The organism is Robinsoniella sp. KNHs210 (genome assembly GCF_000686105.1).
GTDB classification, from domain to species: domain Bacteria; phylum Bacillota; class Clostridia; order Lachnospirales; family Lachnospiraceae; genus Robinsoniella; species Robinsoniella peoriensis.
In genome coordinates this window covers 1,577,915-1,635,585 of sequence record NZ_JMLZ01000002.1, presented here as the reverse complement: position 1 = coordinate 1,635,585, position 57,671 = coordinate 1,577,915, and the positions used below count along the sequence as shown (strand labels likewise).

Sequence of the window (57,671 nt, the reverse complement as noted above, 5' to 3'; positions counted from 1 at the left end):
CTTGGGCAATACGGCAAATTCAAACAGCACGTTTAAAAATTGTTCGAATAAAAAGGACTTAGTCTTTGACAGGGCGGATATCCAGATTAACTCCCTGGGAGGAATTGCGGGATCCATGGCTTCACCGGCAGGAACTGCACTAAACGGCTGCACAAATTATGCAAGTGTAATATCCAACGATTCATCGGTCAATGTGGGCGGCATCGTGGGTGCTCTTTCTGGCGGAACGATAACAGCATGTTCAACCCGAATCCCGACAGGATCAGCAGTTCCTTTCATACAAGGGGGCCAGCGTGTCGGAGGAATCGCGGGTTATGTCAGCGGCGTTGCCACAAAGGTTATGAGTGATATTAAAATTGATCCCGAGAATGAATCAAAACAGTTCAGGGCTACTTATAACACATTTCATGTGACCGCGGATAAAGAAGCAGGGGGAATTGTGGGAGAATTAGCAGGTTCGGCTATTTTATCTGTTTACAACACCGGAAATGTATCCGTTAAACGTGTGGCGGCAAGTGAACTGTCAAATGTAAATTCTGCGGGCGGTATTGTCGGGTATGCAAATGATGCTTCCACCCTGAATAAAGGTATCGTAATCAATTGCTACAGCCTTGGCAAAATCGGCTGGACGGACGGAAAGGCGGCTTCTAAAGATGATGTATGCGGTTACATTGGAGGAATTATAGGTGCTCGCAGATATATAGGAAACGGCAGTGACTTACGTGATAAAACATGTACGGGAGCCAGTATACGTGACTGCTATTTTATCAGTGACAGAGTAGCGTCCACCCTGCCATACTTAAAACTCGGCAATACCCCTTTACAATTTCATCAATGGATGGTTGGTAATGAACCGTTTGCGAAATATAATACCGACAATGGTGACAGTCAAAGCTATACGGAAAAGGATGCAGCCGGCGAAAAGGGTTATTGGAATAAAGCAAGTTTTGATGCGCTTCTTGATACAATAGGAAAAACAGATGATTTCACCTGGGATAAAAACGATGAACTTACAAATGTAAATAACATCCTGCAGAATTATTTTTATGAGCTGCCGATACCGGATACCAAGGAAGTTACCGGCGTAAAAGGAACAACCTACGAAATGAAATGGAAGGGATTAGTCGGCTTAACCAGTGGTTATGAAGTATCTATCTATACCAGTTATAAATATGTGGATGGGATTAAGACAGGTGATGGGGCAGCAATATGGAGCAGTCATTACGACAGTAATAATCTGGAAGGACTGACATTAAATCTTAAAAATATTGCAGCTAAATATATGGGACAGAAACTGTATTTATCCATTCAGGCTAAAGGATACAGTATTGGTGAAGGGGAAAATAAAATTGATATTACCACCGACAGTAAAACGTCCATCGTGCAGTCCTTTGTGATGATGCCGCCATTACCGACAGTAGAAGTTCCGGAACAATTGGATATACAACAGGAATCCAAGAGCAGTAAGGTAACGCTCTCCATAAAAAATTTAAACGATTATTACAAAGATAGTCCTTATAATGATTACAATGGTTTGCGTGAATTAAGTCAGGGGCATCTCTTAGAAAATAATTTATATGAGATGTATAAAAACGGAACGGCAAAGATCAAAGTCATTGATTATTTCTTAAATAGTGAAAATGATGCATATTTTCAATGGCATTCCAATGAGCATGAGATGAATATTAACTGGGAAACGGGAGAAGCCACCTTAACTATTGACTATAGCCAGCCGGGTGAAAAATATGAAAATAAGTTCTGGCATGCGTATTTAGTACAGATATGTATCTCAGACCAACAAAACTCAACGTCGTTAAACCCGGATACGTATTCGGATAATATGGTTAAATATCGTTATTTGTCTTCCGATACGGAAGAAAAGAGATTTTTATTAAGTACGACTACCAGTCTGACACCACCGAAAGGCCTGGAAAAGACTTATACCGGTACCACCGCAGAACCGGCATATAGTTTAACCTGGCAGAATCCCAACGAAAGCAAAGAGAATGTAAAAGGATACAAAGTAGTGATAACCAATCCGGCTACAGGAAAATCGATTGAAAAAGAACTGCTTAAAACGGAGGCCCTGCGTTATGATTTAACCTCAGAAAATATTAAAGAATTGATGGGAGATGATTATCCAAAACCAGAAACGATAAATAATACACTAAACTGGTCTGTTACAGCTTTAAGCGGAAGCAATGTGGAAGACAAGGTATTCTATAAAGATTCCGAACCAGCCACAGATTCCATTACCCTTGTGCTGATGGAAAATCAGGTGAACTCCATTACAGGTGAGGTTCCCAGTGCTATTTATTATCCATATATTGTAGATTTCAAATGGGAGGATCCATCATATTCAGCAAATACTAAATATGAATTTATGTTTACGGTAACATCAGAAGGTAAGGACGTAACCAAGGAGGCAGCACTTAATTATTCCACCGGAACTACTTGTCAGGTTGATTTACCCAAAGCATTAGACGCCGATTATAATATCGAACTGACGGTTAAAAAGGTGGGAATTATCGGGCAGACTCTGGACTCGGCAGTTTCTGTCGGCAAGTTAACCGTGAAAAAGTCACTGTCAGCAGTGGCTTCACTGACACATTCAGAACCTCAGATTGATGCGGAAGATTCTGCCAAGATAAAAGTGAACCTGGACTGGAAGATACCGGATGGTGTTAATGAAACAAACTGTTCCGGGTACTTATTTGCGATATTACCGGTTGGTGAACTGCAGATGGATAACGCCATTACAACCGTTGTAGACGGCTGGGATACAGTTAAAACAGAACTGAAATTTGATACATCCAGTATCGGAAATGATTATTTTGTTTATGCGTATGCCTTAGGTGTGCAGGATGTTTCCTCTACCTCTATTGGGAAATCAATTTCCATGGTGCTGCCGAAAGACCGCTTAACAAAACCGGTACTTAAGGGCGAAATCCAACATGAAAATGGTGTGGTAATCCCGCCGGAAGATGGATGCGGCAGAGACGAATATCCGGCACTGAAGTATGTATTCAGCTGGAAAAACGACAAAAACGAACTGTCTAAGATCAAAGGCTGCCGTATCAAGCTGACAGATGATGAAGGAAACCTCATATCACTGAATGGAAAAGAATATTTAGATATTACCGATTCGGGAGTCATGGCAGAAGAGGCAGGCTACACACTTACAAAAGATCTGTCGCAGTACGCCGGAAAGACTTTGAGCATAAGTATTGTAAAACTATCAAATTCTATCACAGCACTTGCATCGGAAGCCGGGGTTCTTCAATTTACGGTTCCAAAAACGAAACTTGAAAGTCCGGAAAACCTTGGAGTTCTTGTTCAAATGGGTAATGGGGCGACCGCTGGTGATAATTGTACGGAAGCAGAATTCAAGGATATGACCTATGTATTTTCATGGGAGAATAACCCGATTGATTCAGGAAAAATAAAAGGCCATAGGTTTATATTAATGGATGGGGATGTGGAAATCAATTTTAACAATGGGGATTATGTATTAGACGGTGAAGCAGAAGAGAACAGTATTAAAATGGATTTATCGTCATACGCCGGAAAAACCCTTACGATGAAGATCGTAAATATTCCGGTTGATGAAAATGAACTTCTGTCTGATGCCGGCTCTATAGAGATAAACATTCCTCATCTGACGCAAGTAAAATTAAATCTGCAGACAGAGCCTTCCGCAGCTATCAGGGATGCAGTTCCTGACAGCGAAAAAGAAACTGCTGCTATGGATAAGGAAGTAAATACCGAAACAGAAAATCCAGAGAAGTGAAAGCTTCCCTGGATTTTTTTATGTAAAAAAACATTCTTTTTATTTTGTAGTTCAAAATAAATTCACAAAATATTTCTTGACAAAACACACCTGCTCTTATATACTTTGAATATCAAAATATTTGATGAATAAAACTTAATTTCTGAATTAAAAGGAGAAAAAACCATGTTAGAAAAAATGAAAGACATTATCGCTGAGCAATTAAATTGTGAAACTGAGAATATTACATTAGAGACTTCATTCAAGGAAGATCTGGGAGCTGATTCTTTAGATTTGTTTGAGCTGGTAATGGCTTTGGAAGATGAGTATTCTGTTGAAATCCCTGCAGAAGACCTGGAAGAACTGACTACGGTTGGAAAAGTTCTTGATTACTTAAAAGCAAAAGGTGTAGAAGAATAAGTAAAGTGGCCAGCGCAGCAAAACGCTGTACCTGACAGTCATACTACAGAATAAAAGTCGGCGGGATCCGTCGGCTTTACTATATGTTTCGTTTTGAATGGAGGTCCAATATGACGACAAGAGTAACCGAACTTTTAGGAATCGAATATCCCATTATCCAGGGCGGTATGGCATGGGTAGCTGAGCATCATCTTGCTGCTGCAGTTTCAAATGCAGGAGGTTTTGGCCTGATCGGAGCGGCAAGCGCTCCGGCGGAAGTGGTACGGGAAGAAATTCGTAAAGCAAAAGAACTGACAGATAAACCATTTGGGGTCAATATAATGCTTTTAAGTCCTCATGCAGATGAAGTGGCTAAGGTTGTTGCCGAAGAAGGTGTTAAGGCAGTAACCACCGGAGCGGGTAATCCGGAAAAGTACATGGAACTGTGGAAAGCGGCAGGCATTAAAGTAATACCTGTAGTTGCTTCGGTAGCCCTGGCAAGAAGAATGGCAAAATACGGCGCAGATGCAGTCATAGCCGAAGGTATGGAATCCGGCGGACATATTGGATCACAGACAACGATGACGCTGGTTCCCCAGGTAGTGGATGCGGTAGATATTCCCGTGATAGCAGCCGGAGGAATCGGTGATGGAAGAGGATTTGCAGCAGCTATGATGCTTGGAGCTGAGGCTGTGCAGATAGGTACCCGTTTTGTAGTGGCAAAAGAGTCCATTGTTCATCAAAATTATAAAGACAGGGTCATAAAAGCAAAAGATATTGATTCAGAAGTTACAGGGACTACAACAGGACATCCGGTCCGTTCCCTGAGAAATAAAATGACAAGAGAATACGTGAAATTGGAAAAATCAGGAGCTTCCTTTGAAGAGCTGGAATATTTAACTCTGGGATCTCTGCGAAGTGCAGTAATGGAAGGTGATGTAATCACTGGAACTGTGATGGCAGGCCAGATCGCCGGCTTGATAAAGAAGGAACAAAGCTGCTTGGAAATGATAGAGGAAATAATGACAGAAGCCGGGAAGTTATTAAATACTAATAGACAGGTCTGTGATATACATGGAGGTAAAGTATGAAAAAAATAGCATTTGTGTTCCCGGGACAGGGTGCGCAGTACATAGGCATGGGTAAGGATTTTTATGAGCAGTATGAATCCTGCAAAGAGATCTTTGATCTGGCATCCGGAGTAACCGGACTGGATATACCTGCGCTTTGTTTTGAAGAAAATGATAAATTAAATATAACAGAATATACACAGGTATGTATGCTGGCTGTATCGGCAGCGATCTTAAAAGTTCTGGAAGAAAAAGGATTGAATTCTTGTGTAAACGCAGGATTGAGCCTTGGAGAATATGGTGCATTAGCTGCTTCCAGTGTATTAACCCTGGAAGATGCATTTAAGGTAGTTCGTCAGAGAGGTATCTTCATGCAGGAAGCAGTTCCGTCCGGCGGCGCAATGGCGGCGGTGATTGGCATGGATGGAGAAAAAATTGCAGAAGTCTGTGAAAAAACAGATGGTATTGTCAGTGTGGCAAATTATAATTGTCCGGGACAGATTGCAATCACAGGCGAAGAAGCAGCAGTGCAGAAAGCCTGTGAGACACTTAAAGAAGCCGGTGCAAGAAGAATTGTTCCCCTGAAGGTAAGCGGACCATTTCACTCTGCTATGTTGACAGATGCCGGCAGTAAGCTTGGTAAAGTATTAGATGAAGTAGAAATTCATGAGGTGAAAATCCCTTACGTTTCCAATGTAACCGCAGAATACGTAACAGATAAGAATCAGGTAAAGGATTTACTGCAAAAGCAGATCTATTCATCTGTACAGTGGCAGCAAAGCGTTGAAAATATGATTGCAGAAGGTGTAGACACCTTTATTGAAATCGGACCGGGCAAAACCCTCAGCGGATTTTTACGCAAAATCAACCGTGATATGACAGCGTTAAATGTTGAGAAAGTTGAAGATATAGAAAAAGTATTATCCGCTTTGTCAATGTAAAGATGCAGAACATGCCTGCGAAATGACATGTACCAAAAAAGCATGTACCATAAGTAAAGAACCCGCAGGTTTAATTATAAAGGAGTATATATGTTAGAAAATAAAGTAGCATTAGTAACCGGATCATCCAGAGGAATCGGGAAAGCAATTGCATTGAAACTTGCTGCAGAAGGTGCATTCGTGGTTATAAACTATAATGGTTCCAAGGATAAAGCGGAAGAAGTAGTTGCACAGATTAAAGAAAACGGAGGCAATGCGGTATCCTTCCAATGTAATGTGGCTGATTATGAAAGCACAGAAAAAATGATGAAAGCGCTGATTGCAGAATACCAGCACATCGATATTTTAGTGAACAACGCCGGAATTACCAAAGATAATCTAATCGTGAAAATGAAAGAAGCGGACTTTGATTCCGTAATCGATATAAATCTGAAAGGGTCATTTAACACAATCCGCCATTTATCCAGACAAATGTTAAAACAGAGAAGCGGTAAAATCATCAATATCGCATCGGTATCCGGTGTACTTGGAAATATGGGGCAGGCAAATTATTCTGCATCCAAAGCAGGCATTATCGGGCTTACAAAAGCAATGGCCAGGGAACTGGCGAGCAGAGGCATTACTGTAAATGCAATCGCACCAGGATTTATTGCTACTGAGATGAGCGACGTATTATCCGATGCTATAAAAGAACAAGCCATTGCCCAGATCCCGTTGAAACGATTTGGAAAAGTAGAAGATGTGGCAGAAATGGCAGCCTTTCTGGCTTCTGACCGAGCAGATTATATTACAGGTCAGGTAATCAGTGTAGACGGCGGTATGGCAATTTAAAATCACCTGCAAATGAGCAGATATAACGGAGGTAGCAGCATGAGAAGAGTAGTAGTAACAGGAATGGGCGCAATTACACCGGTAGGTTTAAATGTAGAGAGCTTTTGGGATAGTGTAAAAAAGGAAAGAACAGGATTTGCTCCGATTACCAGATTTGACTGTACGGAGTATCGGGCAAAACTGGCAGCAGAGATCAAAGATTTTGTTGCAAAAGATTTTATGGACTTTAAAGCAGCTAAGCGTATGGAATTATTTTCCCAGTATGCAGTTGCTGCATCAAAAGAAGCAATCGAAGATTCGGGATTAGATATGTCAAAAGAAGATCCTTATATGGTAGGATGCTCCGTAGGTTCCGGAATCGGCAGTCTTCAGGCAGCAGAAAGAGAACACACCAGGCTGGTAGAAAAAGGTCCCAGCCGTGTAAATCCGCTCTTAGTACCGCTTATGATTTCCAATATGGCAGCCGGTAATGTTTCTATCCAGTTTGGTTTGAAAGGGAAAAGTATTAATGTGGTAACTGCCTGTGCAACGGGAACGCACTCCATCGGTGAAGCGTTCCGTACAATTCAATTCGGAGATGCAGATGTAATGGTTGCAGGCGGTACGGAAGCTTCTATCTGCCCCATCGGTGTCAGCGGATTTGCAGCATTGACTGCTCTTTCCGGTGCAACAGATCCACAGAGATGTTCCATTCCGTTTGACAAAGAACGAAGCGGTTTCATTATGGCAGAAGGAGCTGCTGTGGTTGTTCTGGAAGAACTGGAACATGCGAAGAAACGCGGTGCCCGCATTTATGCCGAACTTGGCGGCTATGGCGCAACTAGCGATGCTTATCATATTACTTCTCCGGCAGAAGATGGGGAAGGCGCTGCAAGAGCGATGTTAAATGCAGTAAAAGAAGCAGGACTAAAACCCGAAGATATTACTTATATCAATGCACACGGTACCAGCACACATCATAATGACTTATTTGAGACCAGAGCCATTAAAAAAGCCTTTGGTGATCACGCTTATAATATCCGCGTTAACTCAACAAAATCTATTACGGGACATATGTTAGGTGCAGCCGGATCCATTGAATTTATCACTTGCATCAAAGAAATAGAAGAAGGTTATATTCATCCTACGGTAGGTTATAAAGTACCGGATGAAGAACTGGATTTAAATTATGTTGCAGGAAAAGCAATCGAAGAGCCGCTGGAATATGCAATCAGCAATTCACTTGGCTTTGGCGGACACAACTCCAGTATTTTAGTGAAGAAATATAGAGAGGAGTAATCACATGGAATTTGAAAATTTATTGACTTTAATCGATAAAGTAGCGTCTACCGATCTCACCGATTTTTCCATTGACAATGGAGATGTTAAAATCTCCATGAAGCGGAAACAAAAAGATGTGATAGTAACAAGCGTTTCGGAAGGAATGCTGACACAGCAGTCGTCTGTACAGAATCCTGTGACTGCTGCTTCGCAAACCATGGATGGCGTTTCTGTACCTGATGGAAATACTGTAAAAGCTCCGTTAGTGGGAACTTTCTACAATGCGGCTTCTCCTGAAAATCCGGCTTTTGTTAAAGTTGGAGATGTGGTAAAGAAGGGGCAGACCCTCGGTATTATAGAAGCGATGAAACTGATGAATGAAATTGAAAGCGAATTTGACGGTGTGGTGGAAGCGATTCTCATAGAGAATGAGCAGATGGTGGAATACGGTCAGCCGTTGTTTGTAATTAAATAATAAAACTTCACACCAATCAGGAGGTACGATTATGGCATTATCAACGAAAGAAATTATGGAGATCATTCCACATAGACAGCCGTTTTTATTAATAGATACTATTGAAGAATTAGAACCCGGCAAACGTGCAGTAGGTAAAAAGTGCGTAAGCTACAATGAGCCGTTTTTTGCTGGACATTTCCCGCAGGAACCGGTTATGCCGGGCGTGTTAACCATTGAAGCACTGGCTCAGGTAGGAGCGGTGATCATCTTAAGTGTACCGGAGAATAAAGGCAAGGTTGCTTATTTTGGAGCAATCAATTCTGCCAAATTCAAAGGAAAAGTATTGCCTGGCGATGTATTAATGCTGGAAGTAGAAATGATTAAAGTAAAAGGTCTAATCGGTGTGGGAAAAGCAACTGCGACCGTAGACGGTAAAGTAGTAGCCATAGCGGAATTGACTTTTGCAATCGGATAGGAGATCATATGTTTCAGAAAATATTAATTGCTAACAGAGGAGAGATCGCAGTTCGTATTATTCGGGCATGCCGTGAACTTGGAATTAAAACGGCAGCCGTTTATTCAGAGGCAGACCGGGAAGCCCTTCATACACAGCTGGCAGACGAAGCAATCTGCATCGGACCGGCATCTTCACTGGAAAGTTATTTAAACATGGAACGCATTTTAAGTGCTACGATAGCAGCAAAAGCAGATGCAATTCATCCTGGCTTTGGTTTTCTGTCAGAGAACAGTAAATTTGTGGAAATGTGTCAGAAATGCAATATTACGTTTATCGGTCCCAGTGCGGAGGTCATTAACCGTATGGGAAATAAATCAGAAGCCCGTGCCACCATGATGAAAGCGGGAGTACCGGTTGTTCCCGGTACCAAAGAACCGGTCTATACAGCAGAGGAAGGTAAACGGATAGCAGGAGAAATTGGTTATCCGGTTATGATCAAAGCTTCCTCCGGCGGCGGCGGAAAAGGGATGCGAATATCAGAATCTGCAGAAGATTTCACGGAGAATTTCCAGACCGCACAGATGGAATCGGTGAGAGGATTCGGTGATGATACCATGTATATTGAAAAATACGTGCAAAACCCGAAACACATCGAATTCCAGATCATTGCAGATAAATTTGGCAATGTGGTACAGCTGGGTGAACGAGACTGCTCTATTCAGAGACATCATCAAAAAGTAATTGAGGAATCTCCAAGTGCCGTTCTTACACCGGAATTGCGAAAAGCCATGGGCGATACCGCCATTCATGCTGCAAGAGCAGCTTCATATGAAAATGCAGGAACGATAGAATTCCTTTTAGATAAAAATAAAAATTATTATTTTATGGAAATGAACACCCGTATTCAGGTGGAACATCCGGTAACCGAAATGGTTTCCGGGGTAGATTTAATCAAAGAGCAGATCTATATTGCAGCAGGACTTCCACTCAGTGTGAAACAGGAAGACATTACCTTAACCGGTCATGCCATTGAATGCAGAATTAATGCGGAGAATCCGGCTAAGAATTTTATGCCCTGTCCCGGAAAGATAAATGAAGTACATCTGCCGGGTGGATATGGGGTAAGAATTGATACTGCCGTATACAGCGGATACGAAATTCCACCCTATTATGACTCTATGATTGCAAAAGTAATTGTGCATGACAAAACGAGAGCTTCTGCAATTGATAAAATGAGAAGTACTTTAGGTGAGCTGGTTTTGGACGGCGTCACAACAAATGTAGATTTTCAGTATGAAATACTGAATAATGAAGATTTTCAGGCAGGCGATTTCACAACCGATTTCATAGAAGAACATTTCTAAAAGAAGCCGGTTGGAAGCGTACAGATTGATGCAATGAATTTCAAACAACATGCCTGTGATCCTGTTAGAAATTAAGGAGAGTATAAAATGTCGAAGCTTAAGGATATGTTTAAAAAAACTTCCTACATTCCAATCGGACGTTTGGATGAACCTAAGAAGGAAGAAAAACCTTCTGTAGAAGAAGATGCAGCACCCTGCGTACCGGAGGGGCTTTGGGTAAAATGTCCGAAATGCGGTAAATTGCTGTATAAGCAAGATGTAGTAGATAATCATTATGTATGTCCAAAATGCGGCGGTTATTTTCGGATTAAGACGAAGACCAGACTGCGTATGGTTCTGGACCATGGTACTTATGAATCATGGTATACTGATCTGCCACAGCGCAATCCCCTGGATTATCCGGGATATGAGGAAAAATTGGAAGCACAAAGGGAGAAAACACATCTGCACGAGGCAGTTACAATCGGCAAAGGCAAAATCTATGGAAAAGATGCCGTAGTCGGTGTCTGTGATGCACGTTTTTTAATGAGCAGCATGGGATATGTAGTAGGGGAGAAAATAACCCGCGCATTTGAACAGGCAATTGACGAAAAATTACCTGTTATCTTATTTTGCTGCTCCGGCGGTGCCAGAATGCAGGAAGGAATTGTTTCTCTGATGCAGATGGCGAAAACTTCGGCTGCCATTAAACGCCATTCCGATGCCGGACTTCTTTATATTCCAGTTCTGACAGATCCCACAACAGGAGGTGTAACTGCCAGTTTTGCAATGTTAGGAGATATCATCCTTGCCGAGCCGGGAGCCCTGATCGGATTTGCAGGTCCAAGGGTAATTGCACAAACCATCGGGCAGAAACTTCCGGAGGGATTCCAAAGAGCAGAGTTCCTGGTGGAAAAAGGTATTATAGACGGTATTGTGGAACGAAGCGATCTTAAACTGCGTTTAGCGATGCTCATTGACATGCATGAGAGCAGAAAAGGCTATGCCTCTTTTGAAAAAACAACTGGAGAACTTGGCACACTTTTATATGGTGCTTCTGACTCTCCCGATACCATTCTATCTTCCGTTGGCAAAGCGGTATCCGAAGGATCTGATTTTGATACGGATATGTCTGCCGGTGAATCATTTGGTGATGGGTATAAAAAATCGGCCTGGGAAAAAGTTCAGATCTCCAGGATGGCAGAACGTCCAACCAGTCTGGATTATATTGAAGCGATCTTTGAACATTTTACCGAATTACATGGGGACAGAAGTTTTAGGGATGACGGCGCAGTAGTTGGCGGTATTGCTTACCTGAACGGACAGCCGGTAACGGTGATTGGTCAGCAAAAGGGGAAAAATACAAAGGACAATATTACCCGGAACTTTGGAATGGTATCTCCGGAAGGTTATCGTAAAGCACTTCGCCTGATGAAGCAGGCTGAGAAATTTCACCGTCCCATTATCAATTTTGTAGACACGCCGGGAGCAGCCTGCGGAATTGAAGCAGAAGAGCGGGGACAGGGTGAAGCAATTGCCCGTAACCTGCTTGAGATGTCGGCCTTAAAGACTCCGGTTCTGAGTATTATGATCGGGGAAGGCGGGAGCGGAGGTGCTCTTGGATTAGCGGTAGCAAATGAAGTGTGGATGATGGAAAATGCCACTTATTCGGTTTTGTCACCGGAAGGTTTTGCATCAATTCTGTGGAAAGACGGAAAACGTGCAAAAGAAGCCTCTGAAATTATGAAAATAACAGCAGAAGACCTGAAGGATCTTGGCATTATTGAGCTTATTATACCGGAGCGGGAACCTGCTATGGTGGAAAATATAGCAGAAATAGCAGTTTATATGAAGAAAAATATCTGCAGATTTCTGGAAGACCAGAATAAATTACAGATAGAGGAATTTGCCAGTCAAAGGTACCAGCGCTTCCGAAATATGTAGCAGACAGTCAACCATATCGCAGGCAAGCCTGCGATATGCATAGGAGGTAAGAATGGAATTAAAACCGTTAAAAATCGGGGATTTAACAGCTAGAATACCGATTATCCAGGGAGGAATGGGCGTAGGCGTCAGCTTGTCAAGGCTGGCTGGAAATGTTGCTGCCTGCGGCGGCGTTGGCATTATCTCTACCGCACAGATTGGCTATCGGGAAGAAGGATTTGAGAGTAATCCGATTGAATCAAATTTAAGGGCAATTGCCAATGAAATTAAAAAGGCACGCCAGATTGCAAAAGATGGGATTGTGGGTGTCAACATTATGGTTGCTACGAAGCGTTATGCTGAGTATGTGAAAGCTGCGGTTAAATCCGGGGTGGATTTAATTATCTCCGGTGCCGGTCTGCCTACCATGCTGCCGGAATTAGTGAAGGATAGTAAGACAAAGATAGCACCCATTGTATCCACCATCAAATCCGCCAGCGTGATCCTGAAGATGTGGGAACGCAAATCAGGGCGACTTCCGGATCTTGTCGTGATTGAAGGACCAAGAGCCGGCGGACATCTGGGGTTCTCACTGGATCAGCTGGAAAACTTTACACCGGAAGTCTATGAAGAAGAAATCAAGGGCATCATAGGTGTCGTAAAAGGATATGCTAAAAAATATGAAACCCATATTCCGGTTGTGGTTGCCGGAGGGATCTATACCAGAGCGGATATCGATCATGCGCTAAAGCTTGGCGCCGATGGTGTACAAATGGGTACCCGATTTGTTACAACCTTCGAATGTGACGCCAGTGACGAATACAAACAGACTTATCTGAATGCATCAAAGGAAGATATTGCAATCGTAAAAAGCCCGGTAGGCATGCCGGGACGGGCAATTATCAACGACTTTATGGAACATCCAAAGCCAGGCATCGGAATTAATGGAAAATGTCTGCAATGTCTGGAAAGATGCAATCCGGCAACCATTCCTTACTGTATTACCCGGGCGCTGATCAATGCAGCAAAAGGAAATACTGAGGATGCATTGCTGTTCTGCGGTGATAATGCGTACCGGGCGGATAAACTGGAACATGTGAAGGATATCATGGATGAATTAACGAAATAAAAATCTGAGGACAGTGACTTAATTGGCACTGTCCCCTTTTATGTTCTGGTAAATATCAGGGATACCATGATTACGCAAAATCCGGTATGCGTTTCATAAGATACAAAAAACATTAAGATAAACATTTTCAGACCCGGGATGACAAAAGAAAATGTCAAAATTTATAATTTAATCGAAAATAATGGTTGTAATAAAAACCACTTTCGGTATATAATGTGACTTAGGCTGTAAATCAGCATTAATATAAGAAGGAGGAGTATTAAAATGAGTAAGGTTAGAACACGTTTTGCACCAAGCCCTACCGGACGTATGCATGTAGGCAACTTAAGAACCGCATTATACGCATATTTAATCGCAAAGCATGACGGCGGCGATTTTATGCTTAGAATAGAGGATACTGACCAGGAACGTTTTATGGAAGGCGCACTGGATATTATTTACCGTACCCTGGCAAAGACAGGTTTAGTTCATGATGAAGGACCGGACAAAGATGGCGGAGTAGGTCCCTATGTACAGAGTGAACGACAGGCACAGGGAATCTACCTGAAATATGCTAAAATGTTAATTGAAAAAGGCGAAGCATATTACTGTTTCTGTGATAAAGAACGCCTGGAATCCTTAAGACAGGAAGTGGCAGGCAAGGAAATCATCGTATATGATAAACACTGCCTGAACCTCCCAAAAGAAGAGATTGAATCCAAATTAGCGGCAGGCATACCTTACGTAATTCGTCAGAATATGCCAAAAGAAGGTACTACGAAGTTTGAAGATGAGATCTATGGAACGATCGAAGTACCAAACTCAGAACTGGATGATATGATTTTGATTAAATCAGACGGATATCCTACCTATAACTTTGCCAATGTTGTAGATGACCATTTAATGGGAATTACACATGTAGTTCGCGGAAATGAATATTTATCTTCCGCACCGAAATATAACCGCCTGTATCAGGCATTTGGCTGGGAAGTACCGGTATATGTACATTGCCCGCTGATTACCAACGAAGAACATAAGAAGTTAAGTAAAAGAAGCGGTCATTCCTCTTATGAAGATTTACTGGAACAGGGATTTTTAAGCGAAGCAATTGTAAACTATGTAGCATTGCTTGGCTGGTGCCCGCAGGACAACCGTGAAATCTTCTCCCTTCCAGAACTAGTGGAAGCGTTCGATTACCGTCATATGAGTAAGTCACCTGCCGTTTTTGATGTCAATAAGTTAAAATGGATGAATGGCGAATATATGAAGGCCATGGATTTTGATGTGTTCTATGAAAAAGCATTGCCATTTATCAAACAGGCGCTTACCAAAGATCTGGATTTAAAAAAGATTGCAGAAATGGTGAAGAGCAGAATTGAAGTTTTTCCGGAAATTCCAGATTTAATTGATTTCTTTGAATCAGTTCCGGAATACGACAGTGCAATGTATACACATAAAAAGATGAAGACAAATGAAGAGACTTCTTTGGCTGTCTTAAAAGATCTTCTTCCTCTTTTGGAAAACCAGGATGACTATAGTAATGATGCTTTATATGCCCTGCTTTCCACTTATGTATCCGAAAAAGGATGTAAAAACGGATATGTTATGTGGCCGGTTCGTACTGCCGTGTCCGGAAAGCAGATGACACCTGCAGGCGCTACGGAGATCATGGAAATCATCGGTAAAGAAGAATCAATTGCCCGCATCAAAGCTGCAATTGAAAAATTGGGTAACTAAGTAAGGGTCATAAATACACCCAGTGGGGGGCGGTGCAACCATGCATCGTCCCTATTAAGGGCTATAAAACTGATTTTAGGCGCATTGAGTGCGCGATTGGAGGAAATACGAATGAGTTTTACTAAGGCTCAGTCGCGGGCGATTACCCACAAAGATGGTCCCATGATCGTGCTCGCCGGACCCGGTTCCGGAAAGACAACCGTTATCACAGAGCGGACAAAATATCTGATTCAGAACTACGGGATTAACCCGATGGAAGTACTGGTCATTACTTTTACAAAAGCGGCGGCACAGGAAATGCGGCAGCGTTTTTTACGTTTAATGGAACAGGAACAGACCCAGGTTACTTTTGGAACCTTTCACGCAATTTTTTTTGGAATATTAAAACATGCCTATCATTTTACCGGAGAAAATATACTCCGCGAGGATCAGAAGCATCAATATCTAAAAGACATTGTAGGGCGGATGAATCTGGATATCGAAGATGAGGCGGATTTTATCGGAGGCATTATTTCTGAGATCAGTCTCGTAAAAAATGATCAGATCCCATTAGAACACTATTATTCGACGACCTGTTCGGAAAATGCATTCCGTGATATCTATCAAAAATACCAGCAGCGGCTGGAAAGGGAAAACCGCCTGGACTTTGATGATATGCTGGTTTATACTTACCAGCTGTTAAAGGAACGGCCGGATATCCTGCTAGGCTGGCAGAACCGGTACCGTTACATATTGGTGGATGAATTTCAGGATATCAATAAGATTCAGTATGAGATCGTCAAGATGCTGGCGGCTCCGGAAAATAACATATTTATTGTAGGCGATGACGATCAGTCAATATACCGGTTCCGTGGTGCGAAACCGGAAATAATGTTGAATTTTCCAAAAGAATTTAAAGATACAAAGACCATACTGCTGGATCAAAACTTCCGATGCACCGGTAATATTGTAAAAGCAGCCGAACTTGTTATCCGGCACAATCAGATGCGCTTTCAGAAGAATATGAAAGAGGTAAAAGAATCTGGTGATAAGATCGAACTCCACACATTTGCAAATCAGCCCCAGGAATGTGCTCATATTATTAAGAAAGTGCAGGAGTATATCAAACAGGATTATCAATACAGCGATATTGCCATCCTGTTTCGGACAAATACCGATGCCCGGCTCTTAGCTGAGAAATTCATGGAATATAATATACCTTTCAAAATGAGGGACAGCATGCCAAATATCTACGATCACTGGATTGCTAAAAATGTGATCAGCTACATTCATCTGGCACTTGGAAGCCGTGAACGCCGGGAATTTCTACAGGTTATGAACCGTCCAAACCGGTATATCGGAAGAGAATGTGTAGATGAAGCGCAAGTATCATTGGAAAATCTCAAAAAATATTATGATGATAAGCACTGGGTAGTCGAACGGATCGAACAATTGGAATATCAGCTGAATATTTTAAAAAGGATGAACCCATATGCAGCGATTAATTTTATACGTCATGGAATCGGGTATGAAGCATATTTAAATGAGTATGCAGATTTCAGGAAGATAAAAGCAGAAGATCTCTATGAAGTATTAAATGAAATGCAGGAGGGGGCAAAAGACTTTAAGACATTTGAAGCCTGGTTTGCCCATATTGAAGAATACACAAAGGCTCTGAATGATCAGGCAAAAGAGCAGAATAGGGTATCCAACGCGGTGACCTTTACCACGCTGCACAGCTCCAAAGGCCTGGAATTTGCAAATGTGTTTATTATTGATATAAATGAGGGGATTATTCCCCACAGAAAAGCCATATTGGATGCGGACATGCAGGAAGAACGACGTATGTTCTATGTGGGTATGACAAGAGCAAAAGAACATCTCCATATGTATTCCATACGGGAACGCTATGGGAAGAATCTGATGCCTTCTGTGTTTTTGGAAAATTTGAAGCAGGATGTGAAAACAGCCGGTTGATTACTTAATGAATATCAAAAAATCCCCTGCCGGAATTAAACGGTGGGGGATTTGTGATATACCAAAATATTATTCATTACTGACAAAGATTATTCTTCGTCTTCTTCCTCTTCAGCATCTACTATTTCATCATATTCCTGGCCATCCAGAAACTCATCAAATGCATCAGCTGCAGCTTCATATTCATCATCGTCTTCAATATTCTCTAACATTGGATTTCCATTTTCTTCAGAGAAGCGATATAAGAAAACTTCTCCCTCTTCGTTTTCACCCTCTTCATTTAATGGAAGAAGGGCAATATATTCTTTGTCACCAGCCGGGAAGATTGTTAATACCGCACATTCGACAACGTCGCCATTATCCATAGTAAGAGTTACGGTAGCACCTTCTTCATGGTCGTGGTCACATCCGCATCCACAGGAATCACAGCCGCCACTGCAGTCTAAATCGTGTTCATGTTCGCTCATAGTAAGTACCTCGCTTTAAATGTTATTATTTAGTATCTCCCCATCACTTTATCAGATGTGCCATAGAATTGCAAGCCTTTATTTTGTCTGTTTGTTAATAAATTGCGGATGCAGTTTTGAATACATGATTCTTTGGGCACTGTAGATACCGTAGTAGCCGGAGAGCATATAACTAACCCCGCAGGCAATACAGAACAACAGCAGATTGGAAGAGCCAAAAAGCTCGATACTAAGGAGAATCGATGCAATCGGACAATTAATGACCCCGCAGAATAAAGATACCAGACCGATTGCCGCAGCAAGACCCGGATCCATCCCAAGCAGACTTCCGACCGTGGCTCCCAAAGTAGCTCCAATGCAGAAAGAAGGAACAATTTCGCCGCCTTTAAAACCGGCACCAAGTGTTACTGCTGTAAAGATCATTTTTAATAAAAATGCTTCCGGTCTGGCTTCTCCGTTCATCGCCTTATAGATTAACTCCATACCGGTACCATTATAATCACGGCTTCCCACAAGGAGCGTTAATCCAACCACCAGGCAGCCGCCCACAAAAAACCGCAAATACATATTCTTCAGGAATTTCTGGTAAAGTTCTCCTGCTTTATGCATGATAATGCAAAAAATCATGCTTACCAGAGCGCAGACAGCCGCCAGCACAATAATTTTTCCACCCAGCGCAAGTCCGAATGCATGCTGAAGCGGTACGGAAAATGTCGTAGGTTCTACACCCAGATACGAAGCCAGATGGTTGGCAATAATTGCAGAGATCAGACACGGCACAAATGCGCTGTAATGAATGATACCCACACTGATGACTTCCATGCAGAAGAAAGCCGCAGTTATCGGTGTTGAAAAGACGGCAGAGAAGAGAGCACTCATACCGCACATCGTAATCAGATGGCGGTCTTTCTCATTTAAATGGATGAAATGACCAAACCAGGTACCGATACTGCCCCCAATCTGAAGAGCTGCCCCTTCTCGGCCGGAAGAACCGCCGCACAGGTGGGTAAGCGCAGTACCGATAAATATCAGGGGCGCAAGTCTGGCAGGTGCTTCCTGGGACGTTCGAATGGATTGCAGGATACTGTTGGTACCCTTATCGTTTTCCATTTTACAGATTTTGTACAGAAATCCTATGAGCAGGCCGGAAACCGGCAGCAGATAAAGCAGCCAGGTATGAACAGACAAAAGATCCGATGCATAGTGAACACTGAAATGAAATGCGGTACCAATTGCTCCGCAGATCACCCCCATCAATATTGCACACAGAACCCACTTAAAGAAAATGAATGTGAAATCCATAGAGTAACGCAGATGAATCTTGAATTTACTTCTCATGATTATGTAATCAACCTCTAATCTTTATATAATTTCTCTTTCTTTTAGTTTAGTGTAACCAGACACAAAATGCAAGGCTGAATTGGGATTGGATTTTATTCAGTACATGATTAAAGTGCCGTTGAATCATACACAGCCCGCGTTTCTGTGCACAAACGACCTTTACTTTTACGATTCGGTATATTATAATCAATCTATCTATGTGAATAGACGAAAGTGAAAGGGCTTATTGCAGGTGAGCCTGTAATATGCAAAGGTAATAATATGAAATTAATATCATGGAATGTAAATGGACTGCGTGCCTGCGTCCAAAAAGGGTTTTTAGATTTCTTTCGGGATATAGATGCTGATATTTTCTGTATTCAGGAAAGTAAGCTGCAGGCAGGGCAGATAGATCTGGATTTAGAAGGTTATCACCAGTATTGGAATTATGCAGTAAAGAAGGGATATTCCGGAACTGCGGTGTTTACGAAAGAGGAGCCTGTCAGTGTCAGTTATGGTATCGGCATGGAAGAACACGACCAGGAAGGCCGGGTAATCACTCTGGAATTCAAAGATTTTTACCTGATAACGGTATATACGCCTAATTCTCAGAACGAATTAGCGAGACTGCCTTACCGGATGCAGTGGGAAGATGATTTTCTTAAATATCTGAAGAAACTGGAAGAGAGCAAACCAGTGATTTTCTGTGGAGACTTAAATGTGGCTCATGAAGAAATTGATTTGAAGAATCCGAAAACCAACCGCAAAAATGCGGGATTTACAGATGAAGAACGAGAAAAATTCACACAGGTGGTTCGCTCCGGCTTTATCGATTCCTACCGCCATTTTTATCCGGATCAGGAAGGTATATACTCCTGGTGGTCTTACCGTTTTAAAGCCAGAGAAAAGAATGCAGGGTGGAGAATTGACTATTTCTGTGTTTCCGACTCTTTGAAGGACAAGCTGGAAGATGCAAAGATCCATACGGAAATATTCGGCTCCGACCATTGCCCGGTAGAATTAGACATTGATTTGTAGAATAGGAATGAACTTATGAATTTATTGACGATAGAAAATCTGACACACGCTTTTACAGAACGGAAATTATTTGATCAGGCTGATTTTAGTATTAACGAAGGTGATAAAGTCGGTCTGATCGGAATTAATGGAACAGGTAAGTCTACGCTGCTGAAAATAGCAGCGGGACTTGAGATACCCGATTCCGGCAAGGTAACCAAAGGAAATCAGGTTACCATACGTTTTTTGTCCCAGAATCCTGAATTTAATGAGGATATGACTGCTCTTGAAGCAGTTATGCATCTAAATAAGACAAAATTAAATGAATGGTCTTTAGAGAGTGAAGCAAAGTCCATGCTGAATAAGCTGGAAATAGAAGATTTCAATCAGAAGATCAGCCAATTGTCCGGCGGACAGAAAAAGAGAGTGGCTTTGGCGAATATACTGCTTGCCACAGCTGAAATTCTGATACTCGATGAGCCTACCAACCATCTGGACAATGCCATGTCTGAATGGCTGGAGGAATATCTGAACCAGTTCCGGGGCGCACTGATTATGGTTACTCATGACCGTTATTTTCTGGATCGTGTATCGAACCGTATTGTTGAAATCGATAAAGGGCAGATTTACAATTACCCCGGAAATTATTCTGAATTTGTCCGTTTAAAAGAGGCCAGGCAGAATATGGAAGTTGCAACAGAGCGCAAGCGGCAGAGTATCTTAAAAACAGAGCTGGAATGGCTTGCCAGAGGTGCCAGGGCACGTTCTACTAAACAAAAAGCCCATATTGCCAGAATTGAGGAAATGAAGGAACGAAGAGGTCCCCAAGAAGATCTGTCTGTTGAAATGAACTCCATCTCCACCAGGCTTGGACGAAAAACAATAGAAGTAACCGGACTGTCAAAGTCTTATGGCGAAAAAGTACTGTTCAGAGACTACTCATATATATTTTTAAAAGGCGAGCGTATTGGTATCATTGGTCCAAATGGATGCGGAAAAAGTACTTTGCTTAAGATTATAAACGGTATTACAGAACCGGACTGTGGAACCATTGATATTGGACAAACTGTGAAGATCGGTTATTTTTCACAGGAAAGTGAAGCAATGGATGATTCTATGAAAGTCATTGATTACATCAGAGAGGCTGGCGAGTACGTTCAGACTACGGAGGGCACGATAACTGCGTCCCAGATGCTGGAGCGGTTTCTATTTGACGGGACTATGCAGTGGAATCTCATCGGCAAATTGTCCGGTGGTGAGAAACGGCGTCTGTTTCTTCTGAGAATTCTGATGACGGCTCCAAATGTTTTAATTCTGGATGAGCCCACAAATGATCTGGATATACACACTCTGACGATTCTGGAAGATTATCTGGACAGTTTTGACGGAATTGTAATTACGGTTTCCCATGACCGTTATTTTCTGGACAGGGTAGTGCGCAGGATTTTTGCATTTGAAGGAAATGGAGTCATACAGCAGTACGAAGGCGGATATTCTGATTACCTTATTGCATGGGAACTGCGGAATCCATCCGGAGATAATCAATCCTCCGGAATTCAAAAAGAAACTAAAAATGTTAAAATAAAAGACAAGAAATTAAAGTTTACCTATCAGGAACAAAAGGATTTTGAAACAATTGATGAAGATATAGAAAATCTAGAGGAACAGCTGAAACATCTGGAAGAGGAAATGCTGGAAGCGGCCAGTAATTATGGGAAACTAGGCGAATTGATGCAGCAAAAGGAAGATCTTTCCGTTAAACTGGATGAAAAAATGCAGCGCTGGGAATACCTGAATGACTTGGCAGAACGGATAGAACAGGAAAGGGCAGGTAATTAATTGTGGAAGAAGAGAAGCTGGAGATTGATTTGGTAGTCAAAAAAGGAAATTATCTAAGGTTAGGTGTTACAAAAGAGGAAGATGGAATCAACTTTGCCGTGGCAGTAGCGGGCAGCCATGAAGTGAAATTAGTGCTTTATAAAAAAGGATCTCCCCACATTGCCCAGGAGATCCCATTTCCAAAAGAACATCTGATTGGCGATATCTTAGCCATAAAAGTTTGTGGTCTGCGCTGGAGTGAATATGAATACAATTACTGGTCTGACGGACAGATTTTTCAGGATCCTTATGCCCGGCTGATTGTCGGCCGTGAGCATTTTGGTGAGGCGGTATCACTGGAAGACGGTGACGCCATCCGCTGTGGCTTTGCTTTTGAAACATATGACTGGATGGAAGATACCAATCCGCAGATACCATATCAGGAAATTATTTCTTACCAGCTTCATGTGCGGGGCTTTACCAGACATAATGGTTCTAAGGTCCGCCACAAAGGAACATTTATGGGGTTACAGGAAAAAATACCTTATCTCAGGGAGCTTGGCATAAATCAGGTAAAGCTCATGCCGGCATATGAATTTGATGAAATCAAAAAACTGCATGCACAAATGAGTATGTCCTATGAGATGAGGCAGGAGGAGATGCCCCGGGTGAATTATTGGGGATATGAAGCCGGTAATTACTTTGCGCCCAAGAAATCATATGGGGCATCAAAAGATGTAATCCGTGAATTCAAAGATCTTGTGCGTACAATGCACGCAAATGGTATGGAAGTGATTATGGAATTTTACTTTCCAAATCAGATCAATCCCCGATTAATTATGGACTGTCTCACATTCTGGGTAACCAATTACCATATTGATGGATTCCATATACTGGCAGATCAGGTTCTTTGCAATATGCTGGCAAAAGATCCGTTATTATCCAGGACAAAAATCATGGCAGTCTATTTTCCAACCGAGGAGTTTTACAGTGAACCCCCATTTCCGGAATATGAAAATCTGGCTGAATGTAATGATGGGTTCCTGATTGATATCCGCAGATTTTTAAAGGGAGATGAAGACCAGCTTAACCAGTTTACATACCGCATACGCAGAAATCCTGCCGGGCGGGGAATCATAAATTATATCACCAACCACGATGGATTTACACTGATGGATCTGGTTTCCTATGACGAAAAGCACAATGAGGCAAATGGAGAACAAAACCGGGACGGATCCAGTTACAACTATAGCTGGAACTGCGGTGTGGAGGGCAAAAGCAGAAAGAAAAAGATTCTGGACCTTCGCATGAAGCAGATTAAAAATGCATTTCTCCTGCTGCTGCTGAGCCAGGGAACACCCATGCTTCTGGCAGGCGATGAAATCGGTAATTCCCAGGAGGGTAATAACAATCCTTACTGCCAGGACAATGAAATTTCCTGGGTTGACTGGAATCTGAATAAGAAAAACCAGGAAATATTACAGTTCGTAAAGGATGTTATTGCATTTCGGAAACGACATAAAATTTTACATATGCCATATGAATTAAGAGTGATGGATACGGTTTCCTGCGGTTATCCGGATGTATCTTATCATGGCAGCAGAGCCTGGTATGGGGCATTTGAGCATACGAACCGCCAGGTCGGTGTAATGTACTGCGGATTCTATGCCGGTGAGGACATTTTCCTCTATACTGCATATAATATGCATTGGGTGGAGCATGAATTTGCCCTGCCGCATCTTCCTGAAAATTTGGACTGGTATACAGCAATTGATACCGGGAAAAGCGATGGAAACTGTGTATACGAAGAGGGCAGCGAGCCTCTTTTAGAAGTTCAGAATATCTTCACGGTTTTACCAAGAACAATCGTTGTCCTGATCGGAAGAGCAAAAGAGAAAGACAAAAAAACAACGAGGTGTTGACATGAAAGCTTTGGCGCATTTTAGAACTATTACGAAGCATAAATTTCTGGTAATGAAGCATTGTTTCCGGATCGGCCTTTATAAACAGGGGCTGCTGCATGACATGTCTAAGTATTTACCTTCCGAATTTCTGATCGGATGCAAGTATTATCAGGGTACAAGAAGTCCCAATAATGCGGAACGTGAAGTAAAAGGATATTCCGCTGCATGGCTCCATCATAAAGGCAGAAACAAGCATCATTTTGAGTACTGGACCGACTATAGCCTGGAACAGAAAGGCGCTGCCTTGGTTGGTGTGAAAATGCCAAGAAAATATGTGGCGGAAATGCTGATGGACCGGATAGCAGCCTCGAAAGTATACAATGGAAGTAAATATACCGATCATGACCCGCTGGCTTATTACCAAAACGGAAAGACACACTACCTGCTTCATCCAGAAACAGCCGATCAGCTGGAAAAGCTGCTGCATGTCCTGGATAAGCATGGTGAAGATGTGTTATTTGATTTTGTAAAAAACAGATATCTGAAGAAAAGGTGCGGTTTAGTCCGGATACACAAGCCTGTCCGGTGTGATGCGGTAAAGCACCTCATTTAAATATTTATCTGCGAGATAATTTGCCATTCCAAGATTCATATCCAGATAATTTCCACAGTCCCTGGCAGATGCGCCGGGGACTTCATCTTTAAAGTCTCTGATGAATTCAAATAATCCAATCATCAATTCGACGATATCTTTCGATTCAAAATCCCCATGTAACAGAAGATAAAATCCGGTGCGGCAGCCCATAGGACCAAAATAAATGACCTTATTCCCCATTTCTTCGTTGTTGCGAAGCCAGGTTGCAGCCAGATGTTCGATGGCATGCATTTCTGCGGTATTCATGACCGGTTCTCCGTTTGGTTTCGTCATGCGAAGGTCAAAAGTGGTTATTACTTCACTGCCCACATGATCTTTTCGTGATACGTATACCCCGGGTAACAGCTTGATATGGTCTATGGTGAAGCTTGTTATTTTTTCCATATAGTACACTCCTTTCTGTTTCGGGTACAGACTGATTCCCAGCCACCCTGTATTTCTCCTTTATTTTATCAGAGATTGTGTATGGATACAACCTTGACTTTCATAGTTTCAGGTGATAAACTTTAACCAAAGTAAATGGAGGAAATTTAGACATGATTAATGACAAAAAAGTTTTATTCAGCGGTATGCAGGCAACCGGTACATTGACTTTGGGCAATTATCTGGGCGCTTTAAAAAATTGGGTTACTTTAAGTGATGAGTATGAGTGCTTCTATAGTGTTGTAGATCTTCATTCCATCACCGTTCGTCAGGATCCGGCTACACTTCGCAAGAGAGCCAGGGCGCTTCTGACCTTATATATTGCAGCAGGACTTGATCCTGAAAAAAACTGCATCTATTACCAGTCACATGTTTCCGGACATGCGGAACTCAGCTGGATCTTAAACTGCTATACTTATATGGGCGAACTCAGCCGTATGACACAGTTTAAAGATAAATCAGCCAAACATGCAGATAATATCAATGCCGGACTCTTTACATATCCGACACTTATGGCAGCAGATATCCTTTTATTCCAGACCGACCTGGTTCCGGTAGGAATCGACCAGATGCAGCATCTGGAGCTTACCCGTGACATTGCACAGCGTTTTAACGGAATATATGGAGATGTTTTTACCGTTCCGGAAGCTTATATCGGAAAAACCGGTGCAAAAATTATGAGTCTCCAGGATCCAGCGAAGAAGATGTCAAAGTCTGATGAGAATCCAAACGGAAGTATTTATCTGATGGATGATCCTGACACCATAATGCGAAAATGCAAACGTGCCGTAACGGATTCAGAAGCAACTATTTTGTATCGTGATGAGCAGCCGGGAATTAAAAATCTTCTGGATATCTATTGTGCCTGTATGGGCAAGACACCGGACGAAGCAGTGAAGGAATTTGACGGACTGGGCTATGGCGCATTCAAAGAAGCCATTGGCGAGGCTGTTATTTCCGTTTTAAAACCGGTACAGGACCGTGTAGCCGAGTTAAACAAAGACAAAGGTTATATTGACGGTATAATCAAAACAAACGCTGAAAAGGCAAATTATTACGCTACGAAGACTCTTCGTAAGGTACAGCGTAAGGTAGGATTTCCGGATCGGATTAAATAAAGTTATTAGGAAGGGGAAATAATCCCCTTCTCAGACTGTAGCCACATTTGTCGCAGCAAGTAGCAAAGAAGGGGATTGTAATGGAAATAAATAATAAGAAAAATCATTTCTCTCGTATTAGAGTCTCTTTCATTATGCTTCTTTTTGCTATGTGCTTAACTATGAATGTGTTTTTTTGCAGTACTTATAATCTTAATGAATTATTAGATACGGCAACTGTAATTGAAACGTGGGCAATTTCAGAAAGTATCGTTACCAATGAAGACGGTTATAATACTACCGGCTTTAAGGCTTCATTTTTGAACAAAAATACTTCTTATAATGAACCTGGAACCAAGAATATATGCTCAATACTCATGATAGCAGCTATCCCAAAAGGAATCAGCCTGTTTCTTTTTCTTATTATAGTTTTTCTTTTTTTCTTCTTGACCTTATTTATATTATTGCCTGATGAATGGTCATTAATTAATCAGAAGGTACGTCTGGACAATTGAATCAAATCCTTTTCAAATCATTGCAAGTGTGTTGGTGGTTATAAGTCATTTTTAGAATCAGACAATGGCTTCTTTTTTGTATGCAAATAGGTAGCGGGTATAAGCGGATATAAACGAATACTTATTACGAGAGTGAAGCAAAGCAGAGATTGAATTGGAGGAATATAAATGAAAGAAAAGATATATAAATTATTTCTCACCCTAATGGTGAGCCTGTCCCTGGGTTCAGGTCCCATAGCCCAGAATGAGATAGTCAAGATGCTTGAAGCTTTTTCGGGAACAGGTGATGCGCAGATTCAAGAACTTGAAGAAGATAAAGAGTCCGAAGAAATAAGAAAGAAGAAATTGCCAAATTATTTTCAAGATAGGGGTATTGAATAAGGGAAAAAATATAGTTTATGTACAGTCTGGGAAGGGGAAATAATCCCCTTCTTTTTTTATTTTCAGAAAATTCTTTGCTTTTCCCGGTATCAGTCAATAGTAATTAATAAATTCTAATAATAACCACAGAAAATAGTATGTACATTTTGATTCAGCTTAAATATAATGACGATAATTTATCTATTTATGTAAATTCTGAAGATAATGTGGGGAAAGGGTAAAATATGCTTTAGTTTTTAAATAGATAAATGAGAGTGAGAGAAAAAGGAGAAGGTTAAGATGAGAAAAAAAGAGAGATGGAAAAGTATCATTGCAATCGTTTTGTGCTGTTCCATGATTCTGCCATCAATGGCGGTATCGGCGGCTCAGGTGCCGGAAACGGAAAATCCATTGGACAACCGTACTTCCACAATCGAAAAAAGTGAGGCTCCTTACAAACTTGCGGCTGAACAAGTTGGGAAAACTTATGTAAGAGAAAAGACCGGCAGGGAGCAGGTGAATTTTAACAGGGAGTGGAAATTTATCCGTAATGATATCCCGGGAGCAGAATCCGTGGACTATGATGATTCCCAATGGGTGGATATCGGTATTCCTCATAATTTCAGCATCCCTTATGAAATGCAGGCATCTTTCTACGTGGGATACGGATGGTATCGTAAGGAATTTGAAGTATCGGACAATATGGTTGGAAAGAAAATTGAATTGGAATTTGAGGGTGTTTTTCAGGAGGCCGAAATATATGTAAACGGGCAGGCGGCAGGTACACACCTCGGCGGTTACTCCGGCTTTGTATTTGACATTACAGACTATCTGAATTCGGGGAAGAATCTGATTGCAGTCCGCGTCAATAATATCTGGCAGCCGGATCTTGCTCCAAGAGCAGGAGACCACCAGTTTACCGGAGGAATTTACCGGGATGTCTATCTCAATATTACGGATGAGGTTCATGTAACCTGGTATGGAACTTTCGTCACCACTCCTGATTTGTCTAACCCCGGATTCGACCCTTCTGCAAAGAATATTCCGGATAATTATGCCAGTGAGGAAGAAATCCTGAATAATATTGAGCAGAAACAATCTAACGTAAGCGTCAGTACCGAAATAAAAAATGATTCGCTGTCTGAGGCTTTGGTAAAAGTAAAACAGGAAGTGGTGGACAAAGACGGTATCGTGCAGGCTGTATTTGAATCGGCTGAACAGAATATTTCTGCAGGATCTGCTGCAGAAATTACTGCGGTCAGTGAAAAAATCAAAAACATACAGTTATGGGATACTGAAAATCCATATGTGTACCAATTATATACTACCGTATACCGAAATGGTGTTCCGGCAGATACCTATGAATCCTCTTTTGGCTTTCGCTGGGCGCAGTATAAAAACGACGGGTTCTATTTGAACGGAAAAAAAGTAGAATTAAATGGAGCAAATGTACATCAGGATCATGCAGGCTTTGCGGATGCAGTTACCAACGAAGGATTCATGCGGGACGTATCCATGATCAAAGAGTGCGGGATGAATTTTATCCGCGGCTCCCATTATCCCCATGATCCATCATTTGCAAAAGCCTGTGATGATCAGGGAATTATGTTCTGGTCAGAGTGCAATTTCTGGGGGATGGGTGGATGCGCCGGAAAAGACGAACCGGCAATAGGCACATCTGCGGACTGGTTTAAGGATGCATACCCGCAGAATCCTGCAGATGAAGCAGCTTTTGAGCAGAGCTGCCTGGATTCCCTGGAAGCTATGATACGCGTAAACCGCAACCATCCCTCTATTATTAACTGGAGTATGGGAAATGAAGCGTTTTTCACAAATGGCGGCATGGATAACGGAAATGATGCTTCTGCAAATGGAACTGCGCCGAAAGCGCTTGCGCTTGTAGACAAAATGCGGAATCTGTCACACCAGCTTGATCCTACCAGAAAAGCAGGAATGGGCGGAGCGCAAAGAGGCGGGTATGCCGATCTGGCGGTCTGTGATATTGCAGGATACAACGGAGACGGAGGAAAATTTGAAAATACCTGGATGCCCAATGTAGTTGCGGAATACGGCTCAAAGACTGCAGACCGGCCAGGCGAATACCGGCCATTTTATGATCAGATACAGGGCAGTGACGAATATAATTATCAGCTAAAACCAAGTAGCGCAGGCCTGGTTCTTTGGTGTGGCTTTCATCACGGTACCATCGGCGGTGACGGGCTGGCTAAAATGGGTATAATCGACTACTATCGCCTGCCTTTAAACAGCTGGTACTGGTACCGGGAACAGAATATGGGTATAGAACCGGAATCCTCCGTATCCGGTGCGGCATCTCAGATAGACATTACGTCCTCTGAAGAAACCATTACGAACAACGGTACAAAAGACACCCAGCTGATTGTTACCTTACAGGATGCAGACGGCAACTGGGTAAATGAAACTAAAGCGGTAACCCTGAAGGTGGAATCCGGCCCCGGTGTTTTCCCGGGAGGTAAAACATATAAGTTTACCCCCGGCAAATCAATGCGGGATGGAAAAGCAAGCATCGAATTCCGCAGTTACTATTCGGGAGACAGCATTATCAGCGCAACGGCAGAAGGTCTTGGGGTATCCACAATTACAATACATACAGATAATATGTCCGAAACCGATGACGGTTCGGAACCGGAAGATTTTTATAATGCAGATAAGTGGGGCAGTGTAACTGCCAAAATAGAAGATCCCATTATATATGGTGAAAACAATGCCGCTTCCGGAAGACCCCTGTTCCCAAGCAGCAATGATCAGGACAGTGCACTGGCAGCAGACGGTAATATGGCGACATCCTGGCAGGCAGATAATACAGGCAGCGGGGAATACTTTATGGTAGATCTGGAATTTACCTTATACCTCTATAACATCGGACTGGGATTTAACAAATCTCCCTATCCATATAAAGTCGAAACAGCTATGGATAAGAATGGCCCATGGACCATTGCTGCAGAATATACAAAGGATACCATTACATCCAGGAAAGCAGAAGAATCCCTGGACGGGCCGGAAGCCAGATATGTTAAGATAACCTTTACGGACGTTCCGGAAAATGAAAAAGCCTTTCTCACGGAACTGAATGTATATGGAAACCCCTCCTCAATTACACCTCAATATACCAAATACAGTGCTTACCTCTCCGATGTAGTGGATTACGACAAAGTCTCCACTGGATGGGGTGAAAAAGGAAAAGACAAGACCTGCCAGGGAAATCAGATAAAGGTAGGGAATAAAGTTTATAAAAAAGGAATCGGTCTTCATGCTGACAGCACCATTATTCATAACCTGGACAAAAAGTATACGCGCTTTTCCGGAGTGGCGGGCATTGATAATGAAGTGGATGGAGGCAATGCAATCTTTAGGATCTATGCCGACAACAGCCTGATTTATGAAAAGGAACTTTCTGGCGGGGAAGCCGATGAATTCAATTTAAGTGTCAGCGGAGTTTCGGAACTGAAGCTTATGACAGACGCGAACGGTTCTGAATCCCAGGATCACACAGACTGGGCGGACGCAAAATTGTACGGAGCCATCCGTGACATCAGCAAAAAAAGCAAAAGCATCCGTACCGCCTATGTGGGAATTACCGAAGGCTTACAGGCAGGAGAAGACTTCACCGGGATATTATCCCTAAAAAATACTTCGGAAGATTTACAGCCTTTGTGTGCTTCACTGTCCCTCTATGGACCGGATGGAATGCTGGCAGGCTTCACAATGACTTCCGACGAATTCTATCCCGGCGCCGCAAAAGATCTTCCCCTGACGCTCAATATGCCTTCTGATATAAAAGGATATGAAGCCATTCTCAGTGTGTGGGATAAAAATACACTGGAAATTATTTCAAATACAATCATGATCTATCCGGACCCGGATAAACTGGAATCCGGATCAAAGACGGAAACTGCCTGGACAAAAGTTGATGGTGAAGACAGCCTGCTGGAAAAGACAGGCGACTGGCAGCTGTGGCCATCTTCCGATGCTTACAACGGAAGTGAGACCTTCCTGGGTGACAAAGGCAATCCGGTAAAAGATGGAGATTATATCGCCCTTACATTTAACGGAAACTATATAAAAATAGGTGCAAAAGCAGATGGCGGACAGCAGGGTGCCGATGTTTATATCGATGGAGAACCTGCGGGACATATTAATAACAATGAGAATGTTAATGTATACAAAGAAGTCTATGCATCCGGTTATCTGGAAGACGGGGAACATACCGTTAAACTTGTACCTGCCGGAAAATTTGGTTTGGACTATTTTGAATATGGAGTGGAAACTGTGTCTGGCGGCGATGATGAGCCATTAACAGAAAGTCCGATTCTGTTATCACTTGGCGGCTTAATGAAACAGATTGAAGGGGATGCCATGAAAAACTATACCTTTACCAGCAGGCAGTCTGCAGCAGATCGTATAGTCGAGTCTTATGGTGTCTATTTAAACAAAGAGGCATCCAAAGAGGAGATCCAGGCGGCATCAGATGCACTTGAAAATGCGCTCAGGGAACTGATCCTCATAGGAGATACAGCCACCTTGGAAGATACCGTCAGTACTGCACAAAATCTAATTCAAAAAGGCCAGGGTAATTATACAAATGCAAGCTGGGCACAATTGCTCGCCGCATATGAAGAAGCGGCCGCTGTATTAGAAAAAGAAGATCCTTCAGCAGATGAGATACTGGCTGCAGCAGAGCAATTAAATCATGCTATGGCTTCCCTGATCCAAAAAGAGGATACCTTTAGACTGAGAGAAGCAGTAAACAAAGCAAAGACACTCTTCGATAAAGGCCAGGGCAGTTATACCGATACGAGCTGGGCAGTTTTCAAAACTGCGTATGACGGGGCAGTAAAAGTGTTATCCTCAGCAGAACCATCCGCTAAAGAAATACAGGCAGCTCTGGATAAACTAAATTCTGCAATGACAGGTCTGCAGTTAAAGCCGGATACTTCCCTGTCAGATGCAAGAAAAGCGCTGCAGGCAGAAATTACAGCATGCAGCGCAATCGTAACGAAAGGACAGAAACATTATACTTTAGCAAGCTTCCGGCGTTTAAAAGATAACCTCAGTGAAGCAGAAAAGATATTGAGTGACAGCAGGGCAAACCTGGATAAATTAAAATCTGCGAAAAATTTACTCTATGCCGCCAGACTTACCCTTTCTGTTTACAAAATCCCAAAGAAAGGTGATTCCTATACCGTAGGAAAATTAAAATATCAGATACTGAAATCTTCTGCCGGCAATGGGACGGTTTGTGTGAAAGGCGTTAAAAACAAGAAAACCTCAAAACTTAAACTCCCCAATACGGTTACAATTTCCAGTTATAGGCGAGACCATCTTTGAAGCGAGTATGATAACTTTCTGCAGGGTTGGTTTTTTTTATGTTTGAAACTGCATAAATCCGGTTTATACTTTTTGAATTCTGACAAATGACATTATTTGATCAAACATGTTTGGAAACGGAATGGAGATAAGACAGGAATGTATGAGATAACGAAGATTATCAATAATAATATTGTATGTTCCGTTGATGAAGATGGGCAGGAAATCATCGTCAGGGGGCTTGGCATTGGATTTAAGCAAAAACCTCATGATATAATCCCCGGGGAGAAAATTGAAAAAGTTTATAAAATGGAAAGCCCCAAGGCATCCGGCAAATTACAGGAATTAATGGCGGAAATTCCGCTGTCATATGTGGAGACCTGTACGGAAATTATCGATTATGCCAGGAATACCGTAGGCAAAAGATTAAATGAAAATGTTTATATTACTTTGACAGATCATATCAGTTTCGCCATTGAACGCAAGCGTCAGAACATGGAGTACCGGAATGCATTGCTGATGGAAATCCGTAATTTTTATATACAGGAATTCCAGATTGGCTGCAAAGCTCTGGAAATCATCAAAGAAAAGCTGGATGTAGAATTATCCAGGGATGAGGCAGGTTTTATAGCCTTACATATTGTGAATGCAGAATTAAACACGGATATGTGCGACATGGTGAATATCACGGAAATGATACAGCAGGTGCTGGACATCGCAGAGAAATATTATCAGATGAAATTAGATGATCATTCTCTGGCCTATGAACGTTTTATAACACACCTGAAATTTTTCGGACAGCGGTTATTTTCTGACCGGATTACGAAAGATGATGATGTAACTTTTCAGAAAATGGTTAAGAAACGTTATAAAAATGACTATAAATGTGCAGAAGAGATCCGGACCTTTATCCGGGAGACATATAAGAAAGAAATCACTGAGGAAGAGATGATTTTCCTCACCATTCATTTAAGAAGAGTATCAAATACTGTATAATCTGGATTGTAACTGGTAATGCAGGCTAGACCGGAACAGGATTTGGTAGTAGATATCTACAGCTGGGGTATACTACTATCATGTTTTCTGTTACGGTCTTTTTTTGTGCAGAATCAGATTATAATATATATTTTTTCAGGAGGAATCAGAGAAATGAAAGATAAAATTTTTGGTATATTACAGCGTGTAGGCAGATCTTTTATGCTGCCCATCGCTATTTTACCCATCGCGGGACTGTTTCTTGGAGTCGGCGGTTCATTTACAAATGAAACAATGCTTGAGACCTATCATTTAATGAAGATCATGGGGCCCGGTACTTTTATTTATACGATTTTGACCGTACTAAATGCAGCCGGAAGTATTGTATTCAGCAATCTGCCTATTATTTTTGCCATGGGTGTTGCCATCGGTATGGCGAAGAAAGAAAAAGAAGTTGCGGCATTGTCCGGTGCCATTGCATTTTTTGTTATGCATGCTTCCATAGGTGCGTTGATTACTGCACAGGGCGGACCGGATAGTATGCTAGAAGGTGCAACAACTTCCGTTGTTGGTATCACCTCCTTACAGATGGGTGTATTCGGCGGTATTATTGTAGGGCTTGGTGTGGCAGCACTCCATAACCGTTTTTACAAAATTCAGCTTCCACAGGTACTGTCATTCTTTGGCGGAACCAGATTCGTACCGATCATATCGGCAGCTGTCTATATGATCGTGGGTATTTTGATGTTTTATATCTGGCCATTTATACAAAATGGTATTAACAGCCTGGGGCAATTCGTTATGAATTCCGGATATTTTGGTACCTGGTTATACGGTTTAATTGAAAGGGCATTGATACCTTTCGGGCTTCACCATGTGTTTTACCTGCCATTCTGGCAGACAGCGGTAGGCGGTACTGCAACGGTTGCAGGTGCCTATGTAGAAGGTGCACAGAACATATTCTTTGCCCAGTTAGCGGATCCTGGTATCACACATTTTAGCGTAAATGCATGCCGCTTTATGTCGGGTAAATTTGTCTTTATGATATTTGGACTTCCCGGTGCGGCGCTTGCCATGTACCGCTGTGCAAAGCCGGAAAAGAGGAAAATAGTGGGCGGCCTTTTAATCTCAGCAGCCCTGACTTCTATGATTACCGGTATTACCGAACCGCTGGAGTTTACCTTCCTGTTTGTTGCACCTTTAATGTATGCAATTCACTGTGTCCTGGCAGGACTGGCATATATGTTCACGCATATTTTCGGAGTAGGAGTCGGCATGACTTTTTCCGGCGGACTTATTGACCTGACGCTTTTTGGTATCATGCAGGGAAATACGAAAACAAGCTGGCTGTGGATTGTACTGATAGGTATTATATATTTTATTATTTACTATTTCCTGTTCACTTTTTTAATAAGAAAATTCAATCTGAAGACTCCGGGACGTGAAGAAGGGGAAGAAGAGGTAAAACTTTACCGCAGGGCAGACGTTGATGCAAAAAAAGGAAAAAGTCAGGAAAACAGCGCCAGTGAAATCATCGACGAACAATCAGCCATGATAACACGGGGACTAGGAGGAAAACTTAATATCAGCGACGTAGACTGCTGTGCCACAAGACTTCGTATAACGGTAGCAGATAAAGAAAAAGTAGATCAGGGCATATTAAAAGCCAGCGGCGCCGCCGGTGTTATTATGAAGGGCAATGGAGTCCAGGTTATTTATGGACCGAAAGTAACGGTAATCAAATCAAACCTGGAGGATTATCTGGCAAGTCCTGCAAGCGACAGCGATAAAGATCTGAATTTTAATCAACCGGAGATTGCAGATGAAACGAGCGGGGAGTATAATAATATGAATAGTACCCATGCAGAATCTGAAACGCAGGAGGAAAATTCAACTGGTAAAGGCTACACGGTTTATGCCCCGATGACCGGTAAGTCCATTCCGTTAGAAGAAGTCAATGACGGTGTGTTTTCGGAAAGAATGTTGGGAGACGGTGCTGCGATTGAACCATCGGACGGCAGGGTAACTGCCCCCTTTGATGGAGTTGTATCTATGGTATTTGACACCAAACATGCTATCGGACTTACCTCAGATAATGGTATAGAGCTTCTGATCCATGTGGGAATCGATACCGTTCAGCTAAATGGAAAATATTACGATATTCACGTAAAAGACGGAGATCGTGTAAAAACCGGAGACCTTCTGGCTGTTGTGGATCTGGACGGCATAAAGAGTGAACGTTACAGAACGGTTACACCGGTCATTGTTTCCAATACAGATGACTATCACACAGTTACCGTCGTAAATACCGGTGACATACAGAGCAAGCAGCAATTGCTTAAGATTTATTAATAAATTGGTTATTTGTGCAGTCCGGCAAACCAACATTTCGGATAATTCCAAACTGTTTCCGGACTGCCATAACAATAGATAAAAGACGAAAGGTGGAAATTTTATGAAATCATTTAATTATGTAATTACAGACGAGATTGGAATTCACGCAAGACCGGCAGGACTCTTGGTGAAAGAGGCAAAGCCATTTACCTCCAGGCTGACCCTGAAAGCTGGTGAAAAAAGTGCAGACCTCAGAAGACTGATGGCTGTTATGAGCCTTGGGGTAAAACAGGGTGCTGAAGTTACCGTAACCGCTGAAGGAGATGATGAAGCTGCTGCAATCGAAGCAATGGAATCGTTCTTTAAAGCAAACCTGTAAAAAATAAAGAAAAACCCATTTTAAAACACTCGGTTCTGCGATCAATATTTCGCATCCGGGTGTTTTTCACATCCCCTTTTCTTTTCCCCGAAATAGTAGTATAATGACACTATATTAACATTTTCACACTAGGAGGAATGACTATGACAGTAGACGAATTAATTGCTATGCTTGAGATGCAGGAAGAAATTCTTCAGTTTTCTCATTTTACAAATGAAGATGCATGGGAACTTGGAAATCTGATTGTAATGGAAGCGAAGAGAAGAAGCCTTCCGGTAGCGGTTAGTATCCGTTTGAATAATGGGTATGTGGTTTTCCAATACGCATCGAATCGGACAAACATGGACAATGAAAGTTGGATGGCAAGAAAGTTCAATACAGTACGCAGGTTAGAGCAGAGCAGCCTGCGGGCTTACATGCTGCTTCGTAAAACAGAAGAAACCCTGGAGGAGCGTTTCATGGATCCCAAAGACTATGCAGCCTGCGGCGGCGGTTTCCCAATTCGTGTGGAAGAAGTCGGTGTCATCGGCGGTGTAATTGTATCCGGACTGGATCACGTATCCGATCATGACCTTGTTGTAAAATGTATCAGCCGGTATCTGCACATCGATGAAGTCCCTAGAATACGCGGCAATATTTAAGGGAAGCAGAAAGCGTTTCGCACAGTCTTAATCCCACTCCTCAAACTGCATATCCGGGGGCAAAGGGGAAGTAAAAACCAGTTTTTCTTTTGTAATCGGATGTTCCAATTCCAGTCTGTGGGAATGGAGTGCCTGACGTTTGATTCTGGTATATTCCGGATTGTACAGGAAGTCCCCCGGCAGGGGATGTCCCAGATATTTCATATGCACGCGGATCTGATGGGTACGCCCGGTTTCCAACTTTAAGGAAACCAGGGAGTACCCATTTTTATATGACAGGCGCCTGAAATAGGTCACCGCCCGTTCTCCACGTTCAAAATCAACAATGCGTTCAATTGCAGAATCCTCTTTTCGGGCAATCGGTGCATCAATTTTACCGGAATCAGGTGTTTTCCCAATAGCAGCAGCCAGATATTCCCGGTGAATTTTCCGGCTTTTTACCATATCGGACAAGATAGCAGCGCTCAGCATATTTTTTGCGATAATCAAAAGCCCTGTGGTGTCTCTGTCCAGGCGGTTAATACAGCGGTAAGTAAATGCCGTTCCTTTATTGGCGAAGTAATCTGCTATACCATTGGCAAGCGTATTTTCATAATTATTGATGGAAGGATGTATGGGCATATCGGCAGCTTTGTCCAGAATCAGCATGTCTTCATCCTCATACACAATTACAAGTTCCATTTTTACAGGTACAATCTGACTGGAAAATCCTTCTTCCACGATCTGTACCGTTAATTCATCCCCCTCCTGCAATTGTTCTGAGGTATAAGCCCACTTCCCATTTTTTAAAATGCCATATTCTGTACGTTTCAGATGGGTAAGGATATGTCTGGAATAGCCCTTTTCTTTCAGAAAAGCAGTGATATTTTTGCCTGAGCTGTGTAAATCTATGTGATAAGTCAGTATTCTTTTCATTCGTGTTTCCGTCTTTATTGCCCACTAAAAAATAACCGCAGGCAAAACCTTTCCTTCCTTTTGTTCTATCGTAAAGCCCTTTCTAGTTTACAGTACCGGCTTAAGACTGTCAATGGATTGATCTTGCTATGCTATACTTATACAACTCAACGTTTTAAAGTATCAACGCTTTAAATCTCTACCAAATTTATTGAAAAAAGCGTTTTTTGCTTTTCATATATACAAAATTCGTGTAAAATAGTTAGAGAATAACTTAAAAAGGAGACAGATATGGAGAGAGAGAAGTTTTCCTCCCGGTTGGGCTTTATCCTGATATCGGCAGGATGTGCAATCGGGTTAGGAAATGTATGGCGTTTCCCCTATATTACGGGAAAATATGGAGGTGCGGCATTCGTTTTAGTTTATTTATTCTTCCTGCTGATTCTTGGATTACCAATTGTGGTAATGGAATTTGCAGTAGGGCGTGGAAGCCAGAAGAGTGCGGCACTGTCATTTGACGTGTTGGAACCCAAAGGAACAAAATGGCATTTATACAAATTTGGAGCAATTGCGGGAAATTATCTGCTGATGATGTTTTATACCACAATCGGCGGATGGATGATTCTCTATTTCTTCAAAATGGCTGCCGGGCAGTTCGAGGGCATGAATTCGGAGCAGGTCTCAGGAGCCTTTGGAGAGTTAATGGGACAGCCGGTACTGATGACCGTTTGTATGATCGCTGTGGTTATTGTATGCTTTGGCATCTGCGCGAAAGGATTGAAAAACGGTGTAGAAAAAATTACAAAGATAATGATGGTCAGCCTGTTAGCACTTATGGTTATTCTTGCTATCCGTTCCGTAATGTTAGAAGGCAGTTCCACCGGACTTAAATTTTATTTATATCCGGACTTTAGTAAATTAGTGGAATCGGGGATATCAGAAAGTATTTTTGCTGCTATGGGTCAGGCGTTCTTTACTTTAAGCCTGGGTATTGGTGCATTGGCAATTTTCGGAAGTTATATTGGAAAAGACCGATCATTGACAGGAGAAGCAGTAAGTGTTACCATTTTGGATACTTTTGTTGCACTTATGGCAGGTTTAATTATTTTTCCGGCCTGTTTTGCTTATAACATTAAACCGGATAGCGGTCCAAGCCTGATATTCATTACATTACCCAATGTATTTAATGAAATGAGCGGTGGAAGAGTATGGGGAAGCCTTTTCTTCTTATTCATGTCTTTTGCGGCTATTTCAACAATCATTGCCGTATTTGAAAACATTATTTCTTTTGCAATGGATCTCACCGGATGCAGCAGAGGAAAAGCAGTTGCAGTAAATCTGATCGTAATTATTATTCTCTCGATGCCATGTGTATTAGGATTCAATCTGTTAAGCGGATTTACTCCTTTCGGACCGGGATCAAATATATTGGATCTGGAGGATTTCATTGTCAGCAATAACTTACTGCCTCTTGGCAGTCTGGTATATCTTTTATTCTGTACCAGCCGCTATGGATGGGGATTTAAGAAGTTTACTGCAGAAGCAAATACGGGTAAAGGAATAAAGTTTCCCAATTGGGCAAGGGTATATGTGACCTGGATTCTGCCGATTATTGTATTGGCTATCTTTATTCAGGGCTACGTTGTAAAATTCTTTTAATTGCAAATTTTCCAACACAAAAGGCATGCTCATGTGATCAAAACATGGCATGCCTTTTATATTACATTGTTCCGTTCTTTTTACGCTATTCTTTCACCAGTACTTTTTCAATCTCTACAATATACATCGTGTGGTAATCCTTCTGGGGATACCATTTTTCGTCACAGCTCTTATCAATAAAGCATGCGGGATCATATTCCTGTGCATAGAGTTTACGGCATACCATTACGGTATTGGCTTCTTCGAAGTATGGGGTATCCTCTTCCAGTGTAACCGTAAGTCCTGATTTCTGGATTTTATCCTCATCTCTGCCGGAAACAGTTCCCAGGTAAGTTAATGTTTTACGGTAGGAATCATCCAGTACAGACAGTGAAAATGTGGTGGAAGCGTCTATAAACTCTTTTGTATAACGCTGGGGACGGATAAATACATATGCTACATTTTTTCCCCACATTATGCCCACACCACCCCAGGATGCTGTCATCGTGTTACATTTGTCTCCATTTTTTGCTGTTACCAGCAGCCATTCTTTTCCAATCATCTGAAATGGATTTTTCTGTAATTCTGTTGCTTTGATTTCTTTAAAACTCATGATACATACCTCCTAATTTGATTTTACTTTGTTCCACAATTCGTTATAGGTCTGGTCTACCTTATCTCCCAGATAGCGGAAGGTTTCACAGCGGTTTAATACGGTATCATCCGGAAAAGCAACCGGATTGTTGCGGATTGCATCGTCCTCTATCATTTTACGCGCCTCTGTATTCGGTGTAGAATAGGTAATGTAATTAAAATTCATCAATGCAATATCCGGACGGCATAAGAAATTAATAAAAGCTTCCGCATTTTCTTTGTGTTCTGCATTCTTTGGAATTACCCAGGAATCAATCCACATATTAGAACCTTCTTTTGGCACTACATATTCCAGGTTCGGATTCTCCGTCTTAGTATAAATTGCTTCTCCGGAATAAATAACGCCCAGGGCTGCCTCATTTCCGATCATCTTATCACGCACCTGGTCAATGACGTAAGCCTGAACCAATGGTTTTTGCTTAATCAGAAGATCTTTAGCCTCGGTCAGTTCATCCAGGTCGGATGAATTCAGGGAATAGCCAAGTTCTTTCAGGGCTACGGCAAAAGCATCCCTGACGCTGTCCTGCATTAAAATATTATCTTTGTATTTCGGATCCCACAGTACAGACCAGCTGTCAATCGGTTCGTCCACCATGGTCTTATTGTATAGAATACCTACCGTCCCCCAGCAATATGGCACGGAATAGAGATTTTCAGGATCAAATTCCCTTGATTTCTCCAGATAAGTTTTTCCGATATTTTTAATATTTGGAACATTGTCAAAGTTTATTTCCGCCAGCAGGTCATTTTCCCGCAAACGCTGGATCATATAATCGGAGGGGCAGACTACATCATATGCAATTGCTCCTGATTTTATTTTAGGATACATGATTTCGTTTGTTTCGTATTCCTCATAGATTACATCTATGCCGGTTTCCGCCTCAAACATGGTAATTACTTCCGGATCCAGATATTCTCCCCAGTTATATACAATCACCTTGTTATCGCCGGCAAGAGAGCCCTTTGAACCATAGTAAAAGCCTCCTACCACAATCACGAACGCCATAAGTGCCGGAATAACTTTTTTAAAGATACCGGTTAACTTTGTTTTCTTCTTTGCCGTTGTTCTTTTGTCATGAACCTGTTCTTTTGGCGACATGTTTACCATAATCAGCAATACCAGCACAGAAACAAACAGAAGAGTGGAAAGCGCATACATTTCCGGTTTGATTCCCTTACGTACTTCAGTATAAATTTTTGTTGACAAGGTGTCAATCCCCGGTCCCTTTGTAAAGTGGGTAATTACAAAATCGTCCAGGGACATGGTAAATGCCAGCAAAAATCCGGACAATACACCCGGCATAATATCCGGAAATACAACTTTAAAAAAAGCATACAGGGGAGAAGCTCCAAGATCCAGCGCTGCTTCATAAGTACTGCGCTTGGTTTGCTTTAGTTTTGGAGCTACACTCAACATAACATATGGAATATTAAACGTAATGTGCGCCATCAGGATTGTACTAAATCCCAGTGTTACATGAAACGCTATAAAAAGCAGCATCAGAGATACACCCGTTACGATTTCAGCATTTACCATAGGTATGTTGGCAAGGCCGTTAAAAAGGGTACGGTATTTTCGTTTCATACTCTGAATGCCGATTGCAGCCATGGTGCCGATCAAAGTAGCAATCAGTGCCGAGAGCAGTGCGATGATCAGCGTAGTGTAAAAAGCATTCATGATCTGCTCATTCTGGAAAAGAGCTTTATACCATTTTAAAGTAAAACCGCCCCATTTAGCGCGGGTCTTGGAAGCATTAAATGAAAGTACGATAAGGGTTGCAATGGGTGCATACAGTAAAATGAAAATTAAGATCAGGTAAATTTTTTGTGCCGCTTTTTTCATTAGAATGTAGCCCCCTCTCCATCTTTATCGTACTTAGAAACCAGAGCCATACTTGCAATTACGAATACCATAAGCACAAGAGACAGCCCGCTGCCCAGATTCCAGTTACTTCCCTGCTTAAATGTCTGCTCAATGACGTTACCAATTAATAGAATCTTACCGCCGCCCAGCAGGTCGGAAATTACGAAAGTAGTAAGTGCCGGAACAAAAACCATGGTAATTCCGCTGATGATGCCTGGAAGACTCAGCGGAAAAGTAATTTTAACAAAAGTCTGAAAATTATTGGCACCTAAATCCTTTGCCGCATTAATTACATCTTTATCTATTTTACTCAGTATATTATATAAGGGCAGTACCATGAAGGGAAGAAAATTATAAACCATGCCTAATACAATCGCATAGGGTGTATTAATAATCTCAAGCGGTGCTAAATGAAAAAATGTTAAAATATCATTCAAAACACCATTTTTCTCCAGGAGATTCTGCCATGCCATCGTTCTCAGTAAAAAGTTCATCCACATAGGTAAAATAAAAATTAAAACAATAAAACTGGACTGGTTCATATTAGAGGAACTTAAAATCATCGCCAATGGATATGCCAGCACCAGGCAGATCACGGTACTGATCACGGCAAGCAGGATCGCCAGGCCTAAAGCTTTTAAGTTTTCTGCTGTTGTAATCCTGGCAATATTCATCAGGGTAAAAGATCCGTCTTCTGCAGTCAAACCATAATATACAATCATCAGAAGGGGAATAATTATAAAGGAAACCGCCCAAAAGAGATAAGGTCCGGCTAATAGTCGTTTACTCTTCAATATTTACCGCCTCCTCATCTTCTGAAATAGGTTTGTTCATAATCTGGATATCAAAAGGATCTACGTGAATGCCCACTTCCGTTCCCACGGGGAAGAGATCCGTGCTGTGTACAAGCCATTCGTGATTATTGGCCAGTACCTCCATTTCATAATGGACGCCTTTGAAGATCAGATGGGTTACGACACCTGTTATGGTTCCTTCTTCTGGTTTGACAAGGTCAATATCTTCCGGGCGGATCACTACATCCACAGGTGTATTATGCCCAAATCCCACATCTACACAAGGGAAAGGCACACCCAGTATTTTAACAAGTTTATCTTCCATGAAGGTTGCCGCAATAATATTGCTGTCCCCGATAAAATCCGCCACAAATGCATTTTCTGGCTCATTGTAGATATCCTCTGGAGAACCAATCTGCTGAATGTATCCCTGATTCATAACCACAATCGTATCAGACATGGTTAAGGCCTCTTCCTGGTCATGTGTCACATAGATAAAGGTAATGCCCAATTCGTTTTTTAGCCTGATTAATTCATATTGCATATCCTGACGCAGTTTCAAATCCAGGGCTCCCAGAGGTTCGTCCAGCAGAAGCACTTTCGGCTCATTTACAATTGCCCTAGCAATTGCAATTCGCTGCTGCTGGCCGCCGCTTAAGGAATCGGGAGAGCGGTTTTCATATCCCTCCAGATTAACCAGCTTTAAGGCATATTTTATTTTATCATTAATATAATTTTTACTCTTATTCTTAATTTTCAATCCGAATGCTATATTTTCTGAAATAGTCATATGTGTAAAAAGTGCGTATTTTTGAAATACTGTGTTTAACTGACGTTTATTTGCCGGAAGATTCGTAATATCTTTACCGTCAAAAATTATATTGCCGCTGTCAGGGTTTTCAAATCCTCCCAGAATGCGAAGGGTGGTAGTTTTGCCGCAGCCGCTTGGACCAAGCAGTGTTAGAAATTCATTCTGCCGTATATAGAGATTAAGGTCATCCAAAACTTTTTGTCCATCATAGGATTTTGTTATATGCGTTAAGTCGATTAATTTATTACTCATGTCGTACCTCCTGATTTAAAAGCTGGGCGGAGAGCTGACCCAGATCAGGACAGCGCTGCTTTTCCCTGTATTTTTAATATAATGTCTTTGGCTTGGATTAAAATAAAAAGATTCTCCCTTTTTTACCTTATAAATACGTTTACCAATATACAGTGTAATATTCCCCTGTAATATATATCCAAATTCTTCCCCCTCATGGGGATTGTCCGGATAAGTGCTTCCGCCGGGTTCTAAAGTCAGGCGGATAGGCTCCATAATGTTTTTCTGCGCGTTGGGAATGATCCATTCAATTTTATTGAAAAATTCAGAGTCAACCTTCTGAAAATAGTCTGTATCATGAAATACGACCTGTTCTTCCGTCGTTTCACAGAAAAATTCATTCAGATTGGTTCCCAGACACTGGAGTATATCCACCAGAGTGGCGATGGACGGAGAAGTCAGATCCCGTTCCAGCTGGGAAATAAAACCTTTGGAAAGTTCAGCTCTGCCAGCCAGTTCTTCCTGGGTCAGACCCTTGGCAATACGCAGTTCTTTTAGCTTTTGTCCGATAACCATTTTCCTACCTCTCAACTAATAGTATAAATAAACATAAAGTTTAGCAATTGTAAACAGAAACAATATAGCATAGAATGATCGGAATGTCACGCACTATTTGCTAAATTTTTCTTCTGATTTCTATTAACAAATAGATAAGTTTATGGTAAGATATAAGAAATTAATGAGACATAAGTTTTTAGCTAAGGAGGATAAGATAATGAGCAAGAGTAAATACGTTGCTTATGTAGGTACATATACACATGGAAGCAGTGTTGGTATTCATATTTATGATTTAGATATTGAAGAGGGGACAATGAGTGAGCGGAATGTGGTTTCGGTTAATAACGCTTCCCATATTACGAAATCTCCAAACGGACAATATCTGTATTCCATAGCAGATGAAGGTGTTGAAGTATTAAAAATATTCCCCAATGGAGATTTAGAGCCCATAAACCAGGTAGATATCGATGGGATGAGAGGCTGTTTTCTTTCTACGGATCTGGATGGTAAGTTTTTATTTGTGGGCGGATACCATGACGGTAAAGTCAGCGTTGTACGGATTCACCAGGATGGCCGTCTTGGCAGTGTAGTGGACGGTATTTTCCATAAAGGCCTTGGAAGTGTTGCTGAACGTAACTTCAGACCCCATATCAGCTGTGTAATGCCAACACCGGACGGAAAATATCTCTGTGTCGTAGACAACGGAATTGACCATATAAAGCTTTATACCGTGAACCCCACCTCCGGAAAATTAAAATTATATGATATCTTAAGATGTGAGCTGGAGTCAGGTCCCAGGATTATACGTTTCAGCAAGGATGGAAAATATGCATATGTTATCTGTGAACTCAGCAATGAAATTAACGTATATACCTATGACGGCGCAGGTAAGTCCCCTCAATTTGAGCTGATTCAGACAGTACGCACACCAATGGACCAGAAAGAAGGCGGTTGTGCAGCTTCGGGCCTGAAGATTGCTCCAAGTGGAAAATACCTGTATTGTTCTTCGGCAGGAGACAATAGTGCCGGAGTATTCCGCATCAATCAGGAAAACGGAATGTTAGAAGAGGTCTGCATTTTACCAATCAGCGGGGATTATCCAAAAGATATCGATGTGTTCCCGGATGAAAAGACATTAGTTGTCCTTAACCATGAAAGCAATGAAATTCGCTTCTTTACCATCGATTATGAAAAAGGACTATTAATAATGAAGGGCAAACCGGTCAAAGTTGAAACGCCAAATTGCATTTTGATTTCAAAAGTAGAAGAGTAAATTCATTAAAGACAGCCGCAGGTTTGTGCGGCTGTCTTTTCTTGTTACCTGTGAAAAAATCTGATCAGATGGTCCATCTGGGAAGTCATGCTGGCAAATAACATATCCAGCAACGTGATAGCCGTCATGGATTCCACCACAACCACAGCACGGGGGACGATCACCGGATCATGTCTTCCTTTTACCTTGATCTGTATGCTTCTGCCATCTTTTGTTATGGTAGACTGTTCCTTTTTAATAGATGGTGTAGGCTTAATGCCTACCCGCAGGAGAATATCGCTGCCATCACTGATTCCTCCCATTATTCCTCCGGAGTGATTCGTGAGTTTTACTTTATGCCCCTCTGAAGAAAGTGTATACTGGTCATTATTTTCGCTGCCAAGAGCCTGTGATACGGCAATGCCGTCACCAATTTCAAAAGATTTAACGGCACCTATGGATAGAAGCGCTTTTCCCAGGTTCGCATTTAATTTTTCGAAAACCGGATCGCCAACGCCCGGTATCATATTTTTTACAATGCATTCAATCATGCCGCCGGAAGAATCTCCATGCTGCATACATTCCTCTAAAAATGCCCCAGCACGCTGAGCAGCTTCGGCATCTGGCATATATAGTGGATTTTGGGAAATAATACTACGGTCAAAATTATTATTATCTATTTTGACAGGACCGATGGATCTGGTGTAAGTCAGAAGCTGTACACCCAGAAGATCCAGTATTTTAATTGCAATGGCACCGCCGGCTACACGCCCGATGGTTTCCCTTCCGGATGAACGTCCGCCTCCGCGGTAGTCCCGGAATCCATATTTCGTGTCATAAGTCAGATCTGCATGCCCCGGTCTGTAGTAATCAGCGATTTCTCCATAATCAGAAGAACGCTGTGTTTTATTATAAACAATCATGGAAATCGGAGTCCCTGTTGTTTTTCCCTCAAAAACACCGGAGAGGATTTCTACCGCATCGTCTTCTTTACGGGGAGTAGAATATTTACTTTGTCCGGGTTTTCTTCGGTCCAGATTTTTTTGAATATCCTCCTCGCAAAGAGCCAGCCCTGCCGGACAGCCGTCTACCACAACTCCGATGCCTTTTCCGTGGGATTCTCCCCAGGTCGTTATTTTAAATTGATTGCCAAATGTTGATCCTGCCATAATATCCTCCTTGTACAATATGCTTCAGCCATTCTTTATTGCCTCTTACTAGTATACCTAATTGTTAAAATATTGTAAAGAGATGAAAAAAATGATGGCTTCGATTGACAAATAGTTTTTTAGTCTTTATAATGTCCTTTAGTTGCAAGATATTTTGGAGAAAGAAAGGAAGTGTGATTCCATGGAGGGTGGTCCTAGTCCTAGGGAAAATAATAGCGAAGTTCATATAGAAAAATACGCATAGGACAGGCCTTCGGAAGATTATCCTGTTCTATGGATAATTGAAAGGAGATTATGGAGTCATGATCAAAATTTTTAGGACAATTGATGGTGCAATTCATCAGGTAAATGAAGCACAGGAGGGTTGCTGGATTGCTCTGGTAGACCCAACAGCAACAGAAATATTAGACATCGCAAATGAATACAATATTGAGGTAGATGACCTGCGGGCACCTCTGGATGAAGAAGAACGGTCCAGAATTGAAGTAGAAGATAACTATACGATGATACTGGTGGATATCCCTGTCATTGAGGAACGTAATGACAAAGACTGGTACGGAACAATTCCAATGTCTATTATCGTAACGGATGAAATCATTTTTACCGTATGCCTGGAGGATACGCCGGTGCTTTCCGCTTTTATGGACGGCAGGGTACGGAATTTCTTTACCTATAAGAAAACCCGATTCATATTACAGATTCTGTATAAGAACGCTACCATGTTCCTGCATTATCTGCGTATCATTGATAAGAAAAGTGAAGTCGTGGAGAAAAAACTTCATCTGTCCACGAAAAATCAGGAGCTGATTGAACTGCTGGAACTGGAAAAGAGTCTGGTGTATTTTACAACTTCACTTAGGTCGAATGAAGTTGTCCTTGAGAAACTGCTGAAAACCGAAGGTATTAAACATTATCCGGAAGATACCGAACTTCTGGAAGATGTTATTATTGAGAATAAGCAGGCAATTGAAATGGCAAATATCTACAGCGGTATTTTAAGCGGTATGATGGATGCATTTGCATCGGTTATCTCCAACAATCTGAATATTGTAATGAAATTTTTAGCAACAGTGACCATTGTAATGTCTATTCCGACCATGATCTTCAGTGCTTATGGTATGAATGTGAATTCCAGCGGTATGCCATTTTCCGGCAGTCCCTATGGTTTCGCACTGGTTATTTTGTTTTCATTAATTTTAAGTCTTGTTGTAGCTTTGATTTTTTCAAAAAAGAATTTATTTTAAAGAAAGGTAGTATAAATGGACTTTATAAATAAACTGGAACGTAAATTTGGCAGGTACGGTATCCGTAATTTATCCTTATACCTTATCATCTGCTACATCCTGGGTTACACTTTTAATGTTTTTCAGCCGAATATCATGAGTTTTTTAACGCTGGAACCTTACTACATTCTCAGAGGTCAGATCTGGCGTATAGTTACCTGGATATTAGTGCCGCCGGAATCACTTAGCATATTTACGGTTATCATGTTGTTCTTTTATTACTCTTTGGGTACTTCTCTGGAAAATACCTGGGGTGCTTTCCGTTATACGCTCTATATTCTTGCCGGTCTTCTATTTACGGATATAGGAGCATTTATCCTGTATTTTGTACTGGGCGGCGGTAAACTGTTTGGTCCTATTTTCAGTACTTATTACATTAATATGTCAATTTTCCTTGCATTTGCTTTATGTTATCCCAATATGCAGGTGTTATTGTATTTTGTTATACCGATTAAAATCAAGTGGATGGGAATTTTATATGGAGTATTTATCCTGTTTTCCTTCTTTAAATCCTCTTGGCCGATTAAAGTTGCAATTATTGCTTCCTTAATGAACTTCATTATTTTCTTCCTTGGAACAAGAGATTTCAGGAGAGTTTCTCCGGGTGAAATAAGGCGGAAAAAGAAGTTTAAACAGGAAACAAGACAGTCTTCAGGCGGTCTTACAAAACATAAATGTGCAATATGCGGCAGGACAGAACTGGACGGAGAAGATCTGGAATTTCGTTTCTGTTCCAAATGTGACGGCAATTATGAATACTGTCAGGATCATCTGTTCACACATGAACATGTGAAAAAGCACCACCGCTAGAGTGTGTCTGAAAATTGCTTTCTGACAGCCGCGCGTCACAGTTTGTGGGATATTTGTCCCGAATGAAGGGCGCGCAGCGGACTGCGTAACCTGAATTCGGGGCAAATATGCCGTAAAGCGGGGCGTGCAGATGGCGGGAATGAATTTTAAAACACGCTCTGGAACTCAGGTTTTCTATGAAAATAAGAATATATCTCAAACAACATCAGGAGGCGCATTATGAAAAAAACGAAAATTATATGTACAATGGGACCAAATACAAACAACAGGGAATTGCTTAGTGATCTGGTAAATAACGGTATGGATGTTGCACGTTTTAATTTTTCCCATGGTGATCATGAAGAACATCTGGGCAGAATCCAATTAGTTAAAGATGTCCGTACAGAACTTGGAATTCCGGTGGCTATGCTTTTAGATACGAAAGGTCCGGAAATCCGTACCGGAGTATTAAAAGACCATAAAAAAGTACAGTTAAAAGAAGCCGAAGAGTTTACTCTGGTAATGGAAGAAATCGAAGGCGATGATAAGAGATGTTCCATTACTTATCCGGAACTTACAAAGGATGTTAAAAAAGGCGATTTTATTTTAATTGATGACGGCTTAATTGAACTCGTTGTTAAGAAAGTCTCAGAAAGAGAAATTGAATGCGTTGTCGTAAACGGCGGTGAACTTGGTGAGCGTAAAGGAGTCAATGTACCAAATGTCAGCGTAAACCTTCCTGGTGTGACAGATAAAGATAAAGAAGATATTTTATTTGGAATTGAGCAGGACTTTGATTTTATTGCAGCATCGTTTGTACGTAATGCACAGTGTATCCGTGATATCAAAAAGCTTTTAAAAGATAATCACGGCGAACATATCAATGTTATAGCTAAGATTGAAAATGCCGAAGGCATCGCAAACATAGATGAAATCATTGACGTGGCTGACGGAATCATGGTAGCAAGAGGTGATCTTGGTGTTGAAATACCTGCTGATGAAGTTCCATACATTCAGAAAAAGATTATTAACAAATGTAATGAACATTACAAACCGGTTATTACTGCAACCCAGATGCTGGATTCTATGATCCGTAACCCTCGTCCAACCAGAGCAGAAGCGGGAGATGTGGCAAATGCGGTATATGACGGCAGCGATGCGATCATGCTTTCCGGAGAGACAGCAATGGGCAAATATCCTTTAGAAGCATTGAAGATGATGGTGAAAATTGCTGAAACTACGGAATTACATCTGGATTATAAAATGCTTGTTAAGAACAGTAAAAGCAGAAGAAAGAAAAATATTTCCAGCGCAGTTGGATTTGCTACCGTATCTACTGCACGTAACCTGGACGCAGCCTGTATTGTAATCCCGACTATTTCCGGACAGACAGCGAGATTAATCTCTAATTTCAGACCGGAAATGCCAATATATGCTATTTCACCTAATGAATGTACCGTACGCAGAATGCAGCTGTATTGGGGCGTTTATCCGATGAAGGGAAATAATGAAAATACGACAGAGCATATTATTTCCAGCCCGATGGTTACATTACGTCAGAAAAATCTCGTAAATAAAGGGGATCTGGTAATATTTACGGCAGGTGATCCTGCTACCAATGTTGTTACCGGCGAGGGTGCAATAACGAACATGATGCATGTATTACAAGCAAAATAGATTGGATTGTTGAGATGAAAAAAATATTTACTGAATCAAAATTACGAATTGTCATGGCTTCTGCCGTGACAATTATTCTTATTATATTAACTATACTGGCAGTGAACGGCGATGGGATGCATAGCGGCAAACTGGTGCTTTCACTGCTTTTATCTGTTGCAGCAGGTGTTTTAATCGCTTTAAAATTTAAGCTGCCAAAACCCGTGGGAATCGCAGCACTTATTTTAATTCCCATTCTGGCTCTGTGTACGATGGAATTTTACACCCATGTACCATGGGATCTGACCGTATTAATATTTATCCTGAACCTTATGTTTTACTATCTGCTGTACGCAATCGGCACTTTTTTACTGGGTTCCACAAGATGGGGATATATACTTGCTACGGCAGTACCAATGTTTTTCGGGGTTGCCAACTACTTTGTTGTAAGCTTTCGTTCTTCGCCCATCGTACCATGGGATTTTATGTCGCTTGGCACAGCGATAACAATTACAGATAATTATACTTTTACCTTTTCTTATCGTTTAGTATTTGTACTTATTGGTTTTATCTATTTAATGATTATTGGCGAAAAGACTGTTTTTTCAGTTAAAAATATAAAAGTTCGTTTAATAGCCCTGATTCTATCTGTTATTCTTATGACAGGTTATGTAACTGAAGTAAAAACGGACACTGTAAAAGATATGTTCGGGTTGGATGATATTTTATTTACTCCCAATGTATTGTATCGTAACAATGGCTTTATGGTGGCGTTCCTGGCAAATCTGCGCTATCTGGATATAGACAAGCCCGAAGGCTATTCACCGGAAGAAGTAACAAAAGTAGAGCAGGAAATCGAAAAGGAAAAGACATCCTCTGTCAATGCTTCTGCGAACGAGACAAAAAAGCAAAAGAAACCGAATATCGTCGTGATCATGAATGAAGCATTTACAGACCTGGCTTACCGCGGTGATTTTGAGACAAATGAAGATTATATGCCATTTATCCGTTCCATGAAAGAAAACACCATCAAAGCGGACATGTTCGTATCTGTAAAGGGGGGTAACACCGCCAATACCGAATTTGAATTTCTGACAGGCGATTCTATGGCATTCCTTCCAACCGGAAGTGTGGCATACCAGCAATATGTAAAAGGATCCATGCCAACGCTGGCAAGTTATCTGAAAGGTATGGGGTATGGTACCACCGCTATCCATCCTTATTATGCAACCGGATGGAGCAGAGATAAGGTGTATGACTATTTTGGTTTTGATCAATTCTATTCCCAGGATGATTTTGAAAACCCGGAAACAATCCGTGGCTATGTCAGTGACAAATCAGCATTTGATAAAATCATTGAAACTTATGAAAATAAGACCCCCGGAGAGCCAATGTTTACCTTCGAAGTTACTATGCAGAACCATGGCGGTTATAGTAAAGAGTATCCCGGATTTGAGCCATCTATAGAATTAACACAGATTCCGGAAGACGAGAAGACCTTAAGTGTTATCTCTACGGAACGTTACCTTACTTTGGTAAAAGAAACAGATCAGGCTTTTGAAGAGTTAATTAATTATTTCAGCAATGTAGATGAAGATACCATTGTGGTAATGTTTGGCGATCATCAGCCATCTGATTATATCGCTAATGCGATCCTGCGTCTGAATAATACTGACCAGGAATCCTCCATTGAAGAATTTCAGAATGGATATAAAGTTCCAATGATTATGTGGGCTAATTATGATATTGAGGAGCAGGATATTAATCAAATCAGTGTAAATTACTTAAGCGGACTGTTAATGGAACAGGCAGGACTTCCCCTGACCGACTACCAGACCTATTTGCAGTCACTGCGTAAAACACTACCTGTTATTACGGCAAACATTTATATTGACAAAGATGGTCAGTTTTATGAATATTCTGATGAAGCTTATAAAGATCAGTTAAACCAGTATTCTATATTACAATATAATCACTTATGTGATAATAAAAACCGGGTAGATAAATTTTTCGGAGGTTAATACCGGGGAATTTATCTGTTTCGGATACAGAAGATATTTCGGGGAGTTATGACAAATGAAAAATATAATTACGAAATCAAAAATAAGAATAGGTATATCCATTTTAGTAACCTGTACACTTATATTACTTTCCAGTTTGGCGGCAATGCACAGTAAAGGGCATGCCGTCAAGCTGGTTCTTTGTATTATGATATCTTTGGCAGCCGGGGCTTTGATAAGCCTGAACGTTCAATTTCCAAAGTTCCTGAGCATATTATTCTTAATAATGATTCCATTTTTTTCTTTAATCGGAATCGAATCTTTCACCCATGAGATAACTGATATTAAGAAAATTGTTATTTTGCTTAATTTAGTATTTTATTATCTGTTGTATGCAATTTGTAGTTCTCTGTTAAACTCTATAAAATGGGGATATGTACTTGCAACTTTAATTCCACTAATTTTTGGTGTAATAAATTTCTTTGTGATTCAATTTCGCTCCTCACCATTAATGCCTTGGGATTTTCTGGCAGCAAGGACGGCACTTTCTATCACAGATAATTATTCTTTTACCTTTGATTATAGATTTGTATTCCTAATCTTTGGTTTTGCCTATCTTATGATCTGTGCTGAAAAAATTCAGGTAAAAATCAAGAACCTTCGAATCCGACTGGCGGTCCTCCTTTTTTCATCTATTTGTATGGCAGGATATGTCACTGTTGTAAAATCTGAGCGAACTACAGAAGTATTTAAGCTATATCATACTTTATTCGCCCCAAAACGGATCTATATGAGAAATGGCTTTGCTGTTGCATTCATTACCAACTTTCGATATCTACATATACAAAAGCCAGAAGATTACACCCCAAAAGAAGCAGAAGAAATTATGTCTGAATCAAAGGTGCAGGTGGCTTCTGCAGCTAGTACAAATAAAAAAACTTCAAAAGATAAGCCCAATATTATCGTAATAATGAATGAAGCCTTTTCAGATCTGTCTGTCCGTGGAAAATTTGAAACCAACGAGGACTACATGCCTTTCATCCACTCCCTGACAGAAAATACCATTAAATCTGATATGTTTGTTTCAGTAAAAGGTGGAAATACCGCAAATACAGAATATGAGTTTCTGACAAGTGATACTATGGCATTTTTACCCAGCGGAAGTGTGGCATACCAACAGTTTGTACGCCACCCCATGCCCGCACTGCCAAACTATTTAAAAAGTCTGGGCTATAAAACAACTGCCATCCATCCGTACAATTCAAAGGGGTGGAACCGGGAAAATGTATATTCCTATTTTGGATTTGATACATATTTTTCAAAAACAGATTTCAAAAAACCAAAGAAAATCCGTGACTATATCAGTGACGAATCAGCATTTCAGAAAATTATAGAAATCTATGAAAACAAGGCAAAGGATGAAAGAATATTTACCTTCGAAGTAACCATGCAAAATCATGGTGGCTATGATAAAGAGTTTCCGGGGTTTGAACCAACCATTACCCTATCACAATATGCCGATAAGAAGAAATCCGATAATGTGCGGGCGGCGGAACAGTATCTGACATTAATTAAGGAATCGGATAAAGCTTTTCAAGAACTCACCGATTACTTTAAAAAAGAATCGGAACCTACCATAATCGTAATGTTTGGAGACCATCAGCCCGCTGATAATGTGGCAAAACCTATTCTGAAACTGAATCATATCAATCAGGATGCTTCTGTGGAAGAATACCAGAACGGTTATATCGTACCTATGGTTATGTGGACAAATTATAAGCTGAAGAATCAGGATATTCCTATGATAAGTCCAAACTATCTCAGTGGATTACTCCTTTCCAATGCCGGGCTGCCTTTAACTGATTATCAATCTTATTTAGAAGATCTTCGAAAGACAATACCTGTTATAACTGCAAATGTATACATTGATAAAGATGGAAACTATCACCAGTATTCCGAAGATTCTTTTAAAGAACAGCTAAACCAGTACTCTATTTTACAATATAATCATCTAAGTGATTATAAAAACCGTGTGAATGACTTTTTTGGCGGTTAAGTATTGACAAATAAAAATGTGCATATTATAGTTGACCCGAAGACTACATCTGATGCGAAATCAGCAAATAAGCATAAGAGGAGAAGCATTATGAAGAAAGAAACTTTTGTAACAAAAGAACAGCTGGAAGAAATAGTAAATAAATATCCTACACCATTTCATCTCTATGATGAAAAAGGAATACGGGAAAATGTAAAAGCTTTGAAAGAAGCCTTTTCCTGGAATAAGGGTTATAAAGAATATTTTGCCATAAAAGCAACACCAAATCCATTTCTGATCAATATCTTACAGGAGTATGGCTGCGGCTGTGACTGTTCTTCCAAGACAGAGCTTATGTTGGCGAAAGCAATCGGCGCAACCGGCGATGATATTATGTTTTCTTCCAACGACACGCCAATGGAAGAATTTCAATATGCACATGAACTGAATGCTATTATTAATCTGGACGATATTACACATATCGAATTTCTGGAAAAAGCGATTGGAACGCTGCCTAAGAAAATCAGCTGCCGCTATAATCCGGGCGGTTTATTCAAAATCAGCAATGATATTATGGATAATCCCGGAGATGCCAAATACGGCATGACAACAGAACAGATCAAAGAGGCTTTTAAAATATTAAAGAGCAAAGGGGTTGAGGAGTTTGGAATCCATGCATTCCTTGCAAGTAATACGGTAACAAACGATTATTATCCAATGCTTGCTAAAGTATTATTCGAAACAGCCGTAGAGATTCAAAAAGAAACCGGTGCCCATGTAACATTTATCAATCTATCCGGAGGAATCGGAATACCTTACCGCCCGGATCAGGAATCAAATGATATCCGTGCTATTGGAGAAGGTGTTCGAAAAGTATATGAAGAAGTGCTTATTCCTGCCAATATGGGTGATATTGCCATTTATACGGAGCTTGGAAGGTTTATGATGGGACCTTACGGATGTCTGGTTACCAGGGCGATTCATGAAAAACATACCCATAAAGAATATATCGGGGTAGATGCATGCGCTGTCAATCTGATGCGTCCGGCAATGTACGGCGCTTATCATCATATTACCGTCATGGGCAAAGAAAACAAGATTTGTGACCACAAGTATGACATAACAGGATCTCTGTGTGAAAATAATGATAAGTTCGCAATTGACAGAATGCTGCCTGAAATTGAAAAAGGTGACCTTCTGGTAATTCACGATACTGGAGCACATGGTTTTTCCATGGGATATAACTATAATGGTAAACTGAAATCTGCTGAGATACTCTTAAAAGAAGATGGAAGCACCGCTTTAATCCGCCGCGCGGAAACTCCACAAGATTACTTTGCTACATTTGATTGTTTTGATCTGTATAACAAGTTAGTAGAAGAGTAGTATTTGGCCACAGCTGCCTGATCTCATTGCATTCTGCCTCATAAAGGATTGGTGTGTTTTTAATACATCCGATCCCTTATGGGCCAGTTTCCATTCAGAAAAGTTCTTATTGTCGATAAATTAGGAAAAATAAAAAAAATTCAAAAAATGCTTGCATAATTTGGTATCTTATGTTAGAATTATTTTCGTTGAGAGGAACACATCAACTTAAGCCGGCGTGTCGGAATGGCAGACGAGGCAGACTCAAAATCTGTTGTGGGCAACCACGTATGGGTTCAAGTCCCATTGCCGGCAGTAATATCAGTACTTTTGAAAAGCACCTGTATATGGTGTCTTTTTTTTGCTTGAAATCATGATCTTATACATAGTATATTAGAGCAGATAATTATAGCTTAAATTTGGGTTTTGCTGAGGAAGGGGACGCTTTGTAGATGTAGGTAGTGTACGGAAAGATGGGAGGGGGAAACTTGCATGGGCTCCGTCAGCTGGCCGCAGAACTGGTATTTTCTAACCTTTCCGAAGCGCTTTTTGGCGGCACGCGGGCATTCACCGAGAAATCCTGATGCATTTCTCGGTTCAGTACCCGCTTAGTATCCGATGGGAGCCAGTCGAATACTATCCGCCAAAAAACACTTCGGAAAGGTAAGTAAATACTCAGCTCTGCTCTACGCTTCCTCCGTCCATACAAGTTTCCCCCTCCCATCTTTCCGAGATTCATGTTACCGCCACAAAGCTGAATTTCTCAGCATGGTCGGACCCCTGGGCTGTGGCAGGCGGTTCTTTATTGGATGTAGCGTAGTATATTTCGGCTATTTAAGCGTAAAAGGAGATGAAAGTTTGCTACTTTTTCTGGAATGAAGAAACAAATCACTGTGATAAGTTCAGTTGCTTTATGTTACTCGTTCTCAGCATGATAGATTCCCTGGGTGTAGATGGATGTTCTTTATTGGATGTAGAGCGGTATATTTTGACAGTTTATGCATAATAGAAGATGAAAGTCTATTCCTTTTTCTGATTGCAGAATATAAAACAAATCCCGTTCTCAAGATCAGTTGCTTAACGCCAATATTGTTCAGCATGCCACAACCCCAGGGTCCCACCACGCTGAGAAAACCGAGGCCACTGAAAAACATATGTTTTTAAATCCTTCCTTAATAATAAAACACAAAATCCACCAGACTCAAATTTTTCTGGTGGATTTTTGTGCATTTTCTATGGATGATTCCTTTTTCTGAACTAGGGATTCCTTTATTTTTCCCCCATCACTTTCATGATTCGTTTGAGGTTCACTGCAAATATTGCCATCGCCCCCTGCATTTCCATGCCAATAAGACCTGATGATGACGCAACGTCATAACCATGTCTATGTTTTAACTCGCTGTTTTTTGCTTCTATCTTATAACGCTCTTTTACTTTTTCTTTAAAATATTCCGTTTCCTGAAATTGTGCCTGTTCGCTATGGGTATCACTGATGACCGTCTCTGTATATGTCTTTTTTTTCGCTCCCTCTTTGTAGCATCCTTCTCTATAAAGGCATTTTTTACATTTTTTTATATCAAAAGTATAGGTTATCCGCGCATTCCTGCCCTCAGCTTTTTGTTTATTCAGATATTTATGGATTGCCATATGCCCTGCTTTACATTGATACATTAAAGCATCTTTGTTAAATTCAAATTTATCTTCCTTTTTACGATTTCCTTGTGTAACATTACTGCATAATCTAGCGACCAGTTCATAATCTTCTTCTCTTGCAGCATCTATATTTTTTTTGCTTGCATATGCCTTGTCACCAATAACTGTTTTAATCTCCATTCCTGCTTCCCTGCTTTTCTGTACCAGGGCTGCCAATTCCTTTCCATCCGTTTTCTCTCCGCTGGTTATTGTGGCAGCTGTAATAATTCTTTCTTCCGTCATGGCGATATGTGTTTTATATCCAAAGAAGGAGGTGTCTGCTGTCTTATGTCCAATTTTTGCATCCCCATCTTTTGAGGTATCCATTTGTTCAAGGTCATCACGGACAGCTTCTTCTAATAATTTCAATTTTTCCTGCACTTTGGGATAGCTGCATATCGTTTTATTCTCTTTTATAGTGGAAATTAGCTGATTGCAATACGCCAGTTCTTTTTCCAAAGAATCTTCTGTATTTTTAGCAGGA

Annotated in this window: 47 protein-coding genes and 1 tRNA gene (2 of these 48 running past the window's edge); 36 read left to right on the top strand and 12 right to left on the bottom strand. The window is 41.2% G+C overall.

The genetic code is table 11. The features are described 5' to 3' along the window. The 13 genes from CD03_RS0114130 to CD03_RS0114070 all read left to right on the top strand — a co-directional run. On the top strand, window positions 1-3,790 hold the final stretch of the coding sequence (locus CD03_RS0114130; RefSeq protein WP_027294211.1) for a type II secretion system protein. The gene continues 6,704 nt to the left of window position 1, outside the view; 3,790 of the gene's 10,494 nt are visible here — the last part of the coding sequence; its start codon lies off the left edge, out of view; its stop codon occupies window positions 3,788-3,790. Between the two features lie 165 nt (window positions 3,791-3,955). After that, window positions 3,956-4,189, top strand: a complete 234-nt coding sequence (gene acpP / locus CD03_RS0114125) for an acyl carrier protein (RefSeq protein WP_027294210.1) — start codon at window positions 3,956-3,958, stop codon at window positions 4,187-4,189. Between the two features lie 110 nt (window positions 4,190-4,299). Further along, complete coding sequence (gene fabK / locus CD03_RS0114120; protein WP_027294209.1) at window positions 4,300-5,259, top strand: enoyl-[acyl-carrier-protein] reductase FabK; 960 nt, start codon at window positions 4,300-4,302, stop codon at window positions 5,257-5,259. Then, window positions 5,256-6,179: an ACP S-malonyltransferase gene (gene fabD, locus CD03_RS0114115; protein ID WP_027294208.1), complete on the top strand. Its 924-nt coding sequence runs from the start codon at window positions 5,256-5,258 to the stop codon at window positions 6,177-6,179. The genes fabK and fabD overlap by 4 nt, the downstream gene beginning before the upstream one ends. Before the next feature lie 90 nt (window positions 6,180-6,269). Continuing rightward, window positions 6,270-7,010, top strand: a complete 741-nt coding sequence (gene fabG, locus CD03_RS0114110; protein WP_027294207.1) for a 3-oxoacyl-[acyl-carrier-protein] reductase — start codon at window positions 6,270-6,272, stop codon at window positions 7,008-7,010. 39 nt (window positions 7,011-7,049) lie between these two features. Continuing rightward, window positions 7,050-8,288 carry a beta-ketoacyl-ACP synthase II gene (gene fabF / locus CD03_RS0114105; RefSeq protein ID WP_027294206.1) on the top strand — a complete coding sequence of 413 codons (1,239 nt, stop codon included), beginning with the start codon at window positions 7,050-7,052 and terminating at the stop codon, window positions 8,286-8,288. 4 nt (window positions 8,289-8,292) lie between these two features. Beyond that, on the top strand, window positions 8,293-8,745 hold the full coding sequence (gene accB / locus CD03_RS0114100; protein WP_027294205.1) for an acetyl-CoA carboxylase biotin carboxyl carrier protein: 453 nt from the start codon (window positions 8,293-8,295) through the stop codon (window positions 8,743-8,745). 31 nt (window positions 8,746-8,776) lie between these two features. Continuing rightward, the gene (gene fabZ / locus CD03_RS0114095) at window positions 8,777-9,202 is read left to right on the top strand and encodes a 3-hydroxyacyl-ACP dehydratase FabZ (protein WP_027294204.1); all 426 of its coding nucleotides are present in this window, start codon (window positions 8,777-8,779) and stop codon (window positions 9,200-9,202) included. Between the two features lie 8 nt (window positions 9,203-9,210). Continuing rightward, window positions 9,211-10,548 (top strand): acetyl-CoA carboxylase biotin carboxylase subunit, encoded by a 1,338-nt coding sequence (locus tag CD03_RS0114090; protein ID WP_027294203.1) that lies wholly within the window; start codon window positions 9,211-9,213, stop codon window positions 10,546-10,548. An 87-nt stretch (window positions 10,549-10,635) separates the two neighbouring features. Continuing rightward, on the top strand, window positions 10,636-12,471 hold the full coding sequence (locus CD03_RS0114085; RefSeq protein WP_044289383.1) for an acetyl-CoA carboxylase carboxyl transferase subunit: 1,836 nt from the start codon (window positions 10,636-10,638) through the stop codon (window positions 12,469-12,471). 52 nt (window positions 12,472-12,523) lie between these two features. Further along, window positions 12,524-13,579 (top strand): NAD(P)H-dependent flavin oxidoreductase, encoded by a 1,056-nt coding sequence (locus tag CD03_RS0114080; protein ID WP_027294201.1) that lies wholly within the window; start codon window positions 12,524-12,526, stop codon window positions 13,577-13,579. A 264-nt stretch (window positions 13,580-13,843) separates the two neighbouring features. Further along, window positions 13,844-15,295 (top strand): glutamate--tRNA ligase, encoded by a 1,452-nt coding sequence (gene gltX / locus CD03_RS0114075; RefSeq protein WP_027294200.1) that lies wholly within the window; start codon window positions 13,844-13,846, stop codon window positions 15,293-15,295. A gap of 111 nt (window positions 15,296-15,406) precedes the next feature. Then, entirely contained in the window at window positions 15,407-17,251 is a 1,845-nt protein-coding gene (locus CD03_RS0114070) for an ATP-dependent helicase (protein ID WP_027294199.1), read from the top strand. A gap of 89 nt (window positions 17,252-17,340) precedes the next feature. Here the strand turns inward: CD03_RS0114070 and CD03_RS0114065 are convergent, their stop codons facing one another. Together CD03_RS0114065 and CD03_RS0114060 are read right to left on the bottom strand one after the other, a co-directional pair. Then, window positions 17,341-17,718 (bottom strand): DUF1292 domain-containing protein, encoded by a 378-nt coding sequence (locus tag CD03_RS0114065; protein WP_027294198.1) that lies wholly within the window; start codon window positions 17,716-17,718, stop codon window positions 17,341-17,343. Window positions 17,719-17,796: 78 nt separating this feature from the next. Next, on the bottom strand, window positions 17,797-19,056 hold the full coding sequence (locus tag CD03_RS0114060) for a chloride channel protein (protein WP_027294197.1): 1,260 nt from the start codon (window positions 19,054-19,056) through the stop codon (window positions 17,797-17,799). Window positions 19,057-19,320: 264 nt separating this feature from the next. On the opposite strand from CD03_RS0114060, the gene xth reads away from it, so the two are divergent. Genes xth through CD03_RS33520 form a run of 4 tightly spaced genes read left to right on the top strand, consistent with a single transcriptional unit; the run spans window position 19,321 to window position 24,390 of the window. Then, complete coding sequence (xth, locus tag CD03_RS0114055; protein WP_027294196.1) at window positions 19,321-20,076, top strand: exodeoxyribonuclease III; 756 nt, start codon at window positions 19,321-19,323, stop codon at window positions 20,074-20,076. A gap of 15 nt (window positions 20,077-20,091) precedes the next feature. Further along, complete coding sequence (locus tag CD03_RS0114050; protein WP_027294195.1) at window positions 20,092-21,894, top strand: ABC-F family ATP-binding cassette domain-containing protein; 1,803 nt, start codon at window positions 20,092-20,094, stop codon at window positions 21,892-21,894. A gap of 2 nt (window positions 21,895-21,896) precedes the next feature. After that, window positions 21,897-23,795, top strand: a complete 1,899-nt coding sequence (locus tag CD03_RS33525; RefSeq protein ID WP_052377803.1) for an alpha-amylase family glycosyl hydrolase — start codon at window positions 21,897-21,899, stop codon at window positions 23,793-23,795. A 1-nt stretch (window position 23,796) separates the two neighbouring features. Continuing rightward, a complete protein-coding gene (locus CD03_RS33520) occupies window positions 23,797-24,390 on the top strand; it encodes a DUF5662 family protein (RefSeq protein ID WP_044289382.1) in 594 nt (197 codons plus the stop codon). Here CD03_RS33520 and CD03_RS0114035 read toward each other — a convergent pair. Further along, window positions 24,337-24,816: an S-ribosylhomocysteine lyase gene (locus CD03_RS0114035; RefSeq protein WP_027294194.1), complete on the bottom strand. Its 480-nt coding sequence runs from the start codon at window positions 24,814-24,816 to the stop codon at window positions 24,337-24,339. The genes CD03_RS33520 and CD03_RS0114035 overlap by 54 nt on opposite strands. 152 nt (window positions 24,817-24,968) lie before the next feature. Between CD03_RS0114035 and trpS the strand changes: the two genes are divergently transcribed. The 8 genes from trpS (at window position 24,969) to CD03_RS0113995 (ending at window position 36,502) form a co-directional block, all read left to right on the top strand. Next, window positions 24,969-25,973: a tryptophan--tRNA ligase gene (trpS, locus tag CD03_RS0114030; protein ID WP_027294193.1), complete on the top strand. Its 1,005-nt coding sequence runs from the start codon at window positions 24,969-24,971 to the stop codon at window positions 25,971-25,973. An 80-nt stretch (window positions 25,974-26,053) separates the two neighbouring features. After that, entirely contained in the window at window positions 26,054-26,467 is a 414-nt protein-coding gene (locus CD03_RS0114025) for a hypothetical protein (RefSeq protein ID WP_027294192.1), read from the top strand. A gap of 168 nt (window positions 26,468-26,635) precedes the next feature. Further along, window positions 26,636-26,848: a hypothetical protein gene (locus CD03_RS0114020; RefSeq protein ID WP_027294191.1), complete on the top strand. Its 213-nt coding sequence runs from the start codon at window positions 26,636-26,638 to the stop codon at window positions 26,846-26,848. A gap of 279 nt (window positions 26,849-27,127) precedes the next feature. Then, window positions 27,128-32,194, top strand: a complete 5,067-nt coding sequence (locus CD03_RS36090) for a glycoside hydrolase family 2 (RefSeq protein WP_052377802.1) — start codon at window positions 27,128-27,130, stop codon at window positions 32,192-32,194. A 138-nt stretch (window positions 32,195-32,332) separates the two neighbouring features. Continuing rightward, entirely contained in the window at window positions 32,333-33,169 is an 837-nt protein-coding gene (licT, locus tag CD03_RS0114010) for a BglG family transcription antiterminator LicT (protein ID WP_044289381.1), read from the top strand. A 153-nt stretch (window positions 33,170-33,322) separates the two neighbouring features. After that, window positions 33,323-35,500 carry a PTS transporter subunit IIABC gene (locus tag CD03_RS0114005; protein ID WP_027294189.1) on the top strand — a complete coding sequence of 726 codons (2,178 nt, stop codon included), beginning with the start codon at window positions 33,323-33,325 and terminating at the stop codon, window positions 35,498-35,500. 103 nt (window positions 35,501-35,603) lie between these two features. After that, complete coding sequence (locus CD03_RS0114000; RefSeq protein WP_027294188.1) at window positions 35,604-35,861, top strand: HPr family phosphocarrier protein; 258 nt, start codon at window positions 35,604-35,606, stop codon at window positions 35,859-35,861. 143 nt (window positions 35,862-36,004) lie between these two features. Then, window positions 36,005-36,502, top strand: a complete 498-nt coding sequence (locus CD03_RS0113995) for a heme-degrading domain-containing protein (RefSeq protein WP_027294187.1) — start codon at window positions 36,005-36,007, stop codon at window positions 36,500-36,502. Window positions 36,503-36,529: 27 nt separating this feature from the next. Here the strand turns inward: CD03_RS0113995 and CD03_RS0113990 are convergent, their stop codons facing one another. After that, entirely contained in the window at window positions 36,530-37,417 is an 888-nt protein-coding gene (locus CD03_RS0113990; RefSeq protein ID WP_027294186.1) for an RluA family pseudouridine synthase, read from the bottom strand. Between the two features lie 270 nt (window positions 37,418-37,687). On the opposite strand from CD03_RS0113990, the gene CD03_RS0113985 reads away from it, so the two are divergent. Beyond that, a complete protein-coding gene (locus CD03_RS0113985) occupies window positions 37,688-39,055 on the top strand; it encodes a sodium-dependent transporter (protein WP_027294185.1) in 1,368 nt (455 codons plus the stop codon). Between the two features lie 85 nt (window positions 39,056-39,140). Here CD03_RS0113985 and CD03_RS0113980 read toward each other — a convergent pair whose 3' ends face one another. From CD03_RS0113980 to CD03_RS0113960, 5 genes are read right to left on the bottom strand one after another with little or no spacing between them, the layout of a single operon-like run. Continuing rightward, on the bottom strand, window positions 39,141-39,647 hold the full coding sequence (locus tag CD03_RS0113980) for a flavin reductase family protein (protein WP_044289379.1): 507 nt from the start codon (window positions 39,645-39,647) through the stop codon (window positions 39,141-39,143). Window positions 39,648-39,659: 12 nt separating this feature from the next. Continuing rightward, window positions 39,660-41,531, bottom strand: a complete 1,872-nt coding sequence (locus CD03_RS0113975; RefSeq protein WP_027294183.1) for an extracellular solute-binding protein — start codon at window positions 41,529-41,531, stop codon at window positions 39,660-39,662. Then, on the bottom strand, window positions 41,531-42,346 hold the full coding sequence (locus CD03_RS0113970; RefSeq protein WP_027294182.1) for an ABC transporter permease: 816 nt from the start codon (window positions 42,344-42,346) through the stop codon (window positions 41,531-41,533). The genes CD03_RS0113975 and CD03_RS0113970 overlap by 1 nt, the downstream gene beginning before the upstream one ends. Then, window positions 42,336-43,409: a spermidine/putrescine ABC transporter ATP-binding protein gene (gene potA, locus CD03_RS0113965; RefSeq protein WP_027294181.1), complete on the bottom strand. Its 1,074-nt coding sequence runs from the start codon at window positions 43,407-43,409 to the stop codon at window positions 42,336-42,338. The genes CD03_RS0113970 and potA overlap by 11 nt, the downstream gene beginning before the upstream one ends. 15 nt (window positions 43,410-43,424) lie before the next feature. Then, window positions 43,425-43,964 (bottom strand): helix-turn-helix domain-containing protein, encoded by a 540-nt coding sequence (locus CD03_RS0113960; protein WP_027294180.1) that lies wholly within the window; start codon window positions 43,962-43,964, stop codon window positions 43,425-43,427. Between the two features lie 199 nt (window positions 43,965-44,163). Between CD03_RS0113960 and CD03_RS0113955 the strand changes: the two genes are divergently transcribed. Next, entirely contained in the window at window positions 44,164-45,219 is a 1,056-nt protein-coding gene (locus CD03_RS0113955; RefSeq protein WP_027294179.1) for a lactonase family protein, read from the top strand. Window positions 45,220-45,263: 44 nt separating this feature from the next. Here CD03_RS0113955 and aroC read toward each other — a convergent pair whose 3' ends face one another. Beyond that, window positions 45,264-46,367, bottom strand: coding sequence for a chorismate synthase (gene aroC / locus CD03_RS0113950; RefSeq protein WP_027294178.1), 1,104 nt, complete (start codon window positions 46,365-46,367; stop codon window positions 45,264-45,266). Window positions 46,368-46,669: 302 nt separating this feature from the next. Between aroC and CD03_RS0113945 the strand changes: the two genes are divergently transcribed. Then, window positions 46,670-47,611: a magnesium transporter CorA family protein gene (locus CD03_RS0113945; protein ID WP_027294177.1), complete on the top strand. Its 942-nt coding sequence runs from the start codon at window positions 46,670-46,672 to the stop codon at window positions 47,609-47,611. Window positions 47,612-47,626: 15 nt separating this feature from the next. Further along, window positions 47,627-48,460 carry a hypothetical protein gene (locus CD03_RS0113940; RefSeq protein ID WP_027294176.1) on the top strand — a complete coding sequence of 278 codons (834 nt, stop codon included), beginning with the start codon at window positions 47,627-47,629 and terminating at the stop codon, window positions 48,458-48,460. On the opposite strand, the gene CD03_RS39960 is transcribed toward CD03_RS0113940, so the two are convergent. After that, a complete protein-coding gene (locus tag CD03_RS39960) occupies window positions 48,426-48,569 on the bottom strand; it encodes a DUF6783 domain-containing protein (protein ID WP_394910373.1) in 144 nt (47 codons plus the stop codon). The genes CD03_RS0113940 and CD03_RS39960 overlap by 35 nt on opposite strands. A gap of 15 nt (window positions 48,570-48,584) precedes the next feature. Here CD03_RS39960 and CD03_RS39955 point away from each other — a divergent pair, with 15 nt between their 5' ends. The 7 genes from CD03_RS39955 (at window position 48,585) to CD03_RS38875 (ending at window position 56,079) form a co-directional block, all read left to right on the top strand. Continuing rightward, a complete protein-coding gene (locus tag CD03_RS39955) occupies window positions 48,585-48,683 on the top strand; it encodes a hypothetical protein (protein WP_394910369.1) in 99 nt (32 codons plus the stop codon). Continuing rightward, entirely contained in the window at window positions 48,680-50,116 is a 1,437-nt protein-coding gene (pyk, locus tag CD03_RS0113930) for a pyruvate kinase (protein WP_027294175.1), read from the top strand. Before CD03_RS39955 ends, pyk begins: the two co-directional genes overlap by 4 nt. Window positions 50,117-50,130: 14 nt before the next feature. Continuing rightward, window positions 50,131-52,116, top strand: a complete 1,986-nt coding sequence (locus CD03_RS33510; RefSeq protein WP_052377801.1) for an LTA synthase family protein — start codon at window positions 50,131-50,133, stop codon at window positions 52,114-52,116. Between the two features lie 55 nt (window positions 52,117-52,171). Then, entirely contained in the window at window positions 52,172-54,151 is a 1,980-nt protein-coding gene (locus CD03_RS33505; RefSeq protein ID WP_052377800.1) for an LTA synthase family protein, read from the top strand. Between the two features lie 90 nt (window positions 54,152-54,241). Beyond that, entirely contained in the window at window positions 54,242-55,516 is a 1,275-nt protein-coding gene (locus tag CD03_RS0113915) for a diaminopimelate decarboxylase (protein WP_027294174.1), read from the top strand. A 211-nt stretch (window positions 55,517-55,727) separates the two neighbouring features. After that, window positions 55,728-55,810 (top strand) — tRNA-Leu (locus tag CD03_RS0113910). Window positions 55,811-55,956: 146 nt separating this feature from the next. Beyond that, entirely contained in the window at window positions 55,957-56,079 is a 123-nt protein-coding gene (locus tag CD03_RS38875; protein ID WP_255348088.1) for a hypothetical protein, read from the top strand. A gap of 685 nt (window positions 56,080-56,764) precedes the next feature. Here CD03_RS38875 and CD03_RS0113895 read toward each other — a convergent pair. Continuing rightward, a protein-coding gene (locus tag CD03_RS0113895; RefSeq protein ID WP_027294173.1) for an IS1182 family transposase crosses the window boundary here: on the bottom strand, window positions 56,765-57,671 show its 3' portion. The gene runs 551 nt beyond the window's last position; only the last 907 of its 1,458 coding nucleotides appear in the window; the start codon falls outside the window, past its right edge — the gene reads right to left on this strand; its stop codon occupies window positions 56,765-56,767.

Excerpts from the sequence above, each read along its gene's own strand:
- acpP (WP_027294210.1), top strand. The coding sequence starts at position 3,956 with ATGTTAGAAAAAATGAAAGACATTATCGCTGAGCAATTAAATTGTGAA.
- fabK (WP_027294209.1), top strand. The coding sequence starts at position 4,300 with ATGACGACAAGAGTAACCGAACTTTTAGGAATCGAATATCCCATTATC.
- fabD (WP_027294208.1), top strand. The coding sequence starts at position 5,256 with ATGAAAAAAATAGCATTTGTGTTCCCGGGACAGGGTGCGCAGTACATA.
- fabG (WP_027294207.1), top strand. The coding sequence starts at position 6,270 with ATGTTAGAAAATAAAGTAGCATTAGTAACCGGATCATCCAGAGGAATC.
- fabF (WP_027294206.1), top strand. The coding sequence starts at position 7,050 with ATGAGAAGAGTAGTAGTAACAGGAATGGGCGCAATTACACCGGTAGGT.
- accB (WP_027294205.1), top strand. The coding sequence starts at position 8,293 with ATGGAATTTGAAAATTTATTGACTTTAATCGATAAAGTAGCGTCTACC.
- fabZ (WP_027294204.1), top strand. The coding sequence starts at position 8,777 with ATGGCATTATCAACGAAAGAAATTATGGAGATCATTCCACATAGACAG.
- CD03_RS0114090 (WP_027294203.1), top strand. The coding sequence starts at position 9,211 with ATGTTTCAGAAAATATTAATTGCTAACAGAGGAGAGATCGCAGTTCGT.
- CD03_RS0114085 (WP_044289383.1), top strand. The coding sequence starts at position 10,636 with ATGTCGAAGCTTAAGGATATGTTTAAAAAAACTTCCTACATTCCAATC.
- CD03_RS0114080 (WP_027294201.1), top strand. The coding sequence starts at position 12,524 with ATGGAATTAAAACCGTTAAAAATCGGGGATTTAACAGCTAGAATACCG.
- gltX (WP_027294200.1), top strand. The coding sequence starts at position 13,844 with ATGAGTAAGGTTAGAACACGTTTTGCACCAAGCCCTACCGGACGTATG.
- CD03_RS0114070 (WP_027294199.1), top strand. The coding sequence starts at position 15,407 with ATGAGTTTTACTAAGGCTCAGTCGCGGGCGATTACCCACAAAGATGGT.
- CD03_RS0114065 (WP_027294198.1), bottom strand. The coding sequence starts at position 17,718 with ATGAGCGAACATGAACACGATTTAGACTGCAGTGGCGGCTGTGATTCC.
- CD03_RS0114060 (WP_027294197.1), bottom strand. The coding sequence starts at position 19,056 with ATGAGAAGTAAATTCAAGATTCATCTGCGTTACTCTATGGATTTCACA.
- xth (WP_027294196.1), top strand. The coding sequence starts at position 19,321 with ATGAAATTAATATCATGGAATGTAAATGGACTGCGTGCCTGCGTCCAA.
- CD03_RS0114050 (WP_027294195.1), top strand. The coding sequence starts at position 20,092 with ATGAATTTATTGACGATAGAAAATCTGACACACGCTTTTACAGAACGG.
- CD03_RS33520 (WP_044289382.1), top strand. The coding sequence starts at position 23,797 with ATGAAAGCTTTGGCGCATTTTAGAACTATTACGAAGCATAAATTTCTG.
- CD03_RS0114035 (WP_027294194.1), bottom strand. The coding sequence starts at position 24,816 with ATGGAAAAAATAACAAGCTTCACCATAGACCATATCAAGCTGTTACCC.
- trpS (WP_027294193.1), top strand. The coding sequence starts at position 24,969 with ATGATTAATGACAAAAAAGTTTTATTCAGCGGTATGCAGGCAACCGGT.
- CD03_RS0114025 (WP_027294192.1), top strand. The coding sequence starts at position 26,054 with ATGGAAATAAATAATAAGAAAAATCATTTCTCTCGTATTAGAGTCTCT.
- CD03_RS0114020 (WP_027294191.1), top strand. The coding sequence starts at position 26,636 with ATGAAAGAAAAGATATATAAATTATTTCTCACCCTAATGGTGAGCCTG.
- CD03_RS36090 (WP_052377802.1), top strand. The coding sequence starts at position 27,128 with ATGAGAAAAAAAGAGAGATGGAAAAGTATCATTGCAATCGTTTTGTGC.
- licT (WP_044289381.1), top strand. The coding sequence starts at position 32,333 with ATGTATGAGATAACGAAGATTATCAATAATAATATTGTATGTTCCGTT.
- CD03_RS0114005 (WP_027294189.1), top strand. The coding sequence starts at position 33,323 with ATGAAAGATAAAATTTTTGGTATATTACAGCGTGTAGGCAGATCTTTT.
- CD03_RS0114000 (WP_027294188.1), top strand. The coding sequence starts at position 35,604 with ATGAAATCATTTAATTATGTAATTACAGACGAGATTGGAATTCACGCA.
- CD03_RS0113995 (WP_027294187.1), top strand. The coding sequence starts at position 36,005 with ATGACAGTAGACGAATTAATTGCTATGCTTGAGATGCAGGAAGAAATT.
- CD03_RS0113990 (WP_027294186.1), bottom strand. The coding sequence starts at position 37,417 with ATGAAAAGAATACTGACTTATCACATAGATTTACACAGCTCAGGCAAA.
- CD03_RS0113985 (WP_027294185.1), top strand. The coding sequence starts at position 37,688 with ATGGAGAGAGAGAAGTTTTCCTCCCGGTTGGGCTTTATCCTGATATCG.
- CD03_RS0113980 (WP_044289379.1), bottom strand. The coding sequence starts at position 39,647 with ATGAGTTTTAAAGAAATCAAAGCAACAGAATTACAGAAAAATCCATTT.
- CD03_RS0113975 (WP_027294183.1), bottom strand. The coding sequence starts at position 41,531 with ATGAAAAAAGCGGCACAAAAAATTTACCTGATCTTAATTTTCATTTTA.
- potA (WP_027294181.1), bottom strand. The coding sequence starts at position 43,409 with ATGAGTAATAAATTAATCGACTTAACGCATATAACAAAATCCTATGAT.
- CD03_RS0113960 (WP_027294180.1), bottom strand. The coding sequence starts at position 43,964 with ATGGTTATCGGACAAAAGCTAAAAGAACTGCGTATTGCCAAGGGTCTG.
- CD03_RS0113955 (WP_027294179.1), top strand. The coding sequence starts at position 44,164 with ATGAGCAAGAGTAAATACGTTGCTTATGTAGGTACATATACACATGGA.
- aroC (WP_027294178.1), bottom strand. The coding sequence starts at position 46,367 with ATGGCAGGATCAACATTTGGCAATCAATTTAAAATAACGACCTGGGGA.
- CD03_RS0113945 (WP_027294177.1), top strand. The coding sequence starts at position 46,670 with ATGATCAAAATTTTTAGGACAATTGATGGTGCAATTCATCAGGTAAAT.
- CD03_RS0113940 (WP_027294176.1), top strand. The coding sequence starts at position 47,627 with ATGGACTTTATAAATAAACTGGAACGTAAATTTGGCAGGTACGGTATC.
- pyk (WP_027294175.1), top strand. The coding sequence starts at position 48,680 with ATGAAAAAAACGAAAATTATATGTACAATGGGACCAAATACAAACAAC.
- CD03_RS33510 (WP_052377801.1), top strand. The coding sequence starts at position 50,131 with ATGAAAAAAATATTTACTGAATCAAAATTACGAATTGTCATGGCTTCT.
- CD03_RS33505 (WP_052377800.1), top strand. The coding sequence starts at position 52,172 with ATGAAAAATATAATTACGAAATCAAAAATAAGAATAGGTATATCCATT.
- CD03_RS0113915 (WP_027294174.1), top strand. The coding sequence starts at position 54,242 with ATGAAGAAAGAAACTTTTGTAACAAAAGAACAGCTGGAAGAAATAGTA.